Genomic DNA, 56,695 nt, shown 5'->3' with positions numbered 1-56,695 from the left:
GAAGAAGTACATCCGGCGGTCCGGGGTGCAGGTCACCGGGCCGAGCGTCAGCTCCATGCGCTCCATACGGGCCAGCGCCAGGAAACCGGCCGACTCGGGCACCTCGATCGCGTCGAACGTGCGGCCCGTCGGCAGCAGGATCGACGACCTCGGCTGCTTCGTCCACATCCGGCGCGCCCCGACCCCGCTGCCGGTCGCCTGGGTCGACCAGTCGGGCCTGACCGCGTGGGCGCCGGGCACGGCACACGCGTCCGCGCCGCAGGAGCAGCGCTCCCTGCCCTCGACGGCCTCCAACCAGGTCCCGGGAAACACGTCCCAGTGCCGCTCTTCCGCGTACCGCACGGCGCTGTCCAGCAGCTGCTCGCCCCGCTGCTTGGGGATCTGTGCGGCTTCCGTGACTCCGATGGTCTCTTCCACGGTGAACACAACTTCCCGCGCCACCTGGGGTTACGGGCGGGGCGCCGAGCGGTGTGAGGCATCGATCCTGCACGCGGGGCGCATCGGTGCACGAGCGGGGGCGCGCGGGGAGCCGGGGAGCGGGGGTGGGTACGCACAGGTGGGGCACCGGCGGTGAAGTCGCGGCCGACGTGTCCGGTTTCGCGTGTTCACATCGGCATTGACCGGATATTCGCCGGGCAGTGATCACTTCTCTTGATCACCGCACGGCCTCAGGGGGCACTCATGGCAGCCAGGCCACTCATCCCGCGTCAGCTCAACGAACGGCTCCAAGCGCTCATCCAGGAGGCGGCCTGTTCCAACGCCGGTCTCGCCCGCAGGGTCAACATGGTCGGCGCGGAGCGCGGCCTCGACCTGCGGTACGACAAGACGTCCGTGGCGCGCTGGCTGCGCGGGCAGCAGCCACGCGGGCGCGCCCCGGGGATCATCGCCGAGGCACTCGGCCGCAAACTGGGCCGCACGGTCACCATCGACGAGGTCGGCATGGCCAACGGGCGCAACCTCGCCGCGGGCGTGGGCCTCCAGTTCGCGCCGACCGTGCCCGGGGCGATCGAGCAGGTCTGCGAGCTGTGGCGCAGCGACGTCGGCCGCCGCGACTTCCTCTCCGGCTCCACGGTCGCGGCGTCCGCGCTCGTCGAGCCCAGCAGGGACTGGCTGATCACCGTCCCGGACGCGCATGTGGCACGGATGGCGGGGGCCCGCGTCGGGGTCGCGGACGTGGCGGCCGTACGGGAGATGACGGCCGCGCTCGTCGACCTCGACCGGCGGTTCGGCAGCGGGCACGTACGCCCGGTGGTCGTCCACTACCTCAACAGCGTCGTCTCGGGCATGCTGTCCGGTTCCTACCGGGAGGCGATCGGCCGGCAGCTGTTCGCGGCGGTCGCCCGACTGACCGAACTCGCCGGGTACATGGCGGTGGACACCGGTGAGCCGGGGCTCGCCCAGCGGTACTACATCCAGGCGCTGAGACTCACGCAGGCGGCCGGAGACCGGGGTTACGGCGGATACGTCCTCGCCGCCTCCATGAGCCATCTCGCGGCGCAGCTCGGAAACCCGCGGGAGATCGCCCAGTTGGCGCGGGCCGCGCAGGAAGGGGCGCGGGGGAAGGTGCCGCCGAGGGCGGAGGCGATGTTCTTCGCGGCGGAGGCGCGGGGGCACGCGCTGCTCGGGGACGTCCGCGCCTTCGAGGAGGCGGCCGGGCGTGCCGTACGGGCTCTGGAGCAGGCCGATCCGGAGGCGGGCGACGACCCGGCGTGGATCGCCCACTTCGACCAGGCGTACCTGGCGGACGAACTGGCGCACTGCTACCGGGACCTGGGGCAGGCGGAGGCGGCGGCGCGGGCGGCCGAGGAGTCGATCGCGGGGCACCCCGAGACGCGGGCGAGGCGGCGGGCGATCGGGCTCGCCCTGCTCGCCTCCGCGCAGGTCCAGCAGCGGGAGGTGGAGCAGGCCTGCCGGACGGGGACGCGGGCGCTCGAACTCCTCAGCACGCTGCGGTCGTCGCGGGGAGCGGAGTACCTGGAGGACCTGAGGGAGCGCCTGGAGCCGTACGCGGGGGAGCCCGTGGTGCGGGAGTTCGGGGCGCGGATGGCGCTGTACGCGGCGTAGTCCCAGGTGGGGGCCGCGAGGTGAAGGAAGGTTGTGTAACCGGGCTCACACGTGTGTGCGGAGCCCCGCGCGTACCCGGTAGCGTGGGCCGACGATGCCGTAGGTCCATCAGTAGGAGTCCCGGTGACGCAGAACGGACAGGGTCCGGAGCCGCAGTACCCGGCGGTGCCCCCCGCGCAGGACGGTCAAGGGGGAGCACAGCCGTGGGGTGGCGCCTGGGGTCCCGCCGGCGCCTCGCCGGGCGGACAGCCGCTGCCGCCCGCCCAGCCGCTGCCTCCTGAGGCGGCCCCGGGCGGCCCCGCCGACATGCAGTCCACCCAGTACCTGCCGCCGGTCCCGCCGCAGGGCGCGGCGCCGCAGCCCGGCTACGGCTACCCGGGCCCGGGCGGGCCCGGCGCCGCCGACATGCAGGCGACCCAGCACATCGCCCCGGTCGCGGGCGGCGGGATGCCGCAGGGGCCGGGCGGCATACCGCAGGGGCCGGGCGGGATGCCGTCGGCTGCGACTCCGCCGCCGGGGTACGGGTACCCGCCGCCGGTGGCGGCTCCGCAGCCCGGGTACGGGTATCCGCATCAGGCCGCGGGGGACATGCAGGCCACCCAGCACCTCGCGCCGGTGCCGCCGCCGCAGCAGGGCGGGGGCGCGGGCGGGCACACCCAGTTCCTGGGTACGGGACCGCTCCAGGCGCAGGGCCCCGGGCCCGCGGGCGCCTCGGACGCGACCCAGTACATCGCCCCCGTACCGGGGCAGGAGCCCGGCGAGCGGCAACCGCCCGCCGAGTTCGACAACCTCTTCCGTACGGAGGCCCCCCGGGCGCCTCAGCAGCCGCGGCAGCAACAGCCGCAGCCGCACGCGCAGGCGTACCAGCAGCCCGCCCCGGCCCCGTACCAGCAGCCGGCCCCCGCCCCGTACCAGCAGCAGCATCAGCCCCCGGCGCCCCCGCAGCAGTACGGCTACGACGGCGCCTACTACGACGGCGGCGAGCCCGAGCCGCCGCGCCGCAAGTCGCCGGTCGCCCTGATCGCCGCCGTCGTCGTCGGCTGCGCGGTCGTCGGCCTCGGCGCCGGCGCGTTCCTCAGCGGCGGGGACGAGAAGAAGGACCCCGAGGCGGACGGCCAGAAGGTGGCGGCGACCTCCTCCGTGCCGCCCACCAGCGAGGCGCCCACCGAGAAGCCGGCCGACCCGGCGGAGCCGCAGGCGCAGGAGCTGAGCAAGCTCCTCGCGACCAGCAGCAGCAGCCGTGACACGGTCATCAGCTCGGTCGAGTCCATCAAGCAGTGCAAGAACCTCGACAAGGCGGCCGCCGACCTGCGCGGCGCCGCCGACCAGCGCCGGGGCCTGGTCGCCAAGCTCCGGACGCTGTCGGTCGACAAGGTCCCGGACAACCCCGCGCTCACGGCGGCGCTCACCAAGGCGTGGCAGGCCTCGGCGTCCGCGGACGACCACTACGCGGCCTGGGCCGTCCAGATGAAGGGCAAGAAGGCCTGCAAGGACGGCAAGGCCCGCTCGACCAACCACCTGGTCGAGGCGAACAAGCAGAGCGGCACGGCCACCACCGCGAAGAAGGAGGCGGCCGCGCTGTGGAACCCGACCGCCTCCAAGTACGGCCTGGAGAAGCGAAGCTACTCCCAGCTCTGATGCTCGCAGCTAGGGGGCGCTGAGGACGGTCTCGCCGACGTCGACGAAGCCGGGCTTCTGCGCCACGAGCTGCCCCTGGCGGACCACCTGGAACGTCACCTCGTGGTTGACGATCCGGGGGAAGCCGGGGGCGCCGAGCAGGTCCTCGTACTTCCAGCGCAGGGTGGGGGTCAGGCCCCCGGTGTCGATCTCCTCGCCCCGGTCGAGGGCGTGGGCGATCTGCGTGGCCGTGACCCGGTCGGCATCGAGGGCCTCGACGACCTCCCTGAGGACCGTGTACGCGATCCACGTGGTCTGGACGCCGGCGTCGGCCGGGTCGACCCGGTTGTCTGCGAACGCGTGGTCCTGGATGACCTTGCGCATCGGCGCCCAGCTCTTGTCGGAGGCCTCCGGGTACCAGCCGGTGACGAACGCGCCCTCGAAGGGGCTGCGGGCGCCGCCGGTGCGGTCGATCACGGGCTGGCCGACGCTGCCGAGGACGGACGAGATCCGTACGGCGTCCGGCTTGCTGTCCGAGTCGCCGCTGTCGCTCTGGCTGCCGCCGTCGCCTTCCCCTGCGTCGGTGTCAGGGAGGCGGCGGAAGGAGTCGAAGAACGTCTGGGTGCGCTCCCCGAGGACGGCGGTGACGCAGCCGTCCTTGTCACCGGCCTTCTCGCGGGCCCGGTCGGCCTGCGCGGTGTACTCGGCCGCGTCCTCGACGGCCGGGATGTCGACGGCGCTCCGGTGACTGGCCTTGCGCAGACCGGAGTTGAGGAGCTCGGGAAGCTTGTCGCCGGCGAGCGTGTCCGGCCGGACGAGGGAGACGGTGCGGCAGGACTCGGCGAGCTGCATGCCGTGCCCGGCGATGAGGGAGGCGAGCCCGCCGTTGACGGGATAGGAGAGCGGGCTGGTGAACTCGTCCTCCGAGATGCCGTAGCCGCCGATGTACGGGATGCCGGCGGCCTCCAAGGGGGCCATGAAGGCGCGGCCGTTCTGGCTGTACGAGCCGACGACGGCGACCGCCTTCTCGCGGACGGCCCGGCGGGCGCAGGCCGCGGCGCCGGTGCTGGTGTTGTGTTCGTTACAGGTGAGGACGCGCAGTTCGTGGCCGTCGATCCCGCCCTGGGAGTTGATCCACCGGGCGTAGGCCTGCGCCATGGCGGGCATTCCGGGCATGTTGGTCGCCCGGGTCTGGTCGGGAGCCCACGTCATCACGGTGACGGGCTCCCTGGAGCCCCCCGTGGCCCCAGGGAGCACGCCACAGCCGGTGAGCAACGAGGCTCCCGTCGCCGCGGTCGTGACGTACGCGAGGAGTGAGGTCAGTCGCCTACCGGTCATGGCATGCACATTTCCGCCTCATGGGTAACGCGGGAGTGAGCATGGTTCAACGGTGGGTGACCTGAAGGTGAATTACAGGGGCTGCGAGGGGCGGACTCCGGTTACCGGACAAGGGAACGTACGATCGAAACGTGTCCAGTCCAGTCTCCGGTTCGGTGAACTCTTCCCGTCGCGGCCGTCGCTCCTCCACCATGGGCGGCATGCCGCTCAACGACATGCCGTGGTGGCGCTGGCGCAGCAACGTGCGCTCGGCGCTGCACATGCTCTCCGATCCCGGGTTCCACGAGACGACCTGGCTCGCCGGCCTCGACGGTTACGGCGACGTCACCGACGCCGTCTACCGACTCGTCGAGGACACCTGGCTCGACAACTGGTCCGCCGAGAAATACGTCGGCTCGATCTTCCGCGACACCGGCGAGGCCGCGCTCGTCGACGTCGCCGTCCTCCGGGTGCTGCGCATCATGCACCAGGTGGGGCCCGACGCCGCCGTCTCCGCGTACCTGGAGCACCCCGGGTGGCCCGAGGCCGTACGGGCCGCCCGCGAGGCCCACGTACACCTGGCCCGGGCCGACGGCGAGGACCCGGACACGCCGCCGCGCTCCCTGGACGTGCTCAGCATCATGACGCGTTCGTGAGGCGTTCCTGAGGCGTTCCGTCTGACGGACAGTGGGTGAACCGGCCCGCCCGGATATGGCAGGCTGACAGGATGACCGACCAGTACGTCCTCACCCTTTCCTGCCCGGACAAGCAGGGCATCGTGCACGCCGTGTCGAGCTACCTCTTCATCACGGGGTGCAACATCGAGGACAGCCAGCAGTTCGGAGACCGTGACACCGGTCTCTTCTTCATGCGGGTCCACTTCTCGGCCGAGGCCCCGGTGAACGTCGAGAAGCTGCGGGCCAGCTTCGCCGCGGTCGGCGACTCGTACGCGATGGACTGGCAGATCAACCGGGCCGACGAGCGCATGCGGGTCGTCCTCATGGTGTCGAAGTTCGGCCACTGCCTGAACGACCTGCTGTTCCGCTCGCGCATCGGCGCGCTGCCGGTCGAGATCGTCGCGGTCGTCTCCAACCACACCGACTTCGAGGAGCTCGTCGGCTCCTACGGGATCCCCTTCCGCCACATCCCGGTCACGAAGGACACGAAGGCGACGGCGGAGGCGGAGCTGCTGGAGCTCGTCCGCTCGGAGAACGTCGAGCTGGTCGTCCTCGCCCGCTACATGCAGGTCCTCTCCGACGACCTCTGCAAGCAGCTGTCCGGCCGGATCATCAACATCCACCACTCCTTCCTCCCCAGCTTCAAGGGCGCCAAGCCCTACCACCAGGCGCACACGCGCGGCGTGAAGCTGATCGGCGCGACGGCCCACTACGTGACGGCCGACCTCGACGAGGGCCCGATCATCGAGCAGGAGGTCGAGCGGGTGGGCCACGAGGTGACCCCCGACCAACTCGTCGCGGTGGGCCGCGACGTGGAGTGCCAGGCGCTGGCCCGCGCGGTCAAATGGCACGCGGAACGCCGAATCCTCCTGAACGGCCGCCGCACGGTCGTCTTCGCGTAACGCCCCACCCCCGCGTGGGCACACGGGGACGTGCGCGGGAGCTACAAGCGGCTCAGTGACGCCGCTGTTGCCAGGACGTCCCGGATGGCTTCCCGGTCGCCGTCCTGGCCTGCCGCCGCCTCCTCCGGCGACACGTGCCCGGCCACCAGCTGGCAGAACTCCACCCCGTCCATCGCCACCTGCGCCACCGCCAGCTCCGGCGACCCGACCGCCGCCGGGGAGTCGAGCGCGATGTACCAGTGACCCCCACCCGCACCCTCCACCTCCAGGTGGACCGAGCGGCCCGGCGCCCCCGCCGTGACCAGCTGCCGGGCCGGCGCCGCGAGGCCCGCGCGGCGGCGGTTCGCGAGCGCCCCCGGCAGCAGGCGGGCCGTCAGGTCGATCATGTCGTGCAGATGCGCGCCGCTCGGCGGCGCGTACGGATACGCCACCGCCTGCGCGATGTCGTCCGCGTGCACCCAGCACTCGAACGCCCGCTCAAGCAGCGAGTCCCGCAGCGGCAGCGCGAAGTCCTTGTAGGTGACCGTCAGGTCGGCCACCCCGCGCCCCGCGAACGAGACCGTCCGGATCAGCGTGTGGCTCTGCTCCCGCCAGGGCCCCCGCAGCGCCCGGTTCGGCGGCCGGTCGAGGCCCGACCAGAACGCCTCCGTCCGCTCCGCCGGCGACAACTCCGGCGTCCCCGCGCCCAGCGGATCGTCGAGCCCGAGCGCCGCCGACACCAGGCCGTCCACCGCCAACAGGTGCCCGATGACCCCCGCGACCGTCGACTTCCGCCGTACGATCCGCTCCTCCTCGTACCACTTGAGCCGTACCGGCGCGTGCCACTCCGACTCGCCGATGTCCCGCAGCAGCGCGTCGAGCCGCGCCGTCTCCGCGTCGTACGGCGTGACCCAGCCGGGGATCGGGATGCGCGCCGGGCGCCGGCCCAGGCAGCTCTCCAGGACCCGGGACCGCAGCAGCGGGTCGAGGTCCAGGTCCCGGTCCTCGTGCAGCAGCGCCACCGCGTCCCGCAGCCGCAGCGCCTCGTCCGCGCACGGCGCGCAGCTCGTGAGGTGGTCCTCGACGGCCCTGGTCTCCCCGGTCGAACACGCCGAGAGCGCCCACGCCCCGAGCAGGGACTTGAGCACACTGTGGGTGAGGACCGGCACCTCCGGTTCCGAAGCCTCCGAAGCCTCCGCGACCCCGGAGACCTCCGCGACCTCCGCCGTCAGGTCCGCGTGGTCGTCCGCCGCCCGGCGCGGCCCCGGCACCCACGGGGCGCGTGCGACGCCGTCCGCGTCGCCGTTCGCCCCCGTCACAGCGCCCGCCCGTAGCCCGGCGGCCCGCCGCCCTCGGGGTGCCGGGTGTTCGCCGAGGACAGCAACTGGAGGCCGAGGCGGAGGCGTCGCCGCGCCTCGTCCTCGGTGACGCCGAGGTCGGCGGCGGTCTGGCGGTAGTCCCGCCGCTGGAAGTACGCCAGTTCGAGCGCGGCCCTGAGCGGCGTCGGCATGGACGTCACGATGTAGTCGGCGCGGGCCGCGACCGACGCCCGGCGCACCTTCTGCTCCAGCTCCTCGACGGAGCCCCGGCCCGTCTCCGCGTACGCCGTCGCCTCGGCCTGCCGCAGCCGGTGCACGGCCTGCGACTGCGTCAGCCTGGCGATCCACCCGCGCATGCTGCCCTGCTTCGGGTCGTACGCGTCGGGGTTCTCCCAGATGTAGCCGAAGACCTCACGGGTGACCTGGTCGGCCGCGGCGTCGTCGTCGAGGACCCGGTGGGCGAGGCTGTGCACCAGCGAGGCGAACCGGTCGTACAGCTCGCCGAGCGCGGCGGCCTCCCCGCGCGCGAGCCGCTGCTGCATCCTGCGGTCCCAGCGCGGTGGTGTGTCCATCGCCATCCGACCCTCCGCCCCTCCCGGCTCCCTCCGGCACCCCGGCTCCCCGGTTCTCCTCCAACGTAGTGCGCCGTACCGACAACGCACGACTGTTTGCCGCAAGTGCGCCCTTGACGTGGATCCGGGTGGTAAGGAACGCGTCATCCTCCGCCCCGGTGGTTTCGGAGGTGCGGGGCGGGGCAGGCGGCGTCCGTGACGACGATCGAGGTCGACGAGAACGAGTACGGCTCCTGGACGCTGTTCCGCGTGCGGGGGGAACTGGACCTGGTCACCTCCCCCCGTATACGTCGCCGCGTCCACGACGTGGTCGCGGGCGGCCGCCACGATCTCGTGCTCGATCTGTCCGCCGTCCGGTTCTGCGACTCCAGCGGCGTTGGCATGCTGATCGCCGCCCGCAGGCTGCTGCGTTCCTGCGGCGGCCGGCTCCGCCTCGTCCTGCCCGAGGACCGGGAGGGTCACGTCGGCCGGGTGCTCGCCGCGCTCGGCGTCCGGCGCCTCTTCGAGGTGTACGAGGACGGGGCGGCGGCGCTCACGGGGAAGGATCCCCTGCCCGTCGAGCTGCCCTCGCCCGCCAGCCCCGGTGACGACGCCGCGGAGGCCGACCCGGCCGGTGTCACCCGGGCGGACCTCCTCACGACCGGCCTCAGTCCGAGCGGCTCCGGTCCGACGGGCTTCAGCGCGACCGGCCACAGTCCGACCGGCCACAGTCCGACCGGCCTCAGTCCGACGACCGGCCTCGGTCCGACGGACCGAATCGTTCCCTGAGCTTGTACTTGAGCACCTTCCGCAGGGTCTCGTTGCGGGGGAGCGCGTCCACCACCTCCAGCTGTTCCGGCAGCTTGTGGACGGAGAGGCCCGCCTCCCGCAGGAAGGCCGTCACCGCCGGAAGGGTCAGCGGGGCGGCCCCCGGCGGCTGTTCGACGACCGCGCAGACGCGTTCGCCGCGCTCGGCGTCCGGGAGGCCTATGACGGCCGTGTCGCCCACGTCCGGATGCTCGTGGAGGAGGTCCTCGATCTCCTTGGCCGAGATGTTCTCTCCCTTGCGGATGATGATGTCCTTCACGCGTCCGGTGAGGACGAGGTGCCCGTCCGGGGTCAGATGTCCGACGTCCCCGGTGACGAGGAAGCCGTCCTCGTCGAACGCGGCGGCCGTCTGGGCCGGGTCCAGATAGCCCCGGCAGACGGCCTCGCCGCGCAGCCGGACCTCCCCGGCGCCGGTGATCCGGATCTCCATGCCGGCCGGCGGACGGCCCTCGGTGGTCGCGAGGTTCTCCGGGGTGTCGTCGGGATCGCCCATCGTGATCATGGGGACCTCCGTCATGCCGTACCCGTGGGTGAGCTGGCAGCCCAGCTCCTTCCGTACGGCGTGGTAGATCTCCGGCGGTTTCGGCGCCCCGCCGCCCGCGAGCAGCCGCAGGGTGGGGATGACCGGCTCCTCGGGCTGTCTGCGCTGCTCGGCGAGGAACATCGCGTAGAAGGCGGTGGATCCGCCGGCCACGGTCACCCCGTGCCGCCGGTACTCGTCCAGGGCGTCCGGCAGCGCGAACTGTTCGAACATCACCGCCGGGAACCCGTAGAGCAGCAGCATCACCGTGTAGTCGGGCCCGGCGATGTGCGCGTACGGGAAGGCCATCGAGCCGACGTCGTCGGCGGTGAGCCGGAGCGCGTGCGCGAGGCAGGAGCCGCCGGCGAGGAGCGAGCGGTCCGTGTGCAGGACGCCCTTGGGGTCGGAGGTCGTGCCGGAGGTCCAGTAGATCCAGCGGACGTCGGTGCCGGAGGCGGGCGGCGGGGGCAGCACGGCCGGGTCGCCGTCGGGAAGGGACGCGTACGCCTCGAACACGTGGTGCGCGCCGAGCCGCCGGGCCATCGCGGTGTGGTCGAATCCGCGCCATTCTCCGGGGACGGCGAAGAACTCGGCCTTGGCCTCGCGCAGCGCGAAACCGACCTCCTTGTCCCGGTAGAAGGGGATGACCGGCGTCTGTACGGCTCCGATGCGGGCGAGCGCGAAGGAGAGCACGGCGGTCTCGATCCGGGTGGGCAGCTGCCAGGCGACGACCGTTCCGGGGCGCACGCCCATGGCGTACAGGCCGGCGGCGCAGCGCTCGGCGCGGTCGCGGAGCCCGCCGAAGGTGAGGACGCGGTCGCCCTGGAGGAGGACGGGCCGCTCGGGGGTGAGCGCGGCACGCCGCTCGACGAGCTCCCAGAGCGTGCGGGACCCGCCCAGGGCGTGGGCGACTCGGTTCACGTCTTCGGTCACGGCGACGCCTCCTGTAACTGACTGCCCGTCAGATCGTGCGGAGAGCGTAGAGGGCCGGTCCTTGTCGGTCCAGGGGTGCGGGGCTAGCCTGATGTGCGGTCCGTATCTGACGGGTCATCAGAAAATGGAGGGGTCATGACGGAACTGCCCCGCATCATCAGCGTCGACGACCACGTGATCGAGCCGGCCCACCTCTTCGACATCTGGCTCCCGAAGAAGTACCGCGACCGTGGCCCCCGGCCCCTCACGGCCGGTATCGGCGAGCTCGCGTACGTCGCCGGCAAGTACCAGATCACGATGGACCCCGAGGGGCCGCCGACCGACTGGTGGATCTACGAGGACCTCAAGTTCCCGTACAAGCGGAACATCGCCGCCGTCGGCTTCGACCGCGACGACATGACCCTGGAGGGGATCACCAGGGAGGAGATGCGGCGCGGCTGCTGGGACCCGGCCGCCCGCCTCGAGGACATGGACCTCAACCACGTCGAGGCCTCCCTCTGCTTCCCCACCTTCCCCCGCTTCTGCGGCCAGACCTTCGCCGAGGCCCACGACAAGGAGGTCGCCCTCGCCTGCGTCCGCGCCTACAACGACTGGATGGTCGAGGAGTGGTGCGGCGACAGCGGCGGCCGGCTCATCCCGCTCTGCATCATCCCGCTGTGGGACATCGACCTCGCCGTGGCCGAGATCCGGCGCAACGCCGCCCGGGGCGTCAAGGCCGTCACCTTCTCCGAGATCCCCACCCACCTCGGACTCCCCTCGATCCACTCCGGCTACTGGGACCCCTTCTTCGCCGTCTGCCAGGAGACCGGAACGGTGGTGAACATGCATATTGGATCCAGTAGCCAAATGCCGGCCGCCTCCCCCGACGCCCCGCCCGCCGTCCAGGCCTCCCTCAGCTTCAACAACGCGATGGCCTCGATGATGGACTTCCTCTTCTCCGGCGTCCTGGTCAAGTTCCCGACGCTCAAGCTCGCCTACAGCGAGGGCCAGATGGGCTGGATCCCGTACGCCCTCGAACGCGCCGACGACGTCTGGGAGGAGCACCGCGCCTGGGGCGGCGTCCGCGACCTGATCCCCGAGCCCCCGTCCACGTACTACTACCGGCAGATCTTCTGCTGCTTCTTCCGCGACAAGCACGGCATCGCCTCCCTGGACGTCGTGGGGAGGGACAACGCCACCTTCGAGACCGACTACCCGCACGTCGACTCGACCTTCCCGCACACCAAGGAGGTCGCCCTCGACCACGTCCAGGGCCTCGACGACGAGACCGTCTACAAGCTGATGCGGGGCAACGCCATCCGCATGCTCGATCTGGGCATTGTCTGATGGACCTGACCTGCACCGACGAGGAGGAGGAGTTCCGCGCCCGGCTGCGGGAATGGCTCACCGCGACCCTGCCCGGCCTCCCGCCGAAACCCGACCCGCTCGACTGGCCCGCCCGCCGCGCCTACGACTGCGGCTGGCAGCGCAGGCTGTACGACGCCGGGTACGCCGACACCCACTGGGACGCGTCCCCCACCCAGCGGCTGATCTTCCTGGAGGAGACCGAACTCGCCGGCGCGCCCTACGTCGGCGCCAACTTCGTGGGCCTCCTCCACGCGGGCCCGACCATCGCCGCCGAGGGCACGGCCGAACAGCGCGCGCGGTGGCTGCCGCCGATCCTGCGCGGCGACGAGGTCTGGTGCCAGGGCTTCAGCGAGCCGGACGCGGGCTCCGACCTGGCATCGCTGCGGACGAGGGCGGTACGGGACGGGGACACGTACGTCGTCACCGGCTCCAAGATCTGGACCTCGCACGCCGAGGTCGCCGACTGGTGCGAGCTGCTGGTACGGACGGACCCGGCGGCGACGTCCAAGCACCGGGGCATCAGCTGGCTCGCCATGCCCATGGACGCGCCGGGCATCACCGTACGGCCGCTGCGCACCCTCGCGGGCTCGACGGAGTTCGCCGAGGTCTTCCTCGACGAGGTGCGGGTGCCCGTCGAGAACCGCGTCGGTGACGAGAACGACGGCTGGCGGGTCACCATGGTGACCCTCTCCTTCGAACGCGGCACCGCCTTCGTCGGCGAAGTCGTCGCCTGCCGCCGCCTCCTCGGCGAACTCGCCCGTACGGCCAGGAAGAACGGCACCTGGGACGACGCCGTCCTGCGGCGACGGCTCGGCAGGCTCTCCGCCGAGTTCCAGGCGCTGTGGCGGCTCGTCCAGGCCAACGTCAGCGAGGCTCAGGCCACCGGCGGAGTGCCCGGCGCGGGCGGCTCCGTCTTCAAGCTGCACTACTCCCACGCCCGCCAGGAGCTGTACGAGGCCGCCGCCGCCGTCCTCGGCCCCGACGCGCTCGACCTGGACCGCGACTGGACCCTGGACCGGCTCTCCTCGCTCTCGTACACGATCGCGGCCGGCACCTCCCAGATCCAGCGCAACATCGTCGCCGAGCGCATCCTCGGCCTGCCGAAGGGCCGGTGACCCCCGCCATGGACTTCCGACTCACCGAGGATCAGCGTGACCTGCGCCGGGGCGTACGCGAACTCCTCGCGCGCCTCTTCGACCGGGAGGCGCTCCGGGCGGCCGTCGACGCGGGCGGGCGGCTGGACCGGGAGCTGTGGCGGGCGCTCGGCGTCGCCGGGCTCTTCGCGCTGCGGCTGCCGGAGGAGGAGGGCGGGGTGGGGCTCGGACTGCCGGAGGCGGTGCTTGTGTTCGAGGAGGTGGGGAGGGGGTTGGTGCCGGGGCCGGTGGTCGCGACGCATGTGGCGGCGGGGAGTGTGCGGGGTGCGGCGGAGGGGGCGGTGGTGGTGACCGAGGCTTCGGAGGGGCTGGTCCCTTGGCTGGACGAGGCGGATGTGGTCGTCGGTGACGTTTCGGGAGCCGTGCCCGTGCGGTCGGTGGATCCGCTGACGCCCCTGCATCGGGTGCGGGGGCTCGGGGGCGCCGTAGGCGCGGGGGGCGACGCGGCCGTGCTGCTCACCGCCGCCGAGCAGGTCGGGAGTGCTGGGCGGACCACCGGGGCGGCCGTCGCCTACGCGCGGGAGCGGGAGCAGTTCGGGGAGGTCATCGGGGGGTTCCAGGCCGTGAAGCATCTCTGTGCCGGGATGCTCGTGCGGGCCGAGCTCGCCCGGGCCGCCGTGCGGGCCGCCTCCCTCACCGCCGACCCCGTCGAGATCGCCGGGGCCAAGCTGCTCGCCGACGAGGCCGCGATCGGGAACGCCCGTGACTGCCTCCAGGTGTACGGCGGCATGGGCTTCACCTGGGAGGCGGACGTCCATCTGCATCTGAAACGGGCCTGGGTACGGGCGGAGCTGAGGCTGCCCGCCGCGCGGGCCGAGGAGACGGTGGCCGCCGCCCTGTAGCGTTCCGCGCCGGGCAGGTCACGGAACGTCGATATCGGGTTGTGTCCTTCGGCGGGGTCGTCACGGCCCGGAGTCGGCCTCCGGCTCCGGTACGCTCCGTGGGATGCGAGTGCTCGTTGGCCCGGATCGTCCCGGTGTCGCCCCCGAGGTGACCCCGGCTCCGGGAATGCCCGCCGCTCGCGCCCGGCGTTCGACTACCCGCAGAGTGCGTCGCACAGTATGGACCATGCGTACTCCTTCGCGCTGGAATATGCCCGAAGCGCTTGTTGCGGTGACTGTACGTCAACCATGCTGTCCCGTAAGGGAATCACGTTCCGTGAAGGTGTGTCCGCCGGTTCGGATGGTGTGAGCGGTGCAGGTGCTTCAGGTGCAGTTGGAGGTCGGGCCGGACCCGGCAGAGGTGGGGCGAGCCCGGAGGTGGGCCCGGTCACGGCTCGCCGGCTCGGGCATAGGCGATGACGAGCCGCTGGCCGAGACGCTGGTGCTGCTCATCTCGGAGCTGGTGACCAACGCCGTGGTGCACACCGGCTGCCCGGCCGTGCTGCGGATGCTGTTCGCGGCGGAGGGCGGGGTGCGGGTGGAGGTGGCCGACGCGAGCGACTGCCCGCCGCGGCCCCGGCACGCGGAGGGCGAGGACACCAACGGGCGCGGCCTGGAGCTGGTGGACGGCCTCGCGGACCGGTGGGGCTGGCAGCCCGAGGGGGCGGGCAAGAGCATCTGGTGCGAGGTGGACCGGGCTTCGGCCCCCGCGTCGTCCCCGCCCCCGCTGCTTTCCGTGCCTTCCGTGTCTTCCCCGACCCCGGTGCCCGCGCCGGTCCCTGGGGTGACGGTGACTCCAGGGGCTCCGGGGACTTCCGTGTCACCCGGCCGGGTGCCCTGTTGACGTTTCGTGGCGTTTTGCCCACCCTGGGGTGAGCGATTCGTGGTGAGGGGAGCCGAGGGCCGTGTGCCCTCGGCGTGTGCGGGTCGTGGCTGGGTGGCGGCGGCCGTGCCGTGCTCGGGGCGCGCGCGAGCGCGCCGCCGCCCGTAAGTCCTCGGAGAGCCTGAGCTCCCGGAGGCTCCAAGTCCTCAGAGGACCGCGACCGGCGCCACCGGTGTGCCGGTGGCGCCGACGAACGGCTCGGGCATCGCGGAGAGCAGGAACGCGTACCGCCGAAGTTGTGCACAGGCTGTGGACAGAGTTTCGAGATTCCAGTTCTGCCCCTGGAGCATCCCCATCTCGACCAGGTCGAGGGCGTGCACGGGCAGCCACAGGTCCTCGATCTCCGGCGGGAAGATCTCGAAGGTGAGCGTGTCGTTGGCGACGGCCGCGACGTCATGGGCGTGGAACCACTCCGGCGTCCGGACCGAGAGGCCGGGGGACGGGAAGGCGTACCCGTGCCGGTCGCCCGCCAGGTACGACTGCATCTGACCCGTCCGTACGAGCACGATGTCGCCGGACCGGACGGTGACCCCGCCGAAGTCGGCCGCCTCGTCCAGGTCTTCCGGGGTGACCGCGTGGTCACCGGGCAGCCGGTCCACGCCCTTCGCGGCGGCCACGTCCAGGAGGACCCCACGGCTCACGAGGTGCCGGGCGGTGTGGATGCCGCTGAACTCGGAGCGGCCGTGCGGGGTGATGGAGGCGGCGGGGCGGCCGTTGTAGATGCGGCCCGAGTGCGAGGCGTGGGTCAGGGCGTCCCAGTGGGTGCCGGCCTGGAGGCCGAGGGTCACGGCGTCGTCGCTGGTGGCGACCGTGCCGGGGCCGAAGAGCTCCTGATTGATCTGGACCATGACGTGGAGCGGGTTGACCCGGCCGGGGATCATGCCGGTCTGCACGCCGTCCTGCTTGAGGTCGACGGCGAGCGGGATCCGGAGGCCGGTGCGGACGGTGGCGACGGCGTCCCGTACGACCTCGTCGGTGACGAGGTTGAGCGTGCCGATCTCGTCGTCCTGGCCCCAGCGGCCCCAGTTGTTGACGCGCTTGGCGATCTCGTGGAATGCGGCGGGCAGAGACATCGGGGCCTCCGGGGTCTTGTGGACCGGTATCTGACGGACCGTAGAATCCTGACGACGAACGAATCTAACGGACCGTCAGAAAATGCGGGAAGGGGCCGGGCGTGGGGAACTTCTTGGCTGACAAGGTCGTCGCCGTGACGGGCGCGGGGCGGGGCATCGGCCGCGCCGTCGCCCTCGCGTGCGCGGCGGAGGGCGCGAGGGTCGTCGTCAACGACTACGGCGTGTCGATCGAGGGCGGGGAACCGACCTCCGAGATCGCGCTCGCCGTGGTCAAGGAGATCGAGGCGGCGGGGGGTACGGCCGTCGCCGTCGCCGACGACATCTCGACGATGGCGGGCGGGCAGCGGGTCGTCGACGTCGCGCTCGCGGAGTACGGGCGGATCGACGGGGTCGTGTGCGTCGCCGGGATCCTGCGCGAACGGATGCTCTTCAACATGTCCGAGGAGGAGTGGGACCCCGTCGTCGCGACCCATCTGAAAGGCACGTTCACGGTCTTCCGGGCCGCGTCGGCGGTGATGCGGCGGCAGGGCGCCGGGACGCTGATCGGCTTCACGAGCGGCAACCACCAGGGGTCGGTGGCCCAGGCCAACTACTCGGCGGCGAAGGGCGGGATCATCTCGCTGGTACGGAGCGCGGCCCTCGGGCTGCACAAGTACGGGGTGACGGCGAACGCGGTGGCGCCGGTGGCGCGTACCCGGATGTCCGCGAACGTGCCCATGGAGCTGGCGGAGATCGGGGAACCGGAGGACGTGGCGGCGCTCGTCGTCTACCTGCTCTCCGAGCGGGCCCGGGAGGAGAGGATCACCGGGCAGGTGTACACGATCGCGGGCCCCAAGATCGCGGTGTGGGCGCAGCCGAGGGAACTGCGGGCGGGGTACGCGGAGGGCGGCGCGTGGACGCCGGAACGGATCGCGGACTTCCTGCCGGGGACGGTGGGGGTGGATCCGATGCCGATGCTGGCGCGCCTTGAGGAGATGGCCAGGGCGGCGGCCGAGGGCGCTCGCCCGAACGCGGCCGAGGCTGCCCGGCCGAACGTGGCCGAGGGTGCCCGGCCGAACGTGGCCGAGGGCGCCCGGCCGAACGTGGGTCAGGAGAACGGTTCATGAGGGGCGTGGTGTTCGACGGGAAGAAGGTCCAGGTCGTCGACGACCTGGAGGTGCGGCCCCCCGGCCCCGGCGAGGTGCTTGTCGCCGTCGCCGCCGCCGGTCTCTGCCACAGCGATCTGTCCGTCGTCGACGGGACCATCCCCTTCCCCCCGCCCGTCGTCCTCGGCCACGAGGGCGCCGGCGTCGTCGAGGCGGTCGGCCCCGGCGTCACCCACGTCGGCCCCGGCGACCACGTCGCCCTCTCCACCCTCGCGAACTGCGGCGCCTGCGCCGACTGCGACCGGGGGCGGCCCACGATGTGCCGCAAGGCCATCGGGATGCCCGGGCAGCCGTTCTCGCGCGGCGGGCGGCCGCTCTACCAGTTCGCCTCCAACTCCTCCTTCGCGGAGCGGACCGTCGTCAAGGCCGTGCAGGCCGTGAAGATCCCCCACGACATCCCGCTCACCTCCGCCGCCCTCATGGGCTGCGGCGTCCTCACCGGCGTCGGAGCCGTACTCAACCGGGCCAAGGTCGGCCGGGGCGAGACCGTCGTCGTCATCGGCACCGGCGGCATCGGCCTCAACGTCCTCCAGGGCGCCCGGATCGCCGGCGCCCTGACGATCGTGGCCGTCGACACCAACCCGGAGAAGGAGGAGACGGCCCGGCGGTTCGGCGCCACGCACTTCCTCGCCTCCGCCGACGGCGTACGGGACATCCTGCCCACCGGCGCCGACCACGTCTTCGAGTGCGTCGGCCACACCGGCCTCGTCCGTACCGCCATCGACCTGCTCGACCGGCACGGCCAGGCGATCCTCCTCGGCATGACCGCCCCGAAGGCGGAGGCGAGCTTCCCGCCGGCCGCGATGTTCCTGGACAAGTCGATCCTCGGCTGCCGTTACGGCTCCTCCCGGCCCCAGCGGGACATCCCCCTCTACGCCGAGCTGTACCGCTCGGGCCGGCTCCTCCTCGACGAGCTCGTCACCACCACCTACCCCGTGGAGGAGTTCGCGCGGGCCGTGGAGGACGCCGAGCGGGGGAAGGTGGCCCGGGGCGTGCTCACTTTCTGACCGCTCCCGGCGAAACCTGCTGGGCTCCAGGGGCGTTCGGCCGTACGGTCCTGTGCATGTCCTACCGCGAGCTCGCCACCCGCCCCGTCCTCGCCTGGTCCGTCGTCACCGTCGCCGGCCGGTTGCCGGTCGCGATGGCGCCGCTCGCGCTCGTGTTCCTCGTACGGGAGCGGCCCGGCGGCTACTCGCTCGGGGCCGCGCTCGCGGCCGCGTACGTGCTCGGCGAGATCATCGCCTCCCCCGTCCTCGGCATCCGCATGAACGCCGAGCGGGCCCGGCCGCAGCTCGTCGCCGGACTGGCGGCGGGAACGGCCGGGTTCGCCGGGCTCGGTCTCCTGCCCGGCGCCCATCCCGTCGTCCTCGCCGCCCTCGCGCTGCTCGCCGGCGCCGGGCCCGCCGCCGTGCCCGGCGGGCTGCGCGCCCTGCTCACCAGCCTCGTCCCGGAACGGTCCGTCACCCAGGCGATGAGCATGGAGTCCGTGCTGACCTTCGGGATCTGGGCCGCCGCGCCCGCGCTCGCCACCGGTCTGGCGCTCGGCGCCGGCCCCGCCGTACCGCTGCTCCTCCAGGGCGCCTTGATGGGGCTCTCGGTGGCCGGGATGTGGCTGCTGCCGGTCGGCTGGGCGGCCGAGCCGCCCGAGAAGGGCGTCTCGGTGCGGCGGGAGCTGCTGCGGGCCTGGCCCGTGTACGTCCTCGGGGCCGGCGCCCTGACCCTGCTCGCGCTCGCCGAGCTGATCCTGCCCGCCCTCCTCGAACAGCGCGGGATCGGCATCGGCTGGGCGGGGCCGCTGCTCGCCGGGTTCTCGATCGGTTCGGCCGTCGGCGCGTTCCTGTACGGCCTGCGGGGCAGCGGCTGGCCGGGGCCGCTGCCGGTGCAGTCCGTCGTCCTCGTCCTCTCCGTGACCGCCGGGGTCGCCCTCGTCGCCGTCCTGCCCTGGACGGTGGGCATCGCCCTCACCCTCGCCGCGTCCGGGCTCCTCATGGCCCCCGCCATGCTCACCCGGAACCTGGCGCTGCGGGAGATCCTCCCGCCGTCCGCGCTCGCCGCCGGGTACTCGGTCATGTACGCGGCGGTCGGCGCGGGTTACGCGGCGAGCGGCACCCTCGCGGGCGGCCTGCTCAAGGTCGTCGCCCCGTCGACGGCGATCCTGTGCGGGGTCGGCCTCACCGTGCTCCTGACGGTGGTCGGCGCGGTGGGGGAGCGGCGGATGTCCCGCGCCCGCGCCTCCGCCACCGCCACGGACACTTCCGCCTCCGCCTCCGCCTCCGACACCGGTCAGGACGTGGACGCGGGCGCGGGCGCGGACGCGCCGGTGCGGAACGTGCGCCGGTAGGACGTCGGGGTCACCCCGATCGCGCTCATCAGGTGCGTCCGCAGCGACTGCGCCGTGCCGAAGCCCGCGTCCCGCGCGACCCGGTCGACGGGCAGGCCGGTGGATTCGAGCAGGTGCCGGGCGCGCTCGACGCGCTGCTGGGTGAGCCACTGGCCGGGGCTGACGCCGACCTCGTCACGGAAGCGGCGGGTGAACGTCCGTACGCTCATCGCCTCCTTCCCGGCCAGGTCCCGCAGCTGGATCGGCTCGTGGAGGTGGGCGAGCGCCCACGCGCGCGCGGTGGTCGTGGTGTGGGTGCCGGCCTCCGGCAGGGGCCGCTCGATGTACTGGGCCTGGCCGCCGTCCCGGTGCGGCGGTACGACGGTCCTGCGGGCGACGTCGTTGGCGACGGCCGTGCCGTGGTCGCGGCGCACGATGTGCAGGCACAGGTCGATCCCGGCGGCCACGCCCGCCGAGGTGAGGACGTCGCCGTCGTCGACGAACAGGACGTCCGCGTCGACCCGTACGCGCGGGAAGAGACGCTGGAAGTGCTCGGCGGAGGACCAGTGGGTGGTGGCCGGGCGCCCGTCGAGGAGACCTGCGGCGGCGAGCACGTACCCGCCGGTGCAGATGGAGACGAGCCGGGTCCCTGACCGTATGTGGGCGAGCGCGGCCGCCAGCTCCTCGGTGAGCCTGCCCTCGTCGTAGACGGGGCCGAGTTCGTACGAGGCGGGCACGACGACCGTGTCGGCGGTGGCGAGGGCCTCCGGGCCGTGCTCGACGTGGATGGAGAAGTCGGCGTCCGTCTGGACCGGCCCGGCGACCGGGGCGCAGGTGACGATCTCGTACAGCAGCCGGCCCTCGGCGTCGCGGGCGCGGCCGAAGATGCGGTGCGGGATGCCCAGCTCGAAGGGGAGGAGACCGGGCAGCGCGAGAACGACGACGCGGTGCGGTGGGGTCGACGGCGACGGCGACGGCGGCACGGGTGGTACTCCCTCCGGAAATTCACTGGTGGTCCAGACCATACGGGTGGTAGTCCAGCTGTCCGTGACGGACAACAACACGTACAAGTCTGAGGCCGCCGAACGGATTCCCGTCCCACCGGAGCCGCCCGCCCCGCCCGCGCTCTGGAACCGCGACTTCCGGCTGTTCTTCGTCGCCCGGGGCGTCGCCGTCTTCGGCGAGGGCATGGTCCCCGTCGCCTTCGCCGCCGGACTCCTCGGCGCCGGCCACCCCGGCTCCACCGTCGGCTACGCGCTCGGCGGCTGGACGGCCGCCTTCGCGCTCTTCGTGCTCTTCGGCGGCGTCCTCGCCGACCGGTTCACCGCCCGCCGCATGATGATCCTCGCCGATCTGCTCCGGCTGCCGGGAGCCGCCGTCCTCGCCGTCTCCTTCACGCTCGGCAGCCCACCCCTGTGGGCGGTGTACGTCCTCTCCGTCGCCGCAGGCATGGGCGCCGCCCTCTTCCAGCCGGGCGTCGCCTCCACCATCCCGCGCATCGCCCCCGACGTGCAGCGCGCCAACGCCGTCCTGCGGGTCGTCGAAGCCCTCATGACCATGGCGGGCCCGGCCGCCGCCGGCCTGCTCGTCGCCCTGTGGAACGCGGGCGCCGCCTTCGCCGTCAATGGCGTGACGTTCGCGGTCAGCGCGCTCTGCCTCGCCCTCATGCGCGTCCCGCCCCTCCCGTCCGACACCCTGCGGCGCGCCTCACTCGGCACCGAACTCGCCGGAGGCTGGCGCGAGTTCCGATCGAGGAGCTGGCTCTGGGGGGTCATCTCCATCTGGACGGTGTACGGGCTGACCGTCGCGGGACCCATGGTGCCGCTCACCGCGAGCCTGGTCACCGCGGACCACGGCTCGGCCACGTACGGCGTGCTCATGGCCGTCAACGGCGCAGGCAGCGCCGTCGGCGGCCTGCTCGCGCTCAGGCTGCGCCCGCGCACCCCGCTCGCGGCGGGCGCGACGGCCCTCCTCGGCCTCCCCGTGAACCTCGCCCTGCTCGGTCTCGGCGCGCCCGTGGCGCTGCTCGGCGCGGGCCAGTTCATCGGCGGGGCGGCCTTCGCGTTCTGGCTGGTGATGTGGTCGACGGCCGTCCAGACGCACGTACCGCAGGAGGCCCTGAACCGGATGCACGCGTACGACGTGGCCGGCTCGCTCCTGATGATGGGCGTCGGCCGCACCCTGTCGGGGCCGGTGGCGGCGGCGGTCGGCACGGAGGAGGTGCTGCTCGCGGGGGCGGGGGCCGCGGTGCTCGTGGTGGGGGCGTTGCTGGTGGTACGCCCGATCAGGACGCTGCCGAGGGTGTAGACGTCGGTCGGCCGGGGGCGGACCCTCGGCCGGCCATGGTGTCCCGATCCTTGTGTCCCGATCCTTGTGTCCCGATCCTTTGCAAACCTGTCATTCGGGCCAATGGCGGGGGCGCGGCGGGGACGGGAGGCTCGGTGGCATGGCCCAGACAACCGAGACGCCCGACCGTACGCCCGACGGCAAGGCCCCCCGTATCCCCAGCGCCCCGAGCGGCCTCCGCACCCCCCGGATCCACCGCGCCTGGTTCGTCGCGGCGGTCACGTTCGTCACGATCATCGGCGCGGCGGCCTTCGCGTCCCTGCCGGGCCTCCTGATCGAGCCGCTGCACGACGCGTTCGACTGGTCGCGGGGCACGATCGGCTTCGCCGTCTCGGTGAACCTGGCCCTCTACGGCCTCACGGCCCCCTTCGCCGCCGCCCTCATGGACCGCTTCGGCATCCGCCGGGTCGTCGCCGTCGCGCTGACGATCATCTCCGTCGGCTCGCTGCTCACCGTGTGGATGACGGCCGCCTGGCAGCTGGTCCTGTACTGGGGCGTCCTCGTCGGCCTGGGCAGCGGCTCGATGGCCCTCGCGTTCGCCGCGACCGTCACCAACCGCTGGTTCGTCGGCCGCCGGGGCCTGGTGACCGGCATCCTCACGGCGGCGGGCGCCTCAGGGCAGCTGGTCTTCCTCCCGCTCCTGTCCTGGCTGGTCGAGAACCAGGGCTGGCGCCCGGCCGCCGTGACCGTGGCGCTCGCCGCGCTCGCGGTCGTCCCCTTCGTATGGCTGCTGCTTCGCGACCACCCCGCGGACGTCGGACTCGCCCCGTACGGCGGGGAGTACGCCGAGAAGCCCGCCCCGGTGACGGGCGCGGCCCGCCGCGCGGTCACCGTCCTCCTCAAGGCCGCCCGCACCGGCCCCTTCTGGCTGCTCGCCGGCTCCTTCGCGATCTGCGGCGCCTCCACGAACGGCCTGGTCAAGACGCACTTCGTGCCCGCAGCGCACGACCACGGCATGCCCCTCACGGCGGCGGCCGGGCTCCTGGCGGTGATCGGCGTCTTCGACGTCGTCGGCACGATCGCCTCCGGCTGGTTCACGGACCGCTTCGAGGCCCGCCGCCTGCTCGCCGTCTACTACGCGCTCCGCGGCGTCTCCCTCCTCTTCCTGCCGATGCTGCTCGCGCCGAGCGTGCACCCGCCGATGCTGTTCTTCATCGTCTTCTACGGCCTGGACTGGGTGGCCACGGTCCCGCCGACGATCGCCCTCTGCCGCGAGCACTACGGCGATGACTCGGCGATCGTCTTCGGCTGGGTCCTCGCCTCGCACCAGATCGGCGCGGCGGCCGTCGCGTTCGCGGGCGGTGTGGCCCGCGACGTCTTCGGCTCGTACGACGTCGTCTGGTACGCGTCGGGCGCGCTGTGCGCGGCGGCGGCCCTGATGGCGCTGGTCATCCGACGCTCCCGGACGGAGCTGCCGACCCTGAAGGCCGCATGATGGTGTGGATGGTCGACAGAGGAGGTGATCGCAGGTGGGTGATGTGGACGGCGGCCGGACGGTGGGCCGGATGGTGCGGGTGTCGGTGCTGGTGCTGCTGGTCGAGGCGGCCCTGACGGCGGCCGGACTGATCACCCGACGCTCCGGCCGGCGCGGCTTCCGGAGGAAGACACCGGCATGATGATCCCCGGGGGGTGATCGCGTGAGCGGTCCTGACTTGGGGCGGACGCACGCCCGGATGCTGAGGGTCTCGACACTGGCGCTGACGCTGGAGGCCGGGGCGGCGCTCGCCGTGCTGATGGTGGTCGGCCTGACCACGGAACCGGCGCCCGGGGACGAGACGGCCGGCGGAGGGCTCATCCTGCTGGCGCTGCCGTTCGTGGCGACCTTCGGCATCCTCGCGGCGTTCGCGGTGTCCGCGGTGCTCGTCCTGCCGGTGGTGCTGCTCGGTGAGGACCTGGGGCGGAAGTTCGGGGGCCGGCCCGTCTGGTGGCAGCTGTCCCTCGCGGCCCTCGCCGGAGCACTCCTCGCGCCGCTCGTCGGGGTGTGGGGGTGGCTCGCGGGCTGGGCGGTACTCGCCGTGGCGGCGCTCCTCACCCGACAGGCCCGGCAGGGTTACTTCGTGTCGCTGCTGCTGTGGGGCACGCTCGCCGTGGTGAGCGTCTTCACGGTGGGCGGGATCGTGCTGTACGCGCAGGGCTGACGCCGGGCGGGATCGTGCTGTACGCGCAGGGCTGACGCCGGGCGGGATCGTGCTGTACGCGCAGGGCTGACGCCCGCCCCTACCCGCTGAACCGCCCGAACCGCCCCCGGTGGAACAGCAGCGGGTCCCCGTCCTCCGCCGCGCCCAGGCCCTCCACCCGCCCCACCACGATCAGATGGTCGCCGCCCGTGTGGACCGTCGTGATCGCGCAGTCGATCCAGGCGGGGGCGCCGGGCAGGCGCGGTGAGCCGGTGGACGGGGCCGGGAGCCAGTCCACGCCCGCGAACTTGTCGGCGCCGCTCACCGCGAACGCCCGGCAGAGACCGCCCTGGTCGGCGCCGAGGACGTTGACACAGAAGGTCCCGGCCGCCGCGATCCGGGGCCAGGTCGTCGACGTACGGGCGACCATGAAGGCGACCAGGGGCGGGTCGAGGGAGAGCGAGGCGAAGGACTGGCAGGCGAAGCCCGCCGGGCCTTCGGCGTCGAGGGCCGTCACGATCGTGACCCCGCTCGCGAAGTGGCCGAGGACGCGGCGGAACTCGGCCGGGTCGACGGGTGGCCGCTCGTCCTCCCGTACCGCGCGCAGGGCCGGCCGGGGCAGTGGTTCCACGGCCGTCGGCGAACCGGCCGCTCTCAGGTGTCGGACGGCGGTGGCCGCCATCCCCGCGTGTCCCATCACCCCGTCATTGAAACTGACGAGCCGTCAGATAGGAAGCCCCCGGTGGCGACGGACGACCGTCGCCACCGGGGGCAGTGGAACAGGGTGGGTCAGCCGGCGACCGTCCCCGTGGGGCGCGTCCACGCGACACCGGCGTAGTGGCCGGTCCGGTAGGCCGTCACCCGTACGGTGATCTTCGTCCCGCGCTGTGCCGATGTCGGCGTGAACCAGCCCTTCGTGGCTCCGCTGACCGCCCGCCCGTTCGCGTACCACTGGTAGGCGTACGAGGTCGGCGCCGGCGTCCACGTCCCCCGGTTCAGGGTGAGCGTCCGCCCGACCCTGACCGTGCCGGTGACGTACGGCGCGCCGGTCACCTTCGGCGCGAGGCCGGCCGCGACCGTGACCCCGGCCGTCGTCGCCGCGCCGCTGAGGTGCCCGGTGCGGTGCGCGGTGACCGTCACGCTGAGCTTCTTGCCGAGGACGGAGGCGGCGGGCACGTACGAGGACGCCGTGGCCCCGGAGATCGCCACGCCGTTGGCCCGCCACTGGTAGGCGTACGAGGTCGGCGCGGGCGACCAGGCCCCGACCACGGCCGACGCCCTGCTGCCGACCCGGGCGGCGCCGGAGACGTACGGCGCCCGGGTGGCCTTGGGCGCGATGCCCTTGACGACGAGGTACCCACTGACCGCCGTGACGACGGGATGCCCGGCCTTACGGGCGGTCACGGCCAGGGACAGCTGCTTGCCGAAGAGCGTCGACGGCAGGATGTACGTGGAGGCCGTGGCGCCGGCGATGGCGACGCCGTTGGCCCGCCACTGGTACGCGAGCGAGTCCACCGGCAGCGACCACGAACCGGCCCTCGCCGTCACCTTCCCGCCGACGACCGCCGTACCGGAGATGCCGGGCGCGGCGGTGTTGCGGAGCGGGGCGACGACGGTGAACGTGCCCTTGGCGTACTGCCAGCCGTCGTGCGTGAATACGCTCAGGCCGCGCGCGCCGAGGCTCACACCCGTCAGATCGAGGGCCGCCGTCAGGCTGCGCCGGTCCGGCGCGACCGACACCGTCGTGGACCGGCGCCACTTGCCGTCCGTCCCGAGGACCGCCACCTGGTCGTTCTCGTGGAGCGCGGTGCCGGTGAGGGTGACGGTGATCTTTCCCGCGCCACCCGTCGTGGGGCCCACGGTGCCGATGGTCGGCTTGTCCGTGCCGCAGATCGTGTCGGCGCACGTGAACGAGGCCCGCACGGCCGTGGTCGCCCGAGCGGGCTGCACGGGGACGGTGAGGAGCAGCGTCGTCGGAGTGGCCACCCGGGGGGACTCCCTCGTGACGGAGCAGGAGTACTTCTCGCCCTCGTCGGTGTACGACCCGTGGCAGAGGTTCGGCGAGCCCGACTGCCGGTAGAGCCAGGGCTTCGGGGACTGCTCGAAGGAGCCCGCCGGCGTGAACGTCAGGTCGAACGTGTCGCCCGAGGCGGTGGGCAACACCGCGCAGATCGCGGTGTGGTCCTCGCTCAGGGTGCCGACGAGCGGGCCGAAGCCGTAGCTGACGTTCGGGACCTTGACGCATCCGGGCGCGGGCCCGGCCGCCGTACCGATGCGCAGGGCGTCGAGGCGGTAGGGGGGTGTGGCCGTCGTGCTCTGAGGGGCCTCGAAGAGGACCTGGTAGTGGGTGGAGCCGCTGGGTGAGCAGCCCTTCGAGTAGTAGCCGCAGACGAACGCGCCGTTCGCGTCGGACACCTGGAACCGTACGTAGCCCTGCGCGTCGCGGATGTTGAGATGCAGGGTGTCCCCGGCGTCCGCCGTGGTCACCTGATGGCACAGGAGGGTCCCCGGCGGGGCCGTGACCCCGCTGATCGACGGGCCGCCGACGGCCTTGGCCGGGCTCGTGACACAGCCGCGCGTGGTGGCGGTGACGTCGCGGCGGGACAGGGTGTGGGTGGCGCCCCAGTCGACGCCGGAGAGAAGGACCGTATGGGCGAGCCCCGGCGTGAGGTCGCACGAGGTCCATCCGGCCGACTCCATGGAGCAGACCCGCTGCCCGGTCGAGTCGAAGACCGACATGGTCTTCCACCAGCCGGAGCCGTCGAACGCGAAGATCTCGCCGGTGGTGTGGTCGTCAGCGGGGACGGAGAGACACTGGGCGAAGCCCCCCTCCCCGATCGTGACCCGTGCCCGGGGACTGCCAGCCGTGAAGTCGCCCGCCGGGAGCACGGGACAGGCGCTCTCGGCGTCGGTGCGGTGGAAGGCGACGTGGTAGGTGCCCGTCATGGTCGGGGAGCCGATGTGGGTGCCGTACATGGTGACCAGGGCACGGTACGGAGCGGGTCCGGTCAGCTCGCAAGCTCCGGCCTCCACCGCGTCCGGGGCGCATACGTCCGTGCCGGTCGCGTCGACGACCGTCACTTCGGGGGACGGCGCGGGGCGGCCGTACGACCGCAGAGCGGCCAGGTGTGCGCCTTCGGGCAGCGGCAGCGTCAGACAGTCGATCTCGCCGACCGCGTCGAACGTGCCCTCCGTGGTCCCGCCGAGGGTGGCGGTGGTGCAGCCGGCGCCGGACGAACGGTCGAAGATCACGACCGGCTTCTCCGTGACGACGGTATAGCGGGTGCCGGCCGTGAGGGAACAGGTCTCCGACCAGGCCTGGCAGGCGGTGCTGCCGTCCGGCCGGTACACGGCGAGCCGCTGTGCCGAGGAGTCGCCGACGCCGAGGACGGTGTGCGGGGCCGTGGCGGTGGGGGTGAAGGTGGCGCACGCCGTTCCCGGCGACGTGCCGGGAACGGAACCGAAGTCGTGGACCGCCAGGGTGGCGCACCCGACGGGGTCGGAGAGCCGGCGGATCTTCTGCGTGTACGTGACGGGGAAGACGCCGCTGTCGCTCCCCACCGTGGTCAGAACCCGGTAGGGCCCGTGGCCGGGGAGCACGCAGCCGGTGCTGTCGCCCGAGTCGAACCGGGGGCAGATCCGCTCCCCGGTCCCGTCGGTGATCCACGAACCCGCCCGGCCGCCTTCGGCCTTGGTCTCGACAGTGATCCGCTCGCCCGGCTGCCCGGTGAAGCTCTGGCAGAGGACGGCGAGCGGGCTGACCGCCCGGCCGGTCACGGGCTCCGCGTCGTAGCGGGTGCTCACCTCGGTGCCGCACGCCTCGGTCGGCGCGAGGGGCACGACGGCGAACGCGGCGGACACCTGGGACGAGCCGTTGTTGGTGACCCGCAGCGTGTGGGCACCCGCTCGCGTCGGCCGGCACTGGTCGCGCCCGTAGGTGGTGGGATCGAAGCAGTCCAGTTCGGTGTCGGCGTCGTAGAGCTCAAGGCCCACGCCGTAGCCCTGGAGACGGAGCTGGTGCGGGCCCGGCTTCTCCACGGTGATCGTGAAGCAGGCGGCCTCGCCCGGCGCCAAGGTCGCGTGGCCGATCGCGTCGCCCGGGTCGCCGAACGGGGCGAGCGGCAGGGCGGGGCAGGGGCCGGCGGTGGGTTCCGTCGGGTCCGGTGACGGCTCGACCGTCGGCGTCGGTGTCGGGCCCGTCGTCGTGGACGGTTCGGGCGCGGGAGTCGTCGGCTCCGGTTCCGGCGCGGGTGCCGCGCTCGCCGTCGGTACGGTCGGTGCCGGCGTCGCCGCCAGGGCCGTGCCCGTCGGGAGCAGAGGGCCCAGGAGGGCCGTCAGCAGGGCGGGAACCAGAAGCAGAGATCTTCTGGATCTTCGGGACTTTTCGCGCGAGCGCGCGGAGTTGGGCATTCCGTTCCCCCCGGAGCGGCAGTGTGTGGCATATGCGCTGCACACCATAAGGCCCAGGTAAGACAGCCCCCGCTACCGCCCCTCGAACCCCGCCTCCCGCCGCTCCACGAAGCTCGCCACCCCCTCCCGCGCGTCCCTCGTCGTCATGTTCAGCTCCTGCGCCACCGCCTCCGCCGCGAAGGCCGTCGCGCGGTCCACGTCCAGGGACGCGTTCACCAGTTGCTTGGTGAGGGCCAGGGCGCGCGTGGGGCCCCGGGCCAGGCGTTCGGCCCACTCCCGGGCCGTCTTCTCCAGGTCCTCCGCCGGGACGACCCGGTTCACCAGGCCCAGTTCCCGCGCCTCCGCCGCCGCCACCGCGTCCCCGAAGAACATCAGCTCCTTCGCCCGCTGCGGCCCGATCAGCCTCGGCAGCAGATACGCCCCACCCCCGTCCGGGACGAGCCCCCGCCGTACGAACACCTCGATGAAACGCGCCGAATCCGCCGCGAGCACCAGGTCGCACGCGAAGGCGAGATGCGCCCCGATCCCCGCCGCCGTACCGTTCACCGCCGCGATCACCGGCTTCTCACAGTCCAGTACGGCCCCGATGAACCGCTGCGCCCCGAGCCGGATCATCCGGGCCACGTCCCCGGCGACCTGCTCCGCGACAGCCGGACCGCCCCGCAGGTCCGCGCCCGCGCAGAAGCCCCGGCCCGTGGCGGTGACGACCACCGCCCGGACGTCCGGGTCGGCCGACGCCTCCGCGAGCAGGGCGATGATCCGCTCCCGCTGCTCCCAGGTGACCGCGTTCATCGCCTCGGGGCGGTTGAGCGTGATCCACGAGACGCCGTTCTCAAGGGCGTTCAGGACCTCGGGCAGGACCTCGGGCAGGGCCTCGGGCCTGGCCTCGTGCGCGACCTCGTCCACAAAGTCCTCCTATCGGCAGACCGCGAGCGCGTCCAGGGCCACCGCGCCCTGCCCGCGCGGCAGCACCATCAACGGGTTGATGTCCAGCTCCGCGAGGTCCCCGTCGAGTTCGAGGGCCATCCGCTGCACCCGGAGGACCACCTCGACGAGCGCGTCGACGTCGGCCGGCGCGGCTCCCCGTACCCCGTCGAGGAGCGCCCGGCCCCGCAGCTCGGCCAGCATCGAGCGGGCCTCCCGCTCACCGAAGGGCGGCACGCGTACGGCCGTGTCGTTCAGGACCTCCACCAGGACCCCGCCGAGACCGACCGTCACCGTCGGGCCGAACAGGTCGTCGTGGGTCACGCCCACCACCATCTCGACCCCGCGCCCCACCATCTGGCAGACCAGGATGCCGTCGAGGTCGATCGACTCGAAGCGGGCGATGTCGGTGAGTTCGCGGTACGCGTCCCGTACCTGGCTGGCCGAGGTCAGGCCGACCTTGACGAGCCCCAGTTCGGTCTTGTGGGCGAGCTGGGTGCCCGACGCCTTCATCACCACCGGGTACCCGACGAGCCCGGCCGCCCGCACGGCCGCCGCCGCGCTCGTGACGAGCTGCTCGCGCGGCACCCGTATCCCGTACGCCCGCAGCAGCTGCTTCGCCGCGTGCTCGCTGAGCCGCCGCCCGGGCCGAATGAGGGCCTGGGCCTTGCGGAGGGACGGGGAGGGCGTGCGGGGCGCCTCGTCGAAGGGGGAGCGGTAGCCGGTGGTGAAGCGGTGGTGGTCGAGGTAGGCCTTCACGGCCCCGATGCAGTTGGAGAACGTACGGAAGGTGGCGAGGCGCGAGGAGCCGAGGAGGGTCGTGCGGTACGCGTCCTCCGTACCGACCGGCGAACCCCAGATCACGCACACCAGCTTGTCCGTCGCCTCTGCGGCGTCGGCGAGGTCCTGGGCGAGCCTGTCGCTCATCGGCGGGAAGGGGCCGGTGATCGGACAGATCAGGACGCCGACGGAGGGGTCCGCGAGGATCGCGTCGATGATCTTCCGGCCGCGCCAGTCGCCCACCGGGTGCCCGCCGTTGTCGACGGGGTTGGCGACGTTCAGGTACTCGGGTATCCACTGGTGCAGCTCGTCCTGCTTCGCCTGCGGGAGGGGCGGGAGGTCGAGCCCCGCCGCCGTGGCCAGGTCGGCGAAGTGGGCACCCGTACCGCCGGAGATCGAGTAGACGACGACCCCCTCCGCGACGGGCCGGCGCGCGCGGGCGAGCAGCGTCGCCGTGTCCTGGAGCTGGTCGAGCCCGTCGACGCGGATCACCCCGAACTGGCGCATGGCCGCGTCGACGACCTGGTCGGCGCCGGTGAGCTTGCCGGTGTGGGAGGCGGCGGTACGGGCCCCGGTCTCGGTCCTTCCGACCTTCACGGCGACGACGGGGACGCCGTTGCGGGCGGCGCGGTCGGCGGCGAGGAGGAAGGAACGGCCGTCCTTGAGCCCCTCGACGTAACAGGCGATGGCACCGACCTCGGGCCGACCGGCGAAGTACGAGAGGAAGTCGGCGGTCTCCAGATCGGCCTCGTTGCCGGTGGGCGCCCAGTGGGAGAGGCGGACGCCCAGCTCCTGGAGGGTGAAGACGGGCCGCCCCTGGTGCCCGGACTGGGTGATGAGCGCGACGGCGGGCCCGTCGAGGTCCTCGCGGAAGCGCTCGAAGGCGTTGAGGTTGGTGTTGGGGCCGAGGAGCCGGATGCCCGAGCGGCGTACGGCGGCGGCGAGACGTTCCTGCGCGGCGGCCCCGGCCTCCCCGGTCTCGGCGAACCCGGAGGCGAAGGCGACCGCGAACCTGACCTTGGTCGCGGCGAGTTCCTCGATGACCGGCAGCGGGTCCGCGACGAGCAGCACGGCGAGGTCGACGGGCTCGGTGAGCGCGCCGACGGAGGGCACGCAGTCGATCCCGAACACGCTGGTACGGGTCGGGTTGACCGGATGGATCCGCGCCCCGACCCGCTCGGCCCAGGCGAGCAGCTGCCGGGTGATCCCCGTGTTGGGCCGGCCCTCGGTGTCGGAGGCGCCGACGACGGCGACGGACTCGGGCCGGAAGAACCGGTCCAGGTCCGGTACGGGGGCGTGCAGCGGGCGCCCGCTGACGTCCAGGTCACCGGCGACGGCGGTGACACCGTGCACGGCGGACAGGGGAGGCTCCCCGCAGGCGACCACGCGGGCGCGGAGACCGGTGGTGAAGGTGCCGTGAGTCGATCCGAGCATCGTTCCGCTCCACCCTTCCGCCCATGACAACAGACCTGACGCTTAGTCAGATTAGCGAACTGACGGCCAGTCAGGAATGGGTGTGCGCGGACGGACCTGCCTCACGTCCTTACTTCCGGCGGCGCGCAGTCCGGCGCGCAGTCCCCCGACCAGTCCGACGTGCGATCCGGCGCGCGATCCTCTCCGCGTCGATCGCCAGCTCCCGGAGCATCCCGCTGATCGGGTTCGTGAACCCCGTGAAGTACAGACCGGGCGCCTCGCGCGGGCACCGCGCCCCGTGCACCACCGGCCGCCCCTGCCCGTCGAGCACGTCCAGGTGCCCGAGGAGCGGCTCAAGGGCCCGCCGGTAGCCGGTCGCCGCGATCACCGCGTCCGGGGCGATCCGGGTCCCGTCCGCGAGGACCACCTCGCCGCCCTCGAAGGCCTCGACGGCCGCGACGATCTCGACCTTCCCGGCCCGTACGGCGTCGATCAGGCCCACGTCCTGCACCGGCACCGCGCCCTCCCGCTGCCGGGTCGCGAGGCCGGTGTCCGGCCGGGGCAGCCCGTACGCCGTGAGGTCGGGCGTCGCGACCCGGGCGAGCACGGCGCCGAGCCGGTCGACGAGGGCCGCCGGCAGCCGCCGTATCAGGATGCCGGAGCGCTGGGCGGGCCAGCCGGCCGTCGTGCGGCGCACGATGTGGGGCACGGTCCTGACCGCGAGCCGCACCCGGGCGGCGCCGCCCTCGGCGAGATCGGCGGCGATCTCGGCGCCGGTGTTGCCGATGCCGACGACGAGCACGTCCTTCCCGGCGTACGGCTCCGGATTGCGGTACGCGCGCGCGTGGCTCAGCTCGCCCTTGTACGCGTCGCGGCCGGGCCACTCGGGAACGTGCGGGGTGTGGTTGTAGCCGGTGGCCACGACCACGGCCCGCGCTATGAGCCGCCGCCCGCCGGTGGCGTGCAGGACCCACTCCTCACCGGCCCGCTCGACGCGGAGGACCTCGACGCCCGTCACGACGTCCAGCTCGTGCTTCTCGGCGTACTCCTCCAGGTAGCGCACCACGTCCGCGCGGGCGACCCAGCGTCCGGACGAGCGCGGGATCCGCAGACCGGGCAGGGCGGAGAGCCGCCGGGTGGTGTGCAGTCGCAGCCGGTCGTAGTGGGCGCGCCAGGAGGCGCCGACGGCGTCGGACTTCTCCAGGACGACGGCCCGGACGCCTCGTGAGCGCAGAGCGGCGGCGACGGCGAGTCCGCCGGGCCCGCCGCCGATCACGTACACGGGGTGGACGGGCGGTTCGAGGTGGGTGGTGGCCATGAATGCTGAGCGTAATGACGTGTACACGTAGTGGGTCTCGACCGGGAGGGGTTTCGGTTGCGAATCGGTCACGCGTGCCCACCTCTTGCGCTGCACGGCGGAGCTGCGCTGAACTGACGTACCGTCAGATCCGGCTCGTCGAGAGGACGCGCGCATGCAGACGCAGGCGCAGCTGCAGACCGTCTGGCTCACCGGCGCCGAATGGCTCGCCGTCCTCCGCATCGGCCTCGGCCTGTGGTGGCTGGAGAGCTGGCGCCACAAGGACAGGAAGGGCTGGTTCGAGCGCGGCACCGGCATCGCCTGGGCCGCCGACATCGCGGGCAAGCACAGGTGGCCCCCGGTGAGGAAGGGCTTCGACGCCGTCGTCGCCCCCCGCCCCAAGCTCATGGCGTACGTCGTCGTCTACGCCGAACTCGCCCTCGGCCTGGGCCTGATCATCGGCTTCCTCACCCCCGTCGCCCTCGTCGGCGGCCTCCTCCTCAACCTCCTCTACCTCGTCCTGATGATCCACGACTGGGCCGAGCAGGGGCAGAACGCGATGATGGCGCTCATCTCCCTCGTCGCGCTCCTCGCCATGTCCTGGCAGACCTGGTCCCTCGACTCCGCGATCGGACTCTTCCGATGACGGCCGCCACCCCCGACATCGACGCCTTCACCCGCCCCTACTGGGACGCCGCCGCCGAAGGACACCTGCTCCTGCGCCACTGCGCGGCCTGCGACCGGCCCCACCACTACCCGCGCGAGTTCTGCCCGTACTGCTGGAGCGAGGACGTCCGCTGGGTCCGGGCGAGCGGCCGGGCCACCCTCTACACCTGGTCGGTCGTCCACCGGAACGACCTCCCGCCGTTCGGCGAGCGGGTGCCGTACGTCGCCGCCGTCGTCGACCTGGCCGAGGGGCCGCGCATGATGACGGAGGTGGTGGGTGTGCCGGAGGGCGACCTCCGGGTGGGGATGGGGCTGGAGGTCGCCTTCCGGCGGGAGGGGGAGGTCACCGTCCCCGTCTTCGGACGGCGCCGCTCACATGGCTGAGATGTTCCGCCAGAGCTGCGCGCGGTCCCCCGGGTCGCAGGTGTACGTCATCATGAACGGCGGTCCGGGGATCAGGCACCAGCCGTTCTCCATGTTCTTGATGGTCCGCCCGGCGGACGTCGAGGTGCCGGTCTTCCAGGACTGGGCACTGGACCCGTCGCAGGCGGAGACGCCGACCGTGGAGCTCGACCGCTCCAGACATTTCCCGGAGACCTTGGCGATGAGCCGGAAGGTGCCGTTCGCGCCGGGGGAGAAGGTCCAGGAGTACGCGAGGTAGCCGCCGTTGGTGGGCTTGGAGCCGCACTCGTACGTGTTGACGATGAGCGCGTAGCCCTCGTCGTTCTCCGCCAGGCAGTGACCGCTGGAGACGTTCTGCAGGGAGTACGTCCCCGAGGTCGACGAGCCGCCGCCGGTGGCCGGCGGGGGTGCCGGCTTGGTGGTCGTGGGCCGGGGAGCGGGACGGGTCGTCGTTCCACCGCCGGAGGGGATGGTGGGGTTCGACCCGGCGTCGGGCACGGTGCCGGTGCCGGAGTCGGTGCCGGACCCGCTGTCGGAGCCGGTGTCCGATCCGCTGCCCGAACCGCTTCCTGAACCGCTTCCGTCCCCGCCGCCCACGGCGCCGCCGCCACCGCCGCCCACAGCACCGCCGCCGTCGGCGGGCGGGGGCGGGAGCGGTGCGCCGGGGGAGGACCCCGGCGGCTTGGCGCCCGGCTTGGAGGGCGGCGGCTTGGCGCCCGGGGTCTTCGCGGACGGCGACCCTGTCCCGGCGGTCGACGGGGGTACGTTCGCCGGCTGCGAGGCCACCGAGGACGGCGTCCCCGAGGTGCCGGGGGACGCGCCGAGGCGGTCCATCCCGTACGGGCCGAGGGCGACGGTCAGGGTGGTGCCGGTCGCCACGACGACGGGCACGGCGAGCACGACGAACCGGTTGCGCCGCCGCGGCGGCTTGCCGGGCGTGGCCTGCCCGGTGACGGACACGGGGTCGGGCGGGACGGTCGCCGGCTCGCGGCCGCCCTGCGGGGTGAGGGGGGCCGTCGCCACGTCCTGGGCGGGCTCGGCCTTCTCCAGCTCCGCGAGCTGCTCGGCCGTGGGCGCACCGGCCGCGAAGGTGGCCCGCTCGTCGATCCGCTCGGTGACGGCCGCCGGCCACACGACACCGGCCGCCTGCTCCTCGGCGAGCCCCACGAGTTCGTCGGCGGTGGGCCGGTCCGCCGGGTCCTTGGCGAAACAGGTCCGTACGAGCGCCGCCAGCTCGGGTTCGGTCTCGGTGAGCCGCCCGAAGTCGGGCTCGCCGTGGACGACGCGGTAGAGCAGGCCGGGCCCGGAGCCGTCACCGAACGGCGGGCGGCCGTTGGCCGCGTAGAGGACGAGGCTGCCGAGGGCGAAGACGTCGGCGGCGCCGGTCAGCTGCCGGTCGGCGACGGCCTGCTCGGGGGCCATGTAGGCGGGGGTGCCGATGACCATGCCGGTCTTGGTGAGACGGCTCTGGTCGGCGGCGCGCGCGACGCCGAAGTCGATGAGGGAGAGACCGGAGGAGGTGAGCATGACGTTGGACGGCTTGAGGTCGCGGTGCACCATGTCGGCGCCGTGCACGACCCGCAGTCCGGCGGCGGCCTCGCGCAGGAGCCGCCAGAGGGCCTCGCCCGGCAGCGGGCCGCCGTTCAGCCGGATGGCCTCGTTGAGGGTGATGCCGGGGATGAACTCGGTGGCGAACCACGGCGGCTTCGCCGTGCGGTCGCTCGCGAGGAGCTTGGTGTTGGCGCCGCCGGGAAGCCGGGCGAGGTTGTCCAGCTCGTGCCCGAAGTGGCTCAGGAAGTCCGCGTCCTCGGCGAGGACGGGAAGGACCCGCTTCACCGCAGCGAACTTGCCGGGCACGGCACCGAGATAGACCCGCCCCATACCCCCGGACCCGAGCACGCCGAGCAGCCGGAACGCCCCGATCTGACGAGGATCCCCCGCCTCCAGCGGCATGGCCCCGCTGCCGATCAGATTGTCCGGACTGGAATTGTTTTCCGGTTCCCCCTGCATGGGCGACACAGTAGCCGAGGGGTTTGACGAACTGAACGCCGGTCAAGTGGCTGTTGCGAAGCTGTGGTTGAGGGGGCCGGGCGCGGGCCGGACGCGCGCGGCTAGCCTGTCCGCTCAGGACGTACGTGTGTCGATGTCTCTGAGGGGAGCCGTTCATGACCACGGCGAAAGACCTGTTCATCATCGCCATGGACCCGAGCCCGGGGCCTGCCGTGGGGCAGGGTGACCTGTCGCTCGCACTGGCGGGAGCCGAGCTGATCGATCTCATCGGGGCGGGGGCCGTCACCGTGGAAGACGACCGCATCGTGCCGGGCGGGCCGTCGGCGTCGGACGACCGGCTCCTCGGCGAGGCCGCGGCGCAGCTCACGCTGGAGTCGCCCTACGAGCAGATCGAGGACTGGCTGTGGCGCAGGGGCCGGGACCTCTCGGCCGCGTACCGGGCCGCGATGGAAGAGGACGGTGAGCTGACGCGGAAGCGGAGCGGCCGGCTGCCCTTCGCCCCGGAACGCGTGGAACCGGCCGACACGCCCACCCGCCGCCGGGCGGCCGACCGCTGGGAGGAAAGGGAACCCGTCCTGGCCGCCCTCGCCTCGGCGGTGGGCATCGACAGCGGACGATCCGACGACGAGCCCGGTTTCGCCGACGAGGCGGTGACGGCCGTGGTGGCAGCCGTCCACGACGCCGTGATGGAGCTGGAGGCCGTACGCCAGAGGCGGACCATCGAGAACACGGCCTTCGCCAACCTCTGGCGCGGCCCGTGACGCCTGCGAAAGCGGGAATGAAGCGGCCTTAAGACCTGCGCTCCACCAGCGCCAGGATCTCCGGCGCCGCCCCCGCCAGGGACCTGAAGTGCCGGTGGGCGCCGGCCGAGGGGGCCTCGGTGTTGACCGTCCACACCGTCATCCCGGCCGCGAGGCCGGACCGCACCCCGGACGGCGCGTCCTCGATCACCAGGCAGTCCGCCGGGTCCGCGCCCAGCTTCTCCGCCGCGAGCAGGTACGGGACGGGCGACGGCTTCCCCTCCGCCACCGAGGCCGCGTCCACGATCAGGCCGGGGAGGGGGAGCCCGGTCCGCTCGAACCGGCCCCTCACCCGGTGCTCGTAGTTCGACGTCACCAGCGCCCACCGGCCCTCCGGCAGGCCGGCGAGCAGCTCGGCGGCCCCGTCGAACGCCGCGTACGTCCCCGTACGGACGTCCTCGTCCTCCAGCGCGTGCAGGAGGGCGAGGCACTCGTCCGGGTCGCTCCCCGGCGCCACGGCCGCGAACGTCTCGACCGGCCGCGTCCGGAGCGCGACGGCGTACACCTCGTCCCCGTCGAGCCCGTACCGCGCGGCCCACTCGTGCCAGACGCGCCGCTGGTTGGCGACGGCGTCCATGAGGGTGCCGTCGACGTCGAAGAGTACGAAGTTCTTGCTGGTCACGCGCCCGATGCTACGACCACGAACGCGGACAGGACCGGGCGGCCGTCCCGGTTCAGAAGAGGGTCACCGCACCCGTGCCGAGTTCCTCCGGGTTGTAGATCTGGGTCCGCGACCCGAAGGGGGCCCGCCAGTCGCCCGTGCCCTTGTAGAGGGCGAGGGTCTCGTAGGTGCCGCCCACCCCGACGATGTCGGAGAAGCGGTCCCAGCCGCCGCCGACCTTGATGCGGGGTGCGAACGTGCCGTCGCCCTTGCCGAGGTAGAGCCAGAGGACGCCGGCGGTGTCGCGGGCGACGAGGTCTCCGGCCGGGCCGCCACCGATGTTGCCGGTGGCGGCGATCCGGTTGTAGACGCCCCAGCTGGTGCCGATCTTCTTCCGTACCGAGAAGGGGGTGTCGGCGTTGCCCGTGCCCTTGTAGAGCCACAGAGCGCCGGTCTTGTCGGTGGCGACCAGGTCGGCCCGGCCGTCGCCGGTCAGGTCGCCGCCGCCGGTCAGATGGGTGTAGACGCCCCAGCTGTAGCCGATCTGCTTCCGCGGGGCGAGGCCGCGGCCGGTGCCCGAGTAGAACCACAGGAGGCCGTTCCGGTCCCGGGCGATCACGTCGGCGTGCGGGGACGCGTCCAGGTTGCCGGGGGCCACGACGCGGTCGTAGATCTGCCAGCCGGTACCCATGATCACCTGGGTCCGCTTCGAGGGGTTGCCCCAGTGTCCGGTCTCGTAGAGCGTCTGGCGGGCGTCGTAGTTGATGACCCGGCCGGCGCTGTCCCGGACGAGCAGGTCCGGGGTGCCGCTGTTCGTGAAGTCGTGCGGTGCGGGCTTGCTCGTGACCTTGAGCGCGCCGGTCCGCTCCACCGACGGCCCGATGCCGTTGAGCGGGCTCGCGGTCATCTTCCAGGTGTAGTCACCGAGCGGGGCGGAGGTCTTGTCGTCGAGCATCCCGGTCCAGGTGGTCCCCGCGATGTGGGCGCGGTCCAGGTGGATGGTCTCGGAGGTCCAGCGTCGCCCCGACGCGTTGTGGGTCATGACCACGCGCGCGTTCATGGCCCTGTCGAACAACCAGAACAGGGACGCGTCCTCGCCGCGTGCGAAGTCGACGACGGCGGGAAGGGGATGGTCGCTGTTCTCGACCCCCAGCACAGTGCTCTCACCCGTGCTCGCCGTCATCGTGGCAACCGGGACACCGTCGGCGCCGGGGGCGATCCGGTAGACGCCCCCGCCCTGCTCGACCGTGCCGCCGGTGGCGAGCACCCCGCCGTCGGCGGTCGGGGTGGCGTGTCCGACGTGGTCCAGGAGCTCGACCGTGCGCTGCGGGTCGGTGAGGGAGCGGGCCGTCAGGGCGTGGAGAGGGTTGGGGGAGGTGGCCACGCGTCCGTTGAGCTGGGCGTAGGTGACCCAGTCGCCGACGACCTTGACGTTCATGGAGGTCGCCTTGCCCAGGGGGGTGCGCGTGACGTCCGTGGTGCCCCGGCGGGCCACCGCGAGCGTCGCCGTCTCGGTGGCGGGCCACTCGATCCAGGCCAGGTGCGTCGCCGACACGGCGGACGCGGATGCGGCGCCGGTGCTGAGCGCGGCGTACGTCTCGGTGACCGAGGCGGTGGCGATGTCCACGAGCGCGACGCGGTAGCTGGAAACACCGTTCGCCCGGGTCTGGTAGTGGACGATGAGGGTGTCAGGACCGCTGCTCTCGAGCCGCATGTAGGCGGCACCGGCGGGTATGCCGGTCACCTTGCGGTCGACCGTCGCCCCCTGCTCCTTCGTCAGCAGATGCACCTCGCGGGCGCTGTTCACGTACGTCGAGGGGGGCGGCGGAGGCAGGGGCGGCCAGTCCGGCCGTGGTGACGGCGAGCACGGCGGCGACGGCCGCCGTGAGACGCAGCCGAGGCGTGCGTGCGTGGCGCAAGGAGGTCCTCCTCGGAGGTACGGGCGCGGTGGATGATCCACCGCGCCCGTACCTGACTTCCGGGAGGCCCGCATGGTTGTACGGGCGGGTCAGAGGACGTTGGTGTACTCGCTGCTGGTGTTGACGAAGACGTCGGTGGGGACGCGGGTGGAGAAGGGCGCCCTCCAGCTGCCGGTGCCGTTGTAGACGTACGCGGTGTTGTTCGGCCCGTAGACGTAGAGGTCGTTGCGGCCGTCCATGGAGGCGTCGCCGACGGCGGCGAACTGGGTGTACTGGTTCCAGCCGGGGCCGATCTTGACGCGGCTGGCGAAGGTGCCGTCGCCGTTGCCGAGGTAGAGCCAGAGGATGCCGTCCTTGTCGCGGGCGACGAGGTCTCCGGCCGGTCCTCCGGCGAGGTTGCCGGTGGCGGTGAGCTGGTTGTAGATGCCCCAGCCGACGCCGATCTTCTTGCGGGGTGCGTAGGGGGAGGTGAGGGAGCCGGTGGCCTTGTAGAGCCAGAGGTCGCCGGCCTTGTCGGTGGCGACGAGGTCGGCGCGGCCGTCGCCGGTGAGGTCGGATCCGCCGGTGAGCTTGTTGTAGACCTGCCAGCCGGGGCCGACCTTGCTGCGGATGCCGAGCGGGTTCCGCTCGTCGCCGGTGCCGGGGTGTACCCACAGGACGCCGGCGGAGTCGATGCCCAGGACGTCGGGTGCGCTGGTTCCCCCGATGTTGCCGACGGACTCGATCTGCGGGTAGTTCCAGCCGCCGCCGATGTACTCCGGGGCCCCGGCCGGGGTGACCTTGGCCTTCCAGGCGTCGTAGACGGTGTCGAGGCGCCGCAGGTTGCCGGAGGAGTCGCGGGCGAGGAGGTCGGGGGAGCCGTTGTCGTTGTAGTCGTGGAGCTTGGGGGTGCGGGTGACGGTGAAGTCACCGGTCGCGTGCAGGTCCGGGCCGATGCCGTTCGTCGGCTTGGCGTTCAACTCCCAGCGGTAGTCGCCGTTGTAGGCGCTCTCGCCGGGTTCGCCCTCCGAGGAGGCGAAGTTCCCGCGCCAGAGGAATCCGAAGTTCCGGCTGGAGTCCGACGTCACGGTGTGGACGTACCGCCTGCTGGTCTTCTTGTGGATCAGGCTCACCTCGTACGTGAAGCCCTTGTGCGAGAGGGTCCAGTTCAGGTAGACGCGGTTGTTCTGCGGGTCGAGGTCGACGACCGGGCCGACGCTCGTCTTCTCGAAGGTGAGCGCGGTGTCCTCGCCGGTGGAGGCGATGAGCGCGGCGGTCGGCTTTCCGTCGGTGCCGAGGGCGATCCGGTAGATGCCCTCGCCGTGTTCGGCGGTGCCGCCGCGGACGAGCAGGCTGCCGTCCGGGCCCGCGGTGAGGCTCGACGTGCGGTCGAGGAGCTTGACCGGGTCGCCGCCGGCGATCGGGCGCGCGGTGAGCGGCAGCATCGGGTCGCCGGCCGTGCCACCGCCGGTGGCGGTCGCCGTGCCGTAGGCGACCCAGCCCTTGAGGAGGCCGACGACCGGGGTAGCGGCCCGGGGGAGGGTGATCGGCTTGGAGTCGCCGCCGGTGCGGTCGGCGACGACGAGGGTGGTGTTGTCCTGCCACCAGGCCAGGTGCGTGGCATCGACGGCGATGGGGCGGCTCCAGCCGAAGAGGCTGGTGGTGTGGGCGCTACCGGCGGTGGCCGTGGCCAGGTCGACGGCGACGACTCCGCTCCTGTTCCCGTGGGCCGTGCCCGTCTCGTACGCGAGAAGTGCGGTGCCGGTGGCGGCGCGCACGCCGACGATGCTGTTGATGCCGGCCGGCAGGCCGGTGATCGTACGGTCGGTGACCGTGCTCCCGGTCCTGTCGAGGAGGTGGAACTCCTTCCCGGCGGAATTCGTCACCCGGACGAGGAGCGTCGAGCCGATCGTGGCCAGGTACGAGTAGGTGGCGTCCGGCTTGTTCAGCTTGGTCAGGTCGAAGACGACGGGCGCTGTCCCGGCGGGGGCGGACATGTCGTGGAGCTCGATCCCGCCCGCCCCCGTGATCGTCACGATGTCGGACACGGCGGCGTTGGGCCATGCGCGCTTGCCGGTCCAGGCCTTCACCAGGACGGTCGAGGTGCCGTCGGGCCGGTACCAGCGGTGGTCGTAATCCGAGTTGTTCTCGCTGTCGTACTGCTCGGTGGCCGTGAGATAGCCGCCGGGTCCCGCGCCCGTGATCTCCGTGTCGACCGGCAGCTCGGCGATCTCCCGCGCGTCCGCAAGGGCTCCGGCAGCCGTGACGGCGGCGGGAGCGACCACCGGGGCCGCGCCCGCGGAGGGGGCGGCCGCGAGGGCCGTGCCCGCCGTGATGGCCAGGACTGCGGTGATCGCGGTGGAGAGCCGGCGCCGGGCCGTGCGTGAAGTCACGTGTTTCTCCTCGAATGAATCGAACGGCACGCACATGTGTACGTACCGTTCGATGTGACCCGTGACCGGGCCGAAGGGTTGTACGCCCTCCGGCCCGGTCCGTGCTTTTACGGGCGGGTCAGAGGACGTGGGTGTACGTGCTGCCGGTGTTGATCAGGGCGTCGGTGGGGACGCGGGTGGCGAAGGGTGCCCTCCAGTGGCCGGTGCCGTTGTAGACGTACGAGGTGTTGTTCGGCCCGTAGACGTAGAGGTCGACGAGCCCGTCACCGGTGGCGTCGCCGACTCCGGCGAACTGGGTGTACTGGTTCCAGCCGGGGCCGATCTTGACCCGGCCGCCCAAGGTGCCGTCACCGACGCCGAGGTAGAGCCAGAGGACGCCGTCCTTGTCGCGGGCGACGAGGTCTCCGGCCGGTCCTCCGGCGAGGTTGCCGGTGGCGGTGAGCTGGTTGTAGATGCCCCAGCCGACGCCGATCCTCTTGCGGGGCGCGTAGGGGGAGGTGAGGGAGCCGGTGGCCTTGTAGAGCCAGAGGTCGCCGGACTTGTCGGTGGCGACGAGGTCGGTCCGGCCGTCGCCGGTCAGGTCGGATCCGCCGGTGAGCTTGTTGTAGATCTGCCAGCCGCCACCGACCCGGACGCGAGTGCCGAACGGCTTGCTCTCCACGCCCGTGCCGGGGTGGAGCCACAGGAGACCGGCCGAGTCGACACCGATGACATCCGGGGCGCTCGTGCCCGCGACGTTTCCGACGGCCTCCATCTGCGGGTAGTTCCAGCCGGAGCCGACCCCGGACCAGCGAGTGATCGGGACGACCTTTTTGTTCTGGGCGTCGTAGACCGTGTCGAAGCGCCACAGGTCACCGGAGGAGACGCGGGCGAAGAGGTCGGGGGAGCCGTTGTCGTTGAAGTCGTGGGCCTTCGGAACGCGGACGACGGTGAAGTCACCGCTCTCGCGCACGGGTTCGCCGATGCCGTTCGTCGGCTCGGCGACCAGTTCCCAGCGGTAGTCGCCGTTGTAGGCGTTCTGGCCGGGCCCCTCATGGGAGTCGAACTTCCCGTTCCAGAGGAACCTCAGGTACCGGCTCGCCTCGTTGCCGCGGTGGTTGAACCGCTGGCCGGTCCTCTTGTGGACCAGGCTCACGCTGACCTCGTAGTTCCCGTGCGAGAGCTCCCAGCTCAGATAGGCGCTGCCGTCCTGTGTATCGAGGTCGACGACGGGGCCGAAGCCCGTCTTCTTCAGGGTGAGGACGGTGTCCTGGCCGGTGGAGGAGAGGAGCGTCGCGGTCGGCTTGCCGTCGGTGCCGAGGGCGACCCGGTAGAAGCCCTCGCCGTGCTCGGCGGTGCCGCCGTAGGCGAGCAGGCTGCCGTCCGGGCCCGCGGTGAGGTTCGACGTGCGATCGAGGAGCTTGACCGGGTCGCCGCCGGCGATCGGGCGGGCGGTGAGCGGCAGCGTCGGATCGCCGGCGGTGCCGCCACCGGTGAGGGTCGACGTGCCGTGGACGACCCAGCCCTTGAGGAGGCCGACGATCGGTATTTCGGCCCGGGGGAAGGTGATCGGCTTCGGGGCGCCGCCGGCGCGATCGGCGATGACGAGTGTGGTGTCGTCCTGCCACCAGGCCAGGTGGGTGTCGTTGATCGCGAGAGGGTGGCTCCAATAGCCCAGCTGGGGCGTGGGGTGGGCGGCGCCGGCGGTGGCCGTGGCCAGGTCGACGGTGACGTTGCCGGGGTTGTCGCCGGAGGGCGAGGCGAGGTTGTAGCGGAGGAAAACCGTGTCGGCGGTGGCGCGCGCGCCGGCGATGTGTTCGATGCCGGCGGGCAGGCCGGTGATCTTCCTGCCCGGATCCCCGGGCTCGGTGAGGAGACGGAACTCGCTCGGACCGCTCGTGGGCTCTCCCTCGACGAGGAGGGTGGAGCCGATCGTGGTGACGTACCTGTAAGTGAGGGACGATGTGTTCAGCGTGGTCAGGTCGAAGACGACGGGCGCGGTCCCGGCCGGGGCGGACATGTCACGGAGCCGGATCACGTCCGCGTTCCCGTTCACTATCGGCACGATGTCGGACACGGCGGCGTTGGGCTCCGCCCGCTCTCTGGCCCAGGCCTTCGTCACGAGCGTGGAGGTGCCGTCCGGGCGGTGCCAGTGGTAGTCGAAGGAGTAGATGCTCTCCATCCGGTGAGGGGTGCCGGTGAGGTAGCCGCCGGGTCCCGCGCTCGTGACCTTCCTGTCGAACTGCATCGCGTACGTGTCCTGCTCGTCAGCCGTGCCCGCGGGGGCCGCGACGGCGGCCGGGGTGACCGCCGGGGCGGCACCCGCCGAGGGGGCGGCCGCCAGCGCGGTGCCCGCCGTGACGGCGAGGACTGCGGTGATCGCGGTGGAGAGCCGGCGCCGGGCCGTGCGTGAAGTCACGTGTTTCTCCTCAAGCATCGAACGGCACGCACATGCGTACGTACCGTTCGATAAGACCCCTGACCGGGCCGAAGGGTTGTACGCCCTCCGGCCCGCCCATGAGTAGGCGTCAGGAAAGGAGATCGTGCTGCCTGCCGTCCGGGAGGGAGCTCCACCAGGCGACCCCGCTCCGCGGACGGAACGGCGCCTGGTAGGAGCCCGTGCCCCGGTAGAGGTAGGCCTCGCCGCTGGTGTTGCGCCCCGAGGCGTACAGGTCGGGACGACCGTCACGGTTCGCGTCGCCGATACCGAGCAGATGGTCGTACGCTCCCCAGCCGGGGCCGATCCTGATGCGGGGTGCGAAGGTGCCGTCGCCCTTGCCGAGGTAGAGCCAGAGGACGCCGGCGGTGTCACGGGCGACGAGGTCTCCGGCCGGGCCGCCTCCGATGTTGCCGGTGGCGGTGAGCTGGTTGTAGACGCCCCAGCCGTAGCCGATCTTCTTGCGGACCGCGTACGGGGTGGTCGCGGAGCCCGTGCCCTTGTACAGCCACAGGTCGCCGGCCTTGTCGGTGGCGACGAGGTCGGCCCGCCCGTCCCCGGTCAGGTCGGAACCCCCGGTGAGATGGGTGTACGCGTTCCACCCGGTGCCGACCCGGGCCCGTACGCCCAGCGGGGACTTGGCGAGCCCGGTGCCCTGGTAGAGCCAGAGGACGCCGGCCCGGTCCCGGGCGACCACGTCGCTCACGGCGGAACCGGCGACGTTCCCGACCGCCTCGATCCGGTCGTAGATCTGCCAGTTGCTACCCGCGAGCAGCCCCGGGTTCTGGTCCAGCTGGTCGGCGGAGTGGAGTGACTGGAAGGTGTCGTGGATCCACAGCCGGCCCGCGGTGTCCCGGACGAGCACGTCCGGCGAGCCGTCGAGGTCGTAGTCGTGCGCACCGGGCTTCCGAGTCACGGTGAAGGCTCCGGAGGTCTTCAGCTCCGGTCCGATGCCGTTCATCGGCTTGGCCGTGATCTCCCAGGTGTACGGCCCGCTCGGCGCCCCGGTCCACATGTCGGGGGTGCCGTTCCAGGTGAGCTGGCCGTTCCAGGTGTAGGCCGCTCTGTGGGGGTCGTAGTCGGCGTTCAACGGGTAGACGCCGTCCGTCAGGGTCTCGCCCGTCCGGGTGTTGCGGATCCTGACCGTCATCTCCACCTCGGACCGGCTGAGTTGCCAGACCATGGTGAACCGGCCGCCGGTCCTGTCGAGATCGAGGACCGGCGGGATGTTGTGTCCGAGGAGCGTGACCTTGGTCGAGACCCCGGAGGAGGCGACCTGGGTGGCGGCCGGAACGCCGTCCGCGCCGGCCGCGATCCGGTACAGACCCTCGCCGCCCGCGACGGTGCCGCCCTGCACGAGCAGCGCGCCGTCCGGAGCCACGGCCGAGTAGGCCATGTCGTCCATGAGCTTCCGGGTCGTGCCGTTCCCCAGGTAGCGCGCGGTCACGGCGTACGTCGGGGACGGGTTCCGCTCGCCGTACCCGCCCGTCTGTGCGTGCGTCAGCCAACTGCCGACCAGCCCGAGGGAGTTGATGGCTGCGGGCACGGTGATCCGCTGGGTGCCGGTGGCGGGTCCCCGCTCGGTGACGACCACGGTCGCCTTGCCCGCGGAGCCGGGCTCCAGCCAGGCGACGTGCTTGCCGGAGAGCGCGATCGGGCCCCACTGCTCCGTGCCGCCCGCGACGGGCGCGGTCTCCGTGACCGCGGCGGTGGCGATGTCCACGGTGGCCCAGCGCTTCCGCGCGCTCGCACCCGTACCGGTGACGTACGTGAGCAGGGCGGTGCCGGGGGTGGCGGCCCGGACCGACGGGTCCTGCGCGTCGTCCGGCAGACCGGTCACGGGCCGGTCGGAGAGCGCGCCGTCCCCCTGCGAGAGCAGGTGTACGGCGTGCCCGCCCTTGCCGTTGGCCACCTTGACGAACGCGGTGCGGCCGACGGCTCCGGCGAAGGTACCGCCGGTGCCCACGGACTGCGGCGAGGCGGACAGGACGTCCTGGTCCGTCGCCATGTCCCGGAGCGTGATGTGGCCGGACATCTCGATGCGCGCGATCACGTCGGACGCGTAGGACCGGGTGACCCAGTCGTAGTCCCGCTGATACGGCTCGGCCGTCGAGCCGTCCGCGTACCGGGTCCAGACGGCGTGCAGGCCACCGTCCTTGTCATCGTTCCAGGTCAGGAAGCCGGTCGTGCCGGCGCTGACGAGCTCGGGCCTGATGGCCGGAAAGGGCACGACCGCCGAGGCGGTGGCCAGGGCGGCGGCCGTGGCGGGGGCGGCGGCCGTGGCGGGGACGGCGGCCGTCAGACCGCCCACCGTGACGGCGAGAACGGCCGTCACGGCGGCGCCCAGCCGTACACGGGCGGCGCGGCGAGGGGAGATCAAAGGTGTTCCTCTTTCAGGGGCGCGGGCGGGGCGGTACTGGTGCGCCCGCAAGACCCACAGAGGAACCGAATGGTTGTACGGCCGGACGGATGGTCATGGGGGGACGCGCGTCCCGCCCGCCGCCGCTATCCCCGCTCCACCACACCCCGCACGTACCCCGCCTGCCCCGCGTGCTGGAGCGCGTCCGCGATCACCGACACCAGGCGGACGCCGAGGGTGACCGGCGGGTCCCAGGCGGTGTCGACGACCCGGTCCAGGTCCGCGTTCGTCACCGTGCCGATGAGCTCCTCCGTACGGGCGTGCACGGCGTCGTGGTAGCCGAGCAGCAGCTCCGCCGGGGCGCGGACCTTGCCGGCCTGGGCCCGCGACTGGCCGTAGCCGGTCGCTTCGGCCGGGAACGGCAGTCCGAAGCGGTCCCGCCAGCCGTCCCCCGTCCACAGCTGCTCCGTGCCGTACGCGCCCGCGAGGTGGTCGTCCTGGATGCGGGTGAGGTGCCAGACGAGCCAGGCCACCGAGTTGGCGTCGGGATCGATCCGTACGGCGAGCTGGTCCTCGGTGAGGCCCTCCACGGCCTCGTGGACGGCCTCACGGATCCGGCCGAACGAGTCGGTCAGCAGGGCGGCGCTGTTCACGGGTGGCTCCTTTCCGTCCTCCACCGCTCCACCGTCGCCGCCACGTCGAAGGGCTTCAGGTTCAGCGGGGGCCCGGCCGGCGGGCGGAGGAGGGCTGCGGCGATCTTGGTGTTGATCTCCCCGAGGATGCGGCGGACCTGGCTCTCCGAGACGGCCGCGGCCACCGCCGCCTCCGCGTCCTCGGCCTCCTTGCGCAGGGCAAGGGAGGGCGGCAGCACCGACGCGCCCTCGCTGTGCATCTTGCCCTTGATCCACCACAGCTCGTCGTACGGGGCGGAGTCGTCCGGGAGGGGTTTGCCGAAGCCCGGCAGGCTCCGGAACTCACCCCGTTCCGACGCCTCGCGGATCTGTTTGTCCACGAACGACTCGAAGCTGACTCCGGGCGGCTTGCGTTCGGTCATGCGTCCAGACTACGAGCCCCCCGCCCGGCACGGCGGGAGAAAGGCAGGAGCCCCGCTCGTGCCCGGAGGCACGGAGCGGGGCTCCTTGGGTACTGCTTTATCTAGAGGTGCGCGTACGCCGACCCGGGCAACTTAGGCCGGGGAGACGTTCTCCGCCTGCGGGCCCTTCGGGCCCTGCGTGACGTCGAAGGTCACGACCTGGTTCTCCTCGAGCGAACGGAAGCCGTTCGCGTTGATCGCGGAGTAGTGGACGAAGACATCCGGGCCGCCGCCGTCCTGGGCGATGAAGCCGAAGCCCTTTTCAGCGTTGAACCACTTGACGGTTCCGGTAGCCATAAGCCCTCCTTGGGCCAAAGGGTTGCCCTGCTCCAGAACCTGCAAACAAGTCTGAAAACTACAAAAGCCTGCGGGTTACATGCTCCGCAGGCTCTGTACTGCAAGGGAAACCAAACTGCAACTTGCGTCGAGCCTAGCACGCAGGACGCTCGTGGCGGAAGAGCGAAAGATCACGTCGCTCGCAGGTTTGATCTTGCTCCCCGCGCTGACGCGCGGGCCCCGCCGATGCCCACGGTACGAGACGGGTCTAGCCTCACTATGTGGACAATGCAACCGCCGAGCAGCAGCGCAGCCGGCCCCGCGTCGGGCACATCCAGTTCCTGAACTGCCTCCCCCTCTACTGGGGCCTGGCCAGAACCGGAACGCTCCTCGATCTGGAGCTGACGAAGGACACCCCCGAGAAGCTCAGTGAGCGGCTCGTCCGCGGCGATCTCGACATCGGCCCCATCACCCTCGTCGAGTACCTCCGCAACGCGGCGGACCTCGTGGCCCTCCCGGACATCGCCGTCGGGTGCGACGGGCCCGTCATGTCCTGCGTGATCGTCTCGCAGCGTCCCCTGGAGGAGCTGGACGGGGCGCGCGTCGCCCTCGGCTCCACCTCCCGCACGTCCGTACGCCTCGCCCAGCTGCTCCTCGCCGAGCGGTACGGGGTGACGCCGGACTACTACACCTGCCCCCCTGACCTGGGCGTGATGATGCAGGAGGCCGAGGCGGCCGTCCTCATCGGCGACGCCGCGCTCCGGGCCTCGCTGCACGACGCGCCCCGGCTCGGCCTCCAGGTCCACGACCTCGGGCTCATGTGGAAGGAGTGGACGGGCCTGCCGTTCGTCTTCGCCGTGTGGGCGGCGCGCAAGGACTACCTGGCACGCGAACCGGAGACGGTCCACGAGGTGCACCAGGCCTTCCTGGCCTCGCGTGACCTCTCCCTCGAAGAGGTCGCCAAGGTCGCCGAGCAGGCCGCCCGCTGGGAGACCTTCGACGCGGAACTCCTGGAGCGGTACTTCCGTACGCTCGACTTCCGCTTCGGTCCCGAGCAGCTCGCCGGAGTCCGCGAGTTCGCCCGCCGCACCGGCCCCACGACCGGCTTCCCCGCGGACGTCAGGGTCGAACTGCTCCCTCCGCCCGTACGGGGTTAGCGGGCGCGCGATCGGGTCCCGGTCCGGCCTACCCATTCGGGTCCCGATCCGGCTTCCCGATCCGGCCTCCCCATTCGGGTCCCGATTCGGCTCCCGGAATTCGCCGTCGCGTCCCCTTCCGGTAATTCACCCGTATGCCCGCGCCTAAGTCGCGGGGACCCCTGGCGTACGCTGGTTCGGTCTGCAAGAACCCCTCCGAAAGGGACACAACCGGTGACCGAGAAGGCCGAACTCCAGTCTGTTCTCGACCGCGCTGCCGCGGGTGGCCGGATCACCCCCGAGGAGGCGCTCGACCTCTACCGCTCGGCGCCCCTGCACGCCCTCGGCACCGCCGCCGACGCCGTGCGCCGCCGCCGGTACGCGGGGACCGAGCACATCGCGACGTACATCATCGAGCGGAACATCAACTACACGAACGTCTGCGTGACGGCGTGCAAGTTCTGCGCCTTCTACGCGGCCCCGAAGGACACGAAGAAGGGCTGGACCCGCGACCTCGACGACATCCTGCGCCGCTGCGCGGAGACCGTGGAGCTCGGCGGCACCCAGATCATGTTCCAGGGCGGCCACCACCCGGACTACGGCGTCGAGTACTACGAGCAGCACTTCGCCGCGATCAAGCAGGCCTTCCCGCAGCTGGTCATCCACTCCCTCGGCGCCTCCGAGGTCGACCACATGGCGCGGATCTCCGGTGTCTCCGTCGAGGAGGCGATCACCCGCATCCACGCCGCCGGGCTCGACTCCTTCGCGGGCGCCGGCGCCGAGCTGCTGCCCGCCCGGCCGCGCAAGGCCATCGCCCCGCTCAAGGAGAGCGGCGAGCGCTGGCTGGAGATCATGGAGATCGCCCACAACCTGGGCGTCGAGTCCACCTCCACCATGCTCATGGGCACCGGCGAGACCAACGCCGAGCGGATCGAGCACTTGCGGATGATCCGTGACGTGCAGGACCGGACGGGCGGCTTCCGGGCCTTCATCCCGTACACGTACCAGCCCGAGAACAACCACCTCAAGGGCCGCACGCAGGCGACGATCTTCGAGTACCTGCGGATGATCGCGGTCGCGCGGCTCTTCATGGACAACATCGCCCACATCCAGGGCTCGTGGCTGACCGTCGGCAAGGAGGCCGGCCAGCTCTCCCTGCACTACGGCGCCGACGACCTGGGCTCGATCATGCTGGAGGAGAACGTCGTCTCCTCCGCCGGTGCCAAGCACCGCTCCAACCGCATGGAGATCATCGACCTGATCCGCAAGGCGGGCCGCGTCCCGGCGCAGCGCGCGACCACGTACGAGCACCTCCTCGTCCACGACGACCCGGCGAACGACCCGGTCGACGAGCGCGTCGCCTCGCACATCTCGTCCATCGCGATCGAGGGGGGCACGGCCCACCCCGAGCTGAAGCTCCTCGACGCCAACTGAGGCCCCTGTGCTGACCATCCACGTCGCCGAGGCGACACCCGAGACCGCCGTCCTGGTCGACGGCGGTCTCATCGCCGCCGTCGGCCCGTACGAGGACCTCGTCGCCGTACGCCCCGAGGCGCGGGTCCGGCAGTGGCCGGGCATCCTCACTCCCGGGCTCCTCAACCCGTTCGGGCCCGAACTCCTCGAAGGCATGTACCACCCGGACCCCCGGGAGGCCGCGGGCTTCGGCACCGAGCCGATCGGCGGGGAGCGGGCGCAGCGGATCTTCCGGGCCGACCCCGCCCGGCGCGGTGCCTCCGCACGCCGGGCCGTGCAGCGGCTGCTCGCGCACGGGACGGTCGCCGTCGCCGGTGAACTGCGCGAAAGGGCCGCCCTGGACGCCGTACGCCGGGCCGGACTCGCCGTCGGCCGCCGCCCGGAGCGGCTCCCCGGCGCCCCGTCGTTCTCCCCGGCGCCGCTGGTGCTCCTGCCGGGCCTCGCGCCGGGAGCCCCGGCGCGCTTCGCCGTCTTCGACGTGCCCGACCGCGCGACCCTGGTCCGCCTCGGCCCGTCGACCTGCGTCGCCACCGTCCTCGGCGGCCGCCTGGTGTTCCGGGGGCGGTAGCCACCGGAACACCCCGGCTCAGCCGCCCTCGACCGCCGGCGGCGCCTTCGTCTCGACCGGGTTCTCGTCCGCGTACCGCACCAGGTCGAGGAAGCGCGGGTCCTGGGCGACGGCCAGCAGCTGCCGCGGTGACACCGGCGCCGACACGCGCTCGGGATCGACGGAGAGCAGGACGCGGCTGCCGCCGTAGCGGAAGTCCAGGTACGACCCGGACGTCTTGTCCCCGTTGACCAGCATCGAGACGAGCTGCGCCTCGCGGTTTCCGTCGAACGTGACCTCCTCGCAGCGGAAGCCCCTGACCGGCTCGTCCACGCAGGGCTTGAGACGGTTCTCGTCGGACGGCCGTACCGACACCGTCATACGGAAGGTCTCGCCGCCCGAGGCGATCCGGTAGACGTACACCTTGTCCTTGACCGGCCGGATCTCGGTCACCGTCGCGGGCAGCAGTTCGTCGAGCAGCGCCGCCACCCGCTGCTGGTGCGTCGCGCGGCGCGCACGCTCGGCCTCGGACAGACCGTCCGGGTTGTCGGGCGGTGTGACGCCCGGGGTCTCCTCGATCGTGACGGGGGCGTAGGTCGTGCTTGCGCTCGGGCCGGTGCTCGCGCTCGCGGTCGCGCCGGGCGTCGACGGCACGGCGGCGGGCATGGTGACCTCCGGGCTCGAACCCGGCAGCAGCGTGAGGCCGAGCGCCCCGGCCGTGACCGCGCCGAACGCGGTCGTGACGATCGCGGCCCGGGCCCGCAGCCGCCGTCTGCGGCCCTCGCGCGCCGCGAGCGGGGCGAGGTCGGGGAGCGGGGGAAGGTCGTCCACCGTACGTTCCATGGTGCTGCGGAGCAGGGTGATGTCGTCGGTTTCCACGGCGGACCTCAGCTTCCTGTGGTGGCGAGCCCGGCGTCACCCAGGCGTACGCGGAGTCGGGCGAGGGAACGCGAGCACTGGCTCTTGACGGTCGCCTCGCTGCACCGCAGCAGGGCGGCCACGGAGGCCACGCTCTGGTCGTCCCAGTAGCGCAGGACGACCATCGCGCGGGCCCGTGGCGGCAGCTCGGCGAGCGCCGCGAGCAGGGTGACGCGCAGATCGGCGTGGTCGGCGGCGGGCTCCGGGCGCATTCCGCCGGTGCGGGTGAGCGCGAGCAGATCGCGCAGGCCGCGGCGCCGCTCGGCCAGGAAGGTGCGGGTCAGCACCGTCTTGGCGTACGCGTGCGGATGGTCGGCGGCGCCCGCGCGCCGCCAGTGCTGGTACAGCTTGGCCAGCGTCGTCTGGGTCAGGTCGCGGGCGGTCTCGGCGTCGCCGCACAGGAGGTACGCCGTGCGGTACAGCCGCTGCTGCCCCGCCCGGGCGAACTCCTCGAACCCGCCGTCCGCCGCGTCGGCCGACACGCCGACCGGAGGGCCGGATCTCACGTCGTCCCGCCCGGCTGCCGGGGAGCCGGGTCTCACTTCCGTCGGTACCGCCATCGCGTTCCTGCCTTCTCTCACCGTTGGTGTCGGCCGGTGTCCCACACCCATCCGTCCTTGAGCGCGGCCGCGCCGAAAAGGTTGAAGCGGTACGAGGAGAGATTTCGGCGACTGCGACAATGACGGGGTGACCCGAGCATCCCTGGACAAGCAGCCGCACGAAGTCGCCTCGATGTTCGACGACGTGGCGGCCAACTACGACCTCACCAACGACGTGCTCTCCCTCGGCCAGGACCGGCGCTGGCGCAAGGAGGTCGCGAAGGCGGTCGACGCCCGCCCCGCGCAGAAGATCCTTGACCTGGCCGCGGGTACGGCGACCTCGTCGCAGCCCTTCGCCCGCGCGGGCGCGTACGTCGTGCCCTGCGACTTCTCGATCGGCATGCTCCAGGTCGGCAAGAAGCGGCACCCGTGGATGCCGTTCACGGCCGGCGACGGTACGAAGCTGCCGTTCCGTGACGACGTCTTCGACGCCGTCACCATCTCCTTCGGGCTGCGCAACATCCAGGACACCGAGCAGGCGCTGCGCGAGCTGTACCGGGTGACGAAGCCCGGCGGCCGGGTCGTCATCTCCGAGTTCTCGCACCCGACCTGGGCGCCGTTCCGCACGGTGTACGAGGAGTACCTGATGCGCGCGCTGCCGCCGGTGGCCCGTGCCGTGTCGTCCAACCCCGACGCGTACGTGTACCTCGCGGAGTCCATCCAGTCGTGGCCGGACCAGCCGACCCTGGCGGGCATGCTCCAGAAGGCCGGCTGGTCGAGGGTGGCCTGGCGGAACCTGACCGGCGGGATCGTCGCGCTCCACCGGGGCTTCAAGGCCTGACGGGTCCTGCGCGACCAGGGACCAGGGGTCGGTGGGGTGGTGACCCTCCGGTCCCGCCGGGACCGCCACCCATAGACTGCGACACGTCCTCATCATCCTCGTCGCCGAACTTCGGGAGACTCCGCCGTGACCGAGCAGCCCCTCTCCGAGCACACCGCAGATGTGATCGTCGTCGGGGCAGGCCCGGCCGGTTCCACCACCGCGTACTACCTGGCCAAGGCGGGACTCGACGTCCTGCTCCTGGAGAAGACCGCGTTCCCCCGCGAGAAGGTCTGCGGCGACGGCCTCACCCCCCGCGCCACCAAGCAGCTCGTCTCCATGGGCATCGACATCTCCGAAGAGGCCGGCTGGCTGCGGAACAAGGGCCTGCGGATCATCGGCGGCGGCGTCCGCCTGGAGCTCGACTGGCCGGAGCTCGCCTCGTACCCGGACTACGGACTCGTCCGCAAGCGCGACGACTTCGACGAGCAGCTGGCCCGTCAGGCGCAGAAGGGCGGCGCCCGACTGTACGAGCGCTGCAACGTCGGGGCCCCGATCATCGACGACCGTACGGGCCGGATCACCGGCGTCCACGCGAAGCTGGGCGAGGAGAAGCGCGAGGTCACCTTCCACGCCCCGCTCGTCGTCGCCGCCGACGGCAACTCCACCCGCCTCTCCCTCGCCATGGGCCTGCACCGGCGCGAGGACCGGCCGATGGGCGTCGCGGTCCGCACGTACTTCACCACCCCGCGGCACGAGGACGACTACCTGGAGTCCTGGCTCGAGCTGTGGGACCGGCGCGGCCCGCAGGACCGTCTCCTCCCCGGCTACGGCTGGATCTTCGGCATGGGCGACGGCACCTCGAACGTCGGCCTGGGCATCCTCGACTCCTCCTCCGCGTTCAAGGAGCTGGACTGGCGCGAGGTGCTCAAGGCCTGGTGCGCCTCGATGCCGGAGGACTGGGGCTTCACCCCGGACAACATGACGACCACGATCCGCGGCGCCGCCCTCCCGATGGCCTTCAACCGCCAGCCGCACTACACGAAGGGCCTGCTGCTCGTCGGCGACGCGGGCGGGATGGTCAACCCGTTCAACGGCGAGGGCATCGCGTACGCCATGGAGTCCGGCCAGATCGCGGCCGACGTCATCGTCCAGGCCCACGCCCGCACGACCCCCGCCCAGCGCGAACTGGCCCTGCGGAACTACCCGCAGGTCCTCAAGGACACCTACGGCGGCTACTACACGCTCGGCCGCGCCTTCGTGAAGCTCATCGGCAACCCGAAGATCATGAAGATCGCGACCCAGCGCGGCCTGACCCACCCGCTCCTGATGAAGTTCACCCTGAAGATGCTGGCGAACCTCACCGACCCGACGGGCGGCGACGCCATGGACCGCATCATCAACGGCCTGTCGAAGGTCGCGCCGAAGGCCTGAACGACCTGCGGTAGTCGGTGGGCGAGACCCCGACCGTACGGGTGAAGTGGCGGCGCAGGTTCGCCGCCGTGCCCAGTCCGCTGCGTTCACCGATCTGTTCCACGGGCAGGTCGGTGACTTCGAGCAGCGTCTGGGCGCGGGCCACCCGCTGCTGGAGCAGCCACTGCAACGGGGTCGTTCCGGAAATGACCGCACATCTCAGGATGTGACGAAGGGCCGCCTCTCCCAGGGGGAGTGACGGCCCTTCGGCGTGAAGCGCGGAGATCAGAGGATGCGCACGGCGCCCGACGGGGTGTCCCAGTCGAGGGAGCGCTCTACGACACCGGTCGACGTGTTCTGCGCGCCGACGTACATGCCGCCGCCCACGTAGATGGCGACGTGGTACGAGCCGCTGCGGCTGCCCCAGTACAGGATGTCGCCCGGCTGGAGGTTGCTCAGGGAGACGGAGGTGCCCATGCTCGACTGGTCGCTGGAGATGCGCGGCAGGTCGATGCCGGCCTGGCGGTAGGCCGCCTGGACGAGGCCCGAGCAGTCCCACGAGTTGGGGCCGGTGCCGCCCCTGACGTACGCGTCGCCGACCTGGGCGCGGGCGAAGGCCACGATCGAGGCGGCGGAGCCGGAGGGGGCCTGCGTCTCGCTGTCACTGGAACCGGCCGAGGAGCCGCTGTCGGAGGACGAGGACGACGAGGACGAGTCGTTGTCGTCGGAGGAGTTCGACGAGTCCGAGGACGTCGACGCGCTCGCGGCGACGAGCCGGGTGCGCTCACGGTCGCGGGAGGCGCGCTCCTCGGCTTCCTGGCGCTCCTGCTCGGCCTTCAGGCGGGCGGCCTTCTCGGCGCGCTCGGCCGCGGCCTTGCGGTCCGCCTCGGCCTTGGCCGTCTTGGCTTCCTTGGCGGCCTGCTGGAGCGCCGCGTTCTCCTGCGTCTGGAGGCTCTGGTCGAGCGCCTCCTGCTGGGAGGCCTCGGCGGAGGCGGCGACGGCGCTGGCGAGACCGGCGGTCTCCAGGGAGCCCAGGGTGGGCATTTCGATGGTCTCGGTCACCGGCTCGGCATTCGCCGGCCCGGCAGCACCGGCCACCGCGATGGTGCCGAGGACGCCACCGGCGACTCCGGCTCGCAGCGCGAGCTTCGAGGCGCTGCGGCGGGGCTTCCGGTGGCTGGGTATGTGAGCGGTGTGGGACATGGGTACAACCGCTATCAGGGCTTCACGGTTCCCTTCAAGAAACGTGGGTTGCGCCACAGTTACGTTCGGAACCTCATAATCCGCTTCTGTGGCGCCCTTATTGACGCCGTAACGGGCAAAACGGGCAAGGCTCATCTGGCCCTTGATCATGGGTTTTCATTGAAACGCCCGAATTGCCCGACCCTTACCACCTCTTGACACCCTTGGCCAAGCCCCGTTTCTCCGGGACCTCCGCCGTGTGGTGCAGGTCACATCCGCGTCTCATGAACGCCCCCGCAACGCCCCCCGCGCGCTCGTGAAAGCGCGCACGTGTCCACCGCCGTCCGCCGGGCTCCCCCGACCGGGCGACGAGCGGTTCCTTTACCACTCGGATGCGTCCATCACCAATTTGCTTGTAGTGGCCAACGCTTGATAGTGCGACACCCCCTCCGATCTGCGATTTCCGGTCCGGATGTCACATCTGGTGATCACCTGGGCGCTTCGCGCAACAAGATCACCGCTCATCCGACTTCATGATCCTTCGTCAGGTGGTGGAGATCACAAAGACGTTGGCGTACCCCGTGTCGCAGATCACAGAGGGGCAGGCATAAGATGCGGGGCAGCCGGGCTTGTGAACTGCCTCACATGGGGGCGATCTTTCACGGTCCGGCCGTGCGGTCCAACGGTCAAGGACGACTGGAAGGAGCGAGGAGCGTGAATGCGTACGCGCCCGTCCTCGTGCTCGGTGCCCTGGGTGCGGGGTTTGCGATCTTCTCCGTGGTCATGGCCACGCTTATCGGTCCAAAGCGGTACAACAGGGCAAAACTTGAGGCGTACGAGTGCGGCATCGAGCCGACGCCCACTCCCGCCGGTGGCGGCCGCTTCCCGATCAAGTACTACCTGACGGCGATGCTCTTCATCGTCTTCGACATCGAGATCGTCTTCCTCTACCCCTG

48 protein-coding genes and 2 pseudogenes (2 of these 50 cut by a window edge) are annotated in these 56,695 nt (G+C 72.1%); 25 read left to right on the top strand and 25 right to left on the bottom strand.

Features of this window, described 5'->3' with window-relative positions:
- Window positions 1-426, bottom strand: the 5' portion of a protein-coding gene (locus ACIRB7_RS03370; protein WP_403591573.1) for a bifunctional DNA primase/polymerase. It extends 261 nt beyond the left edge of the window; the window shows 426 of its 687 coding nt (coding positions 1-426); its start codon is at window positions 424-426; its stop codon lies beyond the left edge, outside the window.
- 255 nt (window positions 427-681) lie between these two features.
- On the opposite strand from ACIRB7_RS03370, the gene ACIRB7_RS03365 reads away from it, so the two are divergent.
- A complete protein-coding gene (locus ACIRB7_RS03365; protein WP_403591570.1) occupies window positions 682-2,064 on the top strand; it encodes a transcriptional regulator in 1,383 nt (460 codons plus the stop codon).
- A gap of 123 nt (window positions 2,065-2,187) precedes the next feature.
- Complete coding sequence (locus tag ACIRB7_RS03360; protein ID WP_403591567.1) at window positions 2,188-3,702, top strand: hypothetical protein; 1,515 nt, start codon at window positions 2,188-2,190, stop codon at window positions 3,700-3,702.
- Between the two features lie 9 nt (window positions 3,703-3,711).
- Here the strand turns inward: ACIRB7_RS03360 and ACIRB7_RS03355 are convergent, their stop codons facing one another.
- Window positions 3,712-5,019, bottom strand: a complete 1,308-nt coding sequence (locus tag ACIRB7_RS03355; RefSeq protein WP_403591564.1) for an ABC transporter substrate-binding protein — start codon at window positions 5,017-5,019, stop codon at window positions 3,712-3,714.
- A gap of 191 nt (window positions 5,020-5,210) precedes the next feature.
- Between ACIRB7_RS03355 and ACIRB7_RS03350 the strand changes: the two genes are divergently transcribed.
- The gene (locus ACIRB7_RS03350; RefSeq protein WP_403592485.1) at window positions 5,211-5,654 is read left to right on the top strand and encodes a hypothetical protein; all 444 of its coding nucleotides are present in this window, start codon (window positions 5,211-5,213) and stop codon (window positions 5,652-5,654) included.
- Window positions 5,655-5,725: 71 nt separating this feature from the next.
- Complete coding sequence (gene purU / locus ACIRB7_RS03345; protein WP_351218980.1) at window positions 5,726-6,577, top strand: formyltetrahydrofolate deformylase; 852 nt, start codon at window positions 5,726-5,728, stop codon at window positions 6,575-6,577.
- A gap of 41 nt (window positions 6,578-6,618) precedes the next feature.
- Here the strand turns inward: purU and ACIRB7_RS03340 are convergent, their stop codons facing one another.
- Window positions 6,619-7,875, bottom strand: a complete 1,257-nt coding sequence (locus tag ACIRB7_RS03340) for a maleylpyruvate isomerase N-terminal domain-containing protein (RefSeq protein ID WP_403591561.1) — start codon at window positions 7,873-7,875, stop codon at window positions 6,619-6,621.
- Entirely contained in the window at window positions 7,872-8,453 is a 582-nt protein-coding gene (locus ACIRB7_RS03335) for a sigma-70 family RNA polymerase sigma factor (RefSeq protein ID WP_403591558.1), read from the bottom strand. The genes ACIRB7_RS03340 and ACIRB7_RS03335 overlap by 4 nt, the downstream gene beginning before the upstream one ends.
- A 189-nt stretch (window positions 8,454-8,642) precedes the next feature.
- On the opposite strand from ACIRB7_RS03335, the pseudogene ACIRB7_RS03330 reads away from it, so the two are divergent.
- Window positions 8,643-8,981: pseudogene (locus ACIRB7_RS03330) on the top strand (STAS domain-containing protein); the annotation flags it as partial.
- Between the two features lie 187 nt (window positions 8,982-9,168).
- Here ACIRB7_RS03330 and ACIRB7_RS03325 read toward each other — a convergent pair.
- On the bottom strand, window positions 9,169-10,695 hold the full coding sequence (locus ACIRB7_RS03325) for a class I adenylate-forming enzyme family protein (protein ID WP_403592482.1): 1,527 nt from the start codon (window positions 10,693-10,695) through the stop codon (window positions 9,169-9,171).
- 147 nt (window positions 10,696-10,842) lie between these two features.
- Between ACIRB7_RS03325 and ACIRB7_RS03320 the strand changes: the two genes are divergently transcribed.
- The 4 genes from ACIRB7_RS03320 to ACIRB7_RS03305 all read left to right on the top strand — a co-directional run bounded on the left by ACIRB7_RS03320 (window position 10,843) and on the right by ACIRB7_RS03305 (window position 14,933).
- Complete coding sequence (locus tag ACIRB7_RS03320; RefSeq protein ID WP_403591555.1) at window positions 10,843-12,033, top strand: amidohydrolase family protein; 1,191 nt, start codon at window positions 10,843-10,845, stop codon at window positions 12,031-12,033.
- On the top strand, window positions 12,033-13,169 hold the full coding sequence (locus ACIRB7_RS03315; protein WP_403591553.1) for an acyl-CoA dehydrogenase family protein: 1,137 nt from the start codon (window positions 12,033-12,035) through the stop codon (window positions 13,167-13,169). Before ACIRB7_RS03320 ends, ACIRB7_RS03315 begins: the two co-directional genes overlap by 1 nt.
- 8 nt (window positions 13,170-13,177) lie before the next feature.
- Window positions 13,178-14,050 (top strand): acyl-CoA dehydrogenase family protein, encoded by an 873-nt coding sequence (locus ACIRB7_RS03310; protein WP_403591550.1) that lies wholly within the window; start codon window positions 13,178-13,180, stop codon window positions 14,048-14,050.
- Between the two features lie 352 nt (window positions 14,051-14,402).
- Window positions 14,403-14,933 (top strand): ATP-binding protein, encoded by a 531-nt coding sequence (locus ACIRB7_RS03305; protein WP_403591547.1) that lies wholly within the window; start codon window positions 14,403-14,405, stop codon window positions 14,931-14,933.
- A 185-nt stretch (window positions 14,934-15,118) separates the two neighbouring features.
- On the opposite strand, the gene ACIRB7_RS03300 is transcribed toward ACIRB7_RS03305, so the two are convergent.
- The gene (locus ACIRB7_RS03300; RefSeq protein WP_403591544.1) at window positions 15,119-16,045 is read right to left on the bottom strand and encodes a cyclase family protein; all 927 of its coding nucleotides are present in this window, start codon (window positions 16,043-16,045) and stop codon (window positions 15,119-15,121) included.
- Between the two features lie 101 nt (window positions 16,046-16,146).
- Between ACIRB7_RS03300 and ACIRB7_RS03295 the strand changes: the two genes are divergently transcribed.
- From ACIRB7_RS03295 to ACIRB7_RS03285, 3 genes are read left to right on the top strand one after another with little or no spacing between them, the layout of a single operon-like run.
- The gene (locus ACIRB7_RS03295; protein WP_403591541.1) at window positions 16,147-17,151 is read left to right on the top strand and encodes an SDR family NAD(P)-dependent oxidoreductase; all 1,005 of its coding nucleotides are present in this window, start codon (window positions 16,147-16,149) and stop codon (window positions 17,149-17,151) included.
- The gene (locus ACIRB7_RS03290) at window positions 17,148-18,197 is read left to right on the top strand and encodes a Zn-dependent alcohol dehydrogenase (RefSeq protein WP_403591538.1); all 1,050 of its coding nucleotides are present in this window, start codon (window positions 17,148-17,150) and stop codon (window positions 18,195-18,197) included. The genes ACIRB7_RS03295 and ACIRB7_RS03290 overlap by 4 nt, the downstream gene beginning before the upstream one ends.
- Window positions 18,198-18,253: 56 nt before the next feature.
- Complete coding sequence (locus tag ACIRB7_RS03285; protein WP_403591535.1) at window positions 18,254-19,531, top strand: MFS transporter; 1,278 nt, start codon at window positions 18,254-18,256, stop codon at window positions 19,529-19,531.
- Here the strand turns inward: ACIRB7_RS03285 and ACIRB7_RS03280 are convergent.
- Entirely contained in the window at window positions 19,474-20,493 is a 1,020-nt protein-coding gene (locus ACIRB7_RS03280) for a GlxA family transcriptional regulator (protein WP_403591532.1), read from the bottom strand. The genes ACIRB7_RS03285 and ACIRB7_RS03280 overlap by 58 nt on opposite strands.
- Before the next feature lie 58 nt (window positions 20,494-20,551).
- Between ACIRB7_RS03280 and ACIRB7_RS03275 the strand changes: the two genes are divergently transcribed.
- The 4 genes from ACIRB7_RS03275 (at window position 20,552) to ACIRB7_RS03260 (ending at window position 23,994) form a co-directional block, all read left to right on the top strand.
- Window positions 20,552-21,817: an MFS transporter gene (locus ACIRB7_RS03275; protein ID WP_403592479.1), complete on the top strand. Its 1,266-nt coding sequence runs from the start codon at window positions 20,552-20,554 to the stop codon at window positions 21,815-21,817.
- Between the two features lie 139 nt (window positions 21,818-21,956).
- The gene (locus ACIRB7_RS03270) at window positions 21,957-23,291 is read left to right on the top strand and encodes an MFS transporter (protein WP_403591529.1); all 1,335 of its coding nucleotides are present in this window, start codon (window positions 21,957-21,959) and stop codon (window positions 23,289-23,291) included.
- A 34-nt stretch (window positions 23,292-23,325) separates the two neighbouring features.
- On the top strand, window positions 23,326-23,472 hold the full coding sequence (locus ACIRB7_RS03265; protein WP_403591526.1) for a hypothetical protein: 147 nt from the start codon (window positions 23,326-23,328) through the stop codon (window positions 23,470-23,472).
- Between the two features lie 21 nt (window positions 23,473-23,493).
- On the top strand, window positions 23,494-23,994 hold the full coding sequence (locus tag ACIRB7_RS03260) for a hypothetical protein (protein WP_403591524.1): 501 nt from the start codon (window positions 23,494-23,496) through the stop codon (window positions 23,992-23,994).
- A gap of 79 nt (window positions 23,995-24,073) precedes the next feature.
- On the opposite strand, the gene ACIRB7_RS03255 is transcribed toward ACIRB7_RS03260, so the two are convergent.
- The 5 genes from ACIRB7_RS03255 to ACIRB7_RS03235 form a co-directional block, all read right to left on the bottom strand.
- Window positions 24,074-24,670 (bottom strand): flavin reductase family protein, encoded by a 597-nt coding sequence (locus ACIRB7_RS03255; protein ID WP_403592476.1) that lies wholly within the window; start codon window positions 24,668-24,670, stop codon window positions 24,074-24,076.
- A 92-nt stretch (window positions 24,671-24,762) separates the two neighbouring features.
- Window positions 24,763-28,383, bottom strand: a complete 3,621-nt coding sequence (locus ACIRB7_RS03250) for a hypothetical protein (RefSeq protein ID WP_403591521.1) — start codon at window positions 28,381-28,383, stop codon at window positions 24,763-24,765.
- A gap of 72 nt (window positions 28,384-28,455) precedes the next feature.
- Window positions 28,456-29,175 (bottom strand): enoyl-CoA hydratase/isomerase family protein, encoded by a 720-nt coding sequence (locus tag ACIRB7_RS03245; protein WP_403592474.1) that lies wholly within the window; start codon window positions 29,173-29,175, stop codon window positions 28,456-28,458.
- A gap of 123 nt (window positions 29,176-29,298) precedes the next feature.
- Window positions 29,299-31,521: an acetate--CoA ligase family protein gene (locus tag ACIRB7_RS03240; RefSeq protein ID WP_403591518.1), complete on the bottom strand. Its 2,223-nt coding sequence runs from the start codon at window positions 31,519-31,521 to the stop codon at window positions 29,299-29,301.
- A 109-nt stretch (window positions 31,522-31,630) separates the two neighbouring features.
- A complete protein-coding gene (locus tag ACIRB7_RS03235) occupies window positions 31,631-32,818 on the bottom strand; it encodes a flavin-containing monooxygenase (protein ID WP_403591515.1) in 1,188 nt (395 codons plus the stop codon).
- Window positions 32,819-32,990: 172 nt separating this feature from the next.
- On the opposite strand from ACIRB7_RS03235, the gene ACIRB7_RS03230 reads away from it, so the two are divergent.
- Both ACIRB7_RS03230 and ACIRB7_RS03225 read left to right on the top strand, forming a co-directional pair.
- Complete coding sequence (locus tag ACIRB7_RS03230) at window positions 32,991-33,443, top strand: DoxX family membrane protein (protein WP_403592471.1); 453 nt, start codon at window positions 32,991-32,993, stop codon at window positions 33,441-33,443.
- Entirely contained in the window at window positions 33,440-33,847 is a 408-nt protein-coding gene (locus ACIRB7_RS03225) for a Zn-ribbon domain-containing OB-fold protein (protein ID WP_403591512.1), read from the top strand. Before ACIRB7_RS03230 ends, ACIRB7_RS03225 begins: the two co-directional genes overlap by 4 nt.
- Here the strand turns inward: ACIRB7_RS03225 and ACIRB7_RS03220 are convergent.
- Window positions 33,836-35,818 (bottom strand): protein kinase, encoded by a 1,983-nt coding sequence (locus tag ACIRB7_RS03220; protein ID WP_403592468.1) that lies wholly within the window; start codon window positions 35,816-35,818, stop codon window positions 33,836-33,838. The genes ACIRB7_RS03225 and ACIRB7_RS03220 overlap by 12 nt on opposite strands.
- Before the next feature lie 212 nt (window positions 35,819-36,030).
- On the opposite strand from ACIRB7_RS03220, the gene ACIRB7_RS03215 reads away from it, so the two are divergent.
- On the top strand, window positions 36,031-36,636 hold the full coding sequence (locus ACIRB7_RS03215) for a GPP34 family phosphoprotein (protein WP_403591509.1): 606 nt from the start codon (window positions 36,031-36,033) through the stop codon (window positions 36,634-36,636).
- 28 nt (window positions 36,637-36,664) lie between these two features.
- Here ACIRB7_RS03215 and ACIRB7_RS03210 read toward each other — a convergent pair whose 3' ends face one another.
- From ACIRB7_RS03210 to ACIRB7_RS03175, 8 genes are all read right to left on the bottom strand, one after another.
- Window positions 36,665-37,297, bottom strand: coding sequence for an HAD family hydrolase (locus ACIRB7_RS03210; RefSeq protein ID WP_403591506.1), 633 nt, complete (start codon window positions 37,295-37,297; stop codon window positions 36,665-36,667).
- Window positions 37,298-37,349: 52 nt separating this feature from the next.
- Window positions 37,350-39,083 (bottom strand): hypothetical protein, encoded by a 1,734-nt coding sequence (locus ACIRB7_RS03205; RefSeq protein ID WP_403591503.1) that lies wholly within the window; start codon window positions 39,081-39,083, stop codon window positions 37,350-37,352.
- 201 nt (window positions 39,084-39,284) lie between these two features.
- Window positions 39,285-41,567 (bottom strand): FG-GAP repeat domain-containing protein, encoded by a 2,283-nt coding sequence (locus ACIRB7_RS03200; RefSeq protein WP_403591500.1) that lies wholly within the window; start codon window positions 41,565-41,567, stop codon window positions 39,285-39,287.
- A gap of 118 nt (window positions 41,568-41,685) precedes the next feature.
- Window positions 41,686-43,965, bottom strand: coding sequence for an FG-GAP repeat domain-containing protein (locus tag ACIRB7_RS03195; protein ID WP_403591498.1), 2,280 nt, complete (start codon window positions 43,963-43,965; stop codon window positions 41,686-41,688).
- 109 nt (window positions 43,966-44,074) lie between these two features.
- On the bottom strand, window positions 44,075-46,363 hold the full coding sequence (locus ACIRB7_RS03190) for an FG-GAP repeat domain-containing protein (RefSeq protein WP_403591495.1): 2,289 nt from the start codon (window positions 46,361-46,363) through the stop codon (window positions 44,075-44,077).
- A gap of 125 nt (window positions 46,364-46,488) precedes the next feature.
- A complete protein-coding gene (locus ACIRB7_RS03185) occupies window positions 46,489-46,995 on the bottom strand; it encodes a DUF664 domain-containing protein (protein ID WP_403591493.1) in 507 nt (168 codons plus the stop codon).
- A complete protein-coding gene (locus ACIRB7_RS03180; RefSeq protein WP_403591490.1) occupies window positions 46,992-47,396 on the bottom strand; it encodes a DUF1992 domain-containing protein in 405 nt (134 codons plus the stop codon). Before ACIRB7_RS03180 ends, ACIRB7_RS03185 begins: the two co-directional genes overlap by 4 nt.
- A gap of 132 nt (window positions 47,397-47,528) precedes the next feature.
- Window positions 47,529-47,732, bottom strand: coding sequence for a cold-shock protein (locus ACIRB7_RS03175; protein ID WP_041130679.1), 204 nt, complete (start codon window positions 47,730-47,732; stop codon window positions 47,529-47,531).
- 260 nt (window positions 47,733-47,992) lie between these two features.
- On the opposite strand from ACIRB7_RS03175, the gene ACIRB7_RS03170 reads away from it, so the two are divergent.
- The 3 genes from ACIRB7_RS03170 to ACIRB7_RS03160 all read left to right on the top strand — a co-directional run bounded on the left by ACIRB7_RS03170 (window position 47,993) and on the right by ACIRB7_RS03160 (window position 50,888).
- Complete coding sequence (locus ACIRB7_RS03170; RefSeq protein WP_403591487.1) at window positions 47,993-48,868, top strand: menaquinone biosynthetic enzyme MqnA/MqnD family protein; 876 nt, start codon at window positions 47,993-47,995, stop codon at window positions 48,866-48,868.
- Window positions 48,869-49,081: 213 nt separating this feature from the next.
- A complete protein-coding gene (mqnC, locus tag ACIRB7_RS03165; RefSeq protein WP_403591484.1) occupies window positions 49,082-50,281 on the top strand; it encodes a cyclic dehypoxanthinyl futalosine synthase in 1,200 nt (399 codons plus the stop codon).
- Between the two features lie 7 nt (window positions 50,282-50,288).
- Window positions 50,289-50,888 (top strand): imidazolonepropionase-like domain-containing protein, encoded by a 600-nt coding sequence (locus tag ACIRB7_RS03160; RefSeq protein ID WP_403591481.1) that lies wholly within the window; start codon window positions 50,289-50,291, stop codon window positions 50,886-50,888.
- Window positions 50,889-50,906: 18 nt separating this feature from the next.
- Here ACIRB7_RS03160 and ACIRB7_RS03155 read toward each other — a convergent pair whose 3' ends face one another.
- On the bottom strand, window positions 50,907-51,746 hold the full coding sequence (locus ACIRB7_RS03155; RefSeq protein WP_403591478.1) for a hypothetical protein: 840 nt from the start codon (window positions 51,744-51,746) through the stop codon (window positions 50,907-50,909).
- A gap of 8 nt (window positions 51,747-51,754) precedes the next feature.
- Entirely contained in the window at window positions 51,755-52,291 is a 537-nt protein-coding gene (locus ACIRB7_RS03150; RefSeq protein ID WP_403591475.1) for a SigE family RNA polymerase sigma factor, read from the bottom strand.
- A gap of 181 nt (window positions 52,292-52,472) precedes the next feature.
- On the opposite strand from ACIRB7_RS03150, the gene ACIRB7_RS03145 reads away from it, so the two are divergent.
- Window positions 52,473-53,165, top strand: coding sequence for a demethylmenaquinone methyltransferase (locus ACIRB7_RS03145; RefSeq protein ID WP_403591472.1), 693 nt, complete (start codon window positions 52,473-52,475; stop codon window positions 53,163-53,165).
- A 126-nt stretch (window positions 53,166-53,291) separates the two neighbouring features.
- Window positions 53,292-54,578 (top strand): geranylgeranyl reductase family protein, encoded by a 1,287-nt coding sequence (locus ACIRB7_RS03140; RefSeq protein ID WP_403591469.1) that lies wholly within the window; start codon window positions 53,292-53,294, stop codon window positions 54,576-54,578.
- Here the strand turns inward: ACIRB7_RS03140 and ACIRB7_RS03135 are convergent.
- Window positions 54,544-54,762, bottom strand: a pseudogene (locus ACIRB7_RS03135) (helix-turn-helix domain-containing protein); the annotation flags it as partial. The gene ACIRB7_RS03140 and the pseudogene ACIRB7_RS03135 overlap by 35 nt on opposite strands.
- A gap of 80 nt (window positions 54,763-54,842) precedes the next feature.
- Complete coding sequence (locus ACIRB7_RS03130; RefSeq protein WP_403591467.1) at window positions 54,843-55,760, bottom strand: C40 family peptidase; 918 nt, start codon at window positions 55,758-55,760, stop codon at window positions 54,843-54,845.
- 693 nt (window positions 55,761-56,453) lie between these two features.
- Between ACIRB7_RS03130 and ACIRB7_RS03125 the strand changes: the two genes are divergently transcribed.
- A protein-coding gene (locus ACIRB7_RS03125) for an NADH-quinone oxidoreductase subunit A (RefSeq protein ID WP_019888619.1) crosses the window boundary here: on the top strand, window positions 56,454-56,695 show its 5' portion. Its footprint extends 118 nt past the window's final position; only the first 242 of its 360 coding nucleotides appear in the window; its start codon is at window positions 56,454-56,456; the stop codon falls past the right edge of the window.

This window comes from Streptomyces sp. NPDC093795 (assembly GCF_044764665.1).
Classification (GTDB): Bacteria; Actinomycetota; Actinomycetes; order Streptomycetales; family Streptomycetaceae; genus Streptomyces.
The sequence above is the reverse complement of the archived record's forward strand: the minus strand, read 5'-3'. Positions and strand labels throughout refer to the sequence as shown.

What these genes read in the sequence shown, in the direction of transcription:
- ACIRB7_RS03225 (WP_403591512.1), top strand. Translation starts at nt 33,440, where the DNA reads ATGACGGCCGCCACCCCCGACATCGACGCCTTCACCCGCCCCTACTGG.
- ACIRB7_RS03355 (WP_403591564.1), bottom strand. Translation starts at nt 5,019, where the DNA reads ATGACCGGTAGGCGACTGACCTCACTCCTCGCGTACGTCACGACCGCG.
- ACIRB7_RS03180 (WP_403591490.1), bottom strand. Translation starts at nt 47,396, where the DNA reads ATGACCGAACGCAAGCCGCCCGGAGTCAGCTTCGAGTCGTTCGTGGAC.
- ACIRB7_RS03240 (WP_403591518.1), bottom strand. Translation starts at nt 31,521, where the DNA reads ATGCTCGGATCGACTCACGGCACCTTCACCACCGGTCTCCGCGCCCGC.
- ACIRB7_RS03220 (WP_403592468.1), bottom strand. Translation starts at nt 35,818, where the DNA reads ATGCCGCTGGAGGCGGGGGATCCTCGTCAGATCGGGGCGTTCCGGCTG.
- ACIRB7_RS03215 (WP_403591509.1), top strand. Translation starts at nt 36,031, where the DNA reads ATGACCACGGCGAAAGACCTGTTCATCATCGCCATGGACCCGAGCCCG.
- ACIRB7_RS03270 (WP_403591529.1), top strand. Translation starts at nt 21,957, where the DNA reads ATGGCCCAGACAACCGAGACGCCCGACCGTACGCCCGACGGCAAGGCC.
- ACIRB7_RS03320 (WP_403591555.1), top strand. Translation starts at nt 10,843, where the DNA reads ATGACGGAACTGCCCCGCATCATCAGCGTCGACGACCACGTGATCGAG.
- ACIRB7_RS03130 (WP_403591467.1), bottom strand. Translation starts at nt 55,760, where the DNA reads ATGTCCCACACCGCTCACATACCCAGCCACCGGAAGCCCCGCCGCAGC.
- ACIRB7_RS03300 (WP_403591544.1), bottom strand. Translation starts at nt 16,045, where the DNA reads ATGTCTCTGCCCGCCGCATTCCACGAGATCGCCAAGCGCGTCAACAAC.
- purU (WP_351218980.1), top strand. Translation starts at nt 5,726, where the DNA reads ATGACCGACCAGTACGTCCTCACCCTTTCCTGCCCGGACAAGCAGGGC.
- ACIRB7_RS03315 (WP_403591553.1), top strand. Translation starts at nt 12,033, where the DNA reads ATGGACCTGACCTGCACCGACGAGGAGGAGGAGTTCCGCGCCCGGCTG.
- ACIRB7_RS03255 (WP_403592476.1), bottom strand. Translation starts at nt 24,670, where the DNA reads ATGGGACACGCGGGGATGGCGGCCACCGCCGTCCGACACCTGAGAGCG.
- ACIRB7_RS03250 (WP_403591521.1), bottom strand. Translation starts at nt 28,383, where the DNA reads ATGCCCAACTCCGCGCGCTCGCGCGAAAAGTCCCGAAGATCCAGAAGA.
- ACIRB7_RS03285 (WP_403591535.1), top strand. Translation starts at nt 18,254, where the DNA reads ATGTCCTACCGCGAGCTCGCCACCCGCCCCGTCCTCGCCTGGTCCGTC.
- ACIRB7_RS03235 (WP_403591515.1), bottom strand. Translation starts at nt 32,818, where the DNA reads ATGGCCACCACCCACCTCGAACCGCCCGTCCACCCCGTGTACGTGATC.
- ACIRB7_RS03365 (WP_403591570.1), top strand. Translation starts at nt 682, where the DNA reads ATGGCAGCCAGGCCACTCATCCCGCGTCAGCTCAACGAACGGCTCCAA.
- ACIRB7_RS03175 (WP_041130679.1), bottom strand. Translation starts at nt 47,732, where the DNA reads ATGGCTACCGGAACCGTCAAGTGGTTCAACGCTGAAAAGGGCTTCGGC.
- ACIRB7_RS03310 (WP_403591550.1), top strand. Translation starts at nt 13,178, where the DNA reads ATGGACTTCCGACTCACCGAGGATCAGCGTGACCTGCGCCGGGGCGTA.
- ACIRB7_RS03290 (WP_403591538.1), top strand. Translation starts at nt 17,148, where the DNA reads ATGAGGGGCGTGGTGTTCGACGGGAAGAAGGTCCAGGTCGTCGACGAC.
- ACIRB7_RS03335 (WP_403591558.1), bottom strand. Translation starts at nt 8,453, where the DNA reads ATGGCGATGGACACACCACCGCGCTGGGACCGCAGGATGCAGCAGCGG.
- ACIRB7_RS03245 (WP_403592474.1), bottom strand. Translation starts at nt 29,175, where the DNA reads ATGAACGCGGTCACCTGGGAGCAGCGGGAGCGGATCATCGCCCTGCTC.
- ACIRB7_RS03350 (WP_403592485.1), top strand. Translation starts at nt 5,211, where the DNA reads ATGGGCGGCATGCCGCTCAACGACATGCCGTGGTGGCGCTGGCGCAGC.